This window comes from Ruegeria sp. AA3 (genome assembly GCF_056542905.1).
The window spans coordinates 222886-278675 of record NZ_JBQGAQ010000005.1; the positions used below are offsets into that span (position 1 = coordinate 222886).

General features: G+C 57.2%; 55 protein-coding genes (2 of these 55 only partly in view). 27 read left to right on the forward strand and 28 right to left on the reverse strand.

Annotated elements, in window-relative coordinates; all coding sequences use genetic code 11:
- The 4 genes in view from ACR0JR_RS11260 to cobU are tightly spaced (at most 58 nt apart) and all read right to left on the reverse strand, a layout consistent with a single transcriptional unit that may run on beyond the window.
- On the reverse strand, positions 1–1346 hold the 5' portion of the coding sequence (locus ACR0JR_RS11260) for a YifB family Mg chelatase-like AAA ATPase (RefSeq protein ID WP_480456207.1). It extends 169 nt beyond the left edge of the window; 1346 of the gene's 1515 nt are visible here — the first part of the coding sequence; the start codon lies at positions 1344–1346; its stop codon lies beyond the left edge, outside the window.
- 48 nt (positions 1347–1394) lie between these two features.
- Positions 1395–2279, reverse strand: a complete 885-nt coding sequence (locus ACR0JR_RS11265; RefSeq protein ID WP_480456209.1) for a glutathione S-transferase — start codon at positions 2277–2279, stop codon at positions 1395–1397.
- 58 nt (positions 2280–2337) lie between these two features.
- The gene (locus ACR0JR_RS11270) at positions 2338–2916 is read right to left on the reverse strand and encodes a histidine phosphatase family protein (protein ID WP_480456210.1); all 579 of its coding nucleotides are present in this window, start codon (positions 2914–2916) and stop codon (positions 2338–2340) included.
- Complete coding sequence (gene cobU, locus ACR0JR_RS11275; RefSeq protein WP_480456212.1) at positions 2913–3434, reverse strand: bifunctional adenosylcobinamide kinase/adenosylcobinamide-phosphate guanylyltransferase; 522 nt, start codon at positions 3432–3434, stop codon at positions 2913–2915. The genes ACR0JR_RS11270 and cobU overlap by 4 nt, the downstream gene beginning before the upstream one ends.
- A 101-nt stretch (positions 3435–3535) precedes the next feature.
- Here cobU and ACR0JR_RS11280 point away from each other — a divergent pair, with 101 nt between their 5' ends.
- The 6 genes from ACR0JR_RS11280 (at position 3536) to ACR0JR_RS11305 (ending at position 10100) form a co-directional block, all read left to right on the forward strand.
- Complete coding sequence (locus ACR0JR_RS11280; RefSeq protein WP_480456213.1) at positions 3536–4414, forward strand: RNA polymerase factor sigma-32; 879 nt, start codon at positions 3536–3538, stop codon at positions 4412–4414.
- The gene (locus ACR0JR_RS11285; RefSeq protein ID WP_480456215.1) at positions 4411–5232 is read left to right on the forward strand and encodes a ChaN family lipoprotein; all 822 of its coding nucleotides are present in this window, start codon (positions 4411–4413) and stop codon (positions 5230–5232) included. Before ACR0JR_RS11280 ends, ACR0JR_RS11285 begins: the two co-directional genes overlap by 4 nt.
- Before the next feature lie 63 nt (positions 5233–5295).
- Entirely contained in the window at positions 5296–6492 is a 1197-nt protein-coding gene (gene coaBC / locus ACR0JR_RS11290) for a bifunctional phosphopantothenoylcysteine decarboxylase/phosphopantothenate--cysteine ligase CoaBC (protein ID WP_170781197.1), read from the forward strand.
- A gap of 26 nt (positions 6493–6518) precedes the next feature.
- Positions 6519–6974 (forward strand): dUTP diphosphatase, encoded by a 456-nt coding sequence (gene dut / locus ACR0JR_RS11295; protein WP_170474373.1) that lies wholly within the window; start codon positions 6519–6521, stop codon positions 6972–6974.
- Entirely contained in the window at positions 6974–8032 is a 1059-nt protein-coding gene (locus ACR0JR_RS11300; protein ID WP_480456216.1) for a HesA/MoeB/ThiF family protein, read from the forward strand. Before dut ends, ACR0JR_RS11300 begins: the two co-directional genes overlap by 1 nt.
- Before the next feature lie 52 nt (positions 8033–8084).
- Positions 8085–10100 (forward strand): M3 family metallopeptidase, encoded by a 2016-nt coding sequence (locus tag ACR0JR_RS11305; protein ID WP_480456217.1) that lies wholly within the window; start codon positions 8085–8087, stop codon positions 10098–10100.
- Here the strand turns inward: ACR0JR_RS11305 and ACR0JR_RS11310 are convergent.
- Genes ACR0JR_RS11310 through ACR0JR_RS11335 form a run of 6 tightly spaced genes read right to left on the reverse strand, consistent with a single transcriptional unit; the run spans position 10097 to position 16656 of the window.
- Entirely contained in the window at positions 10097–11029 is a 933-nt protein-coding gene (locus ACR0JR_RS11310; RefSeq protein ID WP_480456218.1) for a 2-hydroxyacid dehydrogenase, read from the reverse strand. The two genes, ACR0JR_RS11305 and ACR0JR_RS11310, sit on opposite strands and share 4 nt — an antisense overlap.
- A gap of 10 nt (positions 11030–11039) precedes the next feature.
- On the reverse strand, positions 11040–12179 hold the full coding sequence (rodA, locus tag ACR0JR_RS11315) for a rod shape-determining protein RodA (protein WP_480456219.1): 1140 nt from the start codon (positions 12177–12179) through the stop codon (positions 11040–11042).
- A complete protein-coding gene (mrdA, locus tag ACR0JR_RS11320) occupies positions 12176–14125 on the reverse strand; it encodes a penicillin-binding protein 2 (RefSeq protein WP_480456220.1) in 1950 nt (649 codons plus the stop codon). Before mrdA ends, rodA begins: the two co-directional genes overlap by 4 nt.
- The gene (locus ACR0JR_RS11325; protein WP_170781190.1) at positions 14122–14658 is read right to left on the reverse strand and encodes a rod shape-determining protein MreD; all 537 of its coding nucleotides are present in this window, start codon (positions 14656–14658) and stop codon (positions 14122–14124) included. Before ACR0JR_RS11325 ends, mrdA begins: the two co-directional genes overlap by 4 nt.
- Positions 14651–15553: a rod shape-determining protein MreC gene (mreC, locus tag ACR0JR_RS11330; protein WP_480456221.1), complete on the reverse strand. Its 903-nt coding sequence runs from the start codon at positions 15551–15553 to the stop codon at positions 14651–14653. The genes ACR0JR_RS11325 and mreC overlap by 8 nt, the downstream gene beginning before the upstream one ends.
- 56 nt (positions 15554–15609) lie before the next feature.
- Complete coding sequence (locus ACR0JR_RS11335; RefSeq protein WP_010442888.1) at positions 15610–16656, reverse strand: rod shape-determining protein; 1047 nt, start codon at positions 16654–16656, stop codon at positions 15610–15612.
- A 154-nt stretch (positions 16657–16810) separates the two neighbouring features.
- Between ACR0JR_RS11335 and ACR0JR_RS11340 the strand changes: the two genes are divergently transcribed.
- Positions 16811–17596, forward strand: coding sequence for a 23S rRNA (adenine(2030)-N(6))-methyltransferase RlmJ (locus ACR0JR_RS11340; protein WP_480456222.1), 786 nt, complete (start codon positions 16811–16813; stop codon positions 17594–17596).
- A 167-nt stretch (positions 17597–17763) separates the two neighbouring features.
- Here ACR0JR_RS11340 and ACR0JR_RS11345 read toward each other — a convergent pair whose 3' ends face one another.
- Positions 17764–19332 (reverse strand): 2-isopropylmalate synthase, encoded by a 1569-nt coding sequence (locus tag ACR0JR_RS11345; RefSeq protein WP_010442890.1) that lies wholly within the window; start codon positions 19330–19332, stop codon positions 17764–17766.
- A 276-nt stretch (positions 19333–19608) separates the two neighbouring features.
- On the opposite strand from ACR0JR_RS11345, the gene ACR0JR_RS11350 reads away from it, so the two are divergent.
- Complete coding sequence (locus tag ACR0JR_RS11350; protein ID WP_480456223.1) at positions 19609–20274, forward strand: SDR family NAD(P)-dependent oxidoreductase; 666 nt, start codon at positions 19609–19611, stop codon at positions 20272–20274.
- A 7-nt stretch (positions 20275–20281) separates the two neighbouring features.
- Here ACR0JR_RS11350 and ACR0JR_RS11355 read toward each other — a convergent pair whose 3' ends face one another.
- Positions 20282–21772 carry an MORN repeat-containing protein gene (locus ACR0JR_RS11355; protein WP_480456224.1) on the reverse strand — a complete coding sequence of 497 codons (1491 nt, stop codon included), beginning with the start codon at positions 21770–21772 and terminating at the stop codon, positions 20282–20284.
- A gap of 147 nt (positions 21773–21919) precedes the next feature.
- Between ACR0JR_RS11355 and ACR0JR_RS11360 the strand changes: the two genes are divergently transcribed.
- The 3 genes from ACR0JR_RS11360 (at position 21920) to ACR0JR_RS11370 (ending at position 25616) form a co-directional block, all read left to right on the forward strand.
- Entirely contained in the window at positions 21920–23578 is a 1659-nt protein-coding gene (locus tag ACR0JR_RS11360; protein ID WP_480456225.1) for an NAD+ synthase, read from the forward strand.
- A gap of 336 nt (positions 23579–23914) precedes the next feature.
- Complete coding sequence (locus ACR0JR_RS11365) at positions 23915–24136, forward strand: hypothetical protein (RefSeq protein WP_480456226.1); 222 nt, start codon at positions 23915–23917, stop codon at positions 24134–24136.
- Positions 24137–24284: 148 nt separating this feature from the next.
- On the forward strand, positions 24285–25616 hold the full coding sequence (locus ACR0JR_RS11370; RefSeq protein WP_480456227.1) for an NAD(P)/FAD-dependent oxidoreductase: 1332 nt from the start codon (positions 24285–24287) through the stop codon (positions 25614–25616).
- A gap of 3 nt (positions 25617–25619) precedes the next feature.
- Here the strand turns inward: ACR0JR_RS11370 and ACR0JR_RS11375 are convergent, their stop codons facing one another.
- On the reverse strand, positions 25620–26552 hold the full coding sequence (locus tag ACR0JR_RS11375; protein ID WP_480456228.1) for an MBL fold metallo-hydrolase: 933 nt from the start codon (positions 26550–26552) through the stop codon (positions 25620–25622).
- A 116-nt stretch (positions 26553–26668) separates the two neighbouring features.
- Here ACR0JR_RS11375 and ACR0JR_RS11380 point away from each other — a divergent pair, with 116 nt between their 5' ends.
- Positions 26669–27103, forward strand: a complete 435-nt coding sequence (locus ACR0JR_RS11380) for a DUF1801 domain-containing protein (RefSeq protein ID WP_480456230.1) — start codon at positions 26669–26671, stop codon at positions 27101–27103.
- Positions 27104–27162: 59 nt separating this feature from the next.
- On the forward strand, positions 27163–28488 hold the full coding sequence (gene gltX / locus ACR0JR_RS11385) for a glutamate--tRNA ligase (protein WP_480456231.1): 1326 nt from the start codon (positions 27163–27165) through the stop codon (positions 28486–28488).
- 15 nt (positions 28489–28503) lie between these two features.
- On the opposite strand, the gene ACR0JR_RS11390 is transcribed toward gltX, so the two are convergent.
- Complete coding sequence (locus ACR0JR_RS11390) at positions 28504–29115, reverse strand: gamma-glutamylcyclotransferase family protein (protein WP_480456232.1); 612 nt, start codon at positions 29113–29115, stop codon at positions 28504–28506.
- A 94-nt stretch (positions 29116–29209) separates the two neighbouring features.
- Here ACR0JR_RS11390 and ACR0JR_RS11395 point away from each other — a divergent pair, with 94 nt between their 5' ends.
- The gene (locus ACR0JR_RS11395) at positions 29210–29656 is read left to right on the forward strand and encodes an RrF2 family transcriptional regulator (RefSeq protein WP_480456233.1); all 447 of its coding nucleotides are present in this window, start codon (positions 29210–29212) and stop codon (positions 29654–29656) included.
- Between the two features lie 2 nt (positions 29657–29658).
- On the opposite strand, the gene ACR0JR_RS11400 is transcribed toward ACR0JR_RS11395, so the two are convergent.
- Positions 29659–32187 carry an ABC transporter permease gene (locus ACR0JR_RS11400; RefSeq protein ID WP_480456234.1) on the reverse strand — a complete coding sequence of 843 codons (2529 nt, stop codon included), beginning with the start codon at positions 32185–32187 and terminating at the stop codon, positions 29659–29661.
- Positions 32184–32879, reverse strand: a complete 696-nt coding sequence (locus ACR0JR_RS11405) for an ABC transporter ATP-binding protein (RefSeq protein ID WP_170544437.1) — start codon at positions 32877–32879, stop codon at positions 32184–32186. Before ACR0JR_RS11405 ends, ACR0JR_RS11400 begins: the two co-directional genes overlap by 4 nt.
- Positions 32880–32984: 105 nt before the next feature.
- Here ACR0JR_RS11405 and ACR0JR_RS11410 point away from each other — a divergent pair, with 105 nt between their 5' ends.
- Both ACR0JR_RS11410 and ACR0JR_RS11415 read left to right on the forward strand, forming a co-directional pair.
- The gene (locus tag ACR0JR_RS11410) at positions 32985–33569 is read left to right on the forward strand and encodes an arylesterase (protein WP_480456235.1); all 585 of its coding nucleotides are present in this window, start codon (positions 32985–32987) and stop codon (positions 33567–33569) included.
- Positions 33570–33578: 9 nt separating this feature from the next.
- A complete protein-coding gene (locus tag ACR0JR_RS11415; RefSeq protein WP_480456236.1) occupies positions 33579–34193 on the forward strand; it encodes an SOS response-associated peptidase in 615 nt (204 codons plus the stop codon).
- On the opposite strand, the gene ACR0JR_RS11420 is transcribed toward ACR0JR_RS11415, so the two are convergent.
- Both ACR0JR_RS11420 and ACR0JR_RS11425 read right to left on the reverse strand, forming a co-directional pair.
- Positions 34190–34744, reverse strand: a complete 555-nt coding sequence (locus ACR0JR_RS11420) for a L,D-transpeptidase (RefSeq protein ID WP_170544429.1) — start codon at positions 34742–34744, stop codon at positions 34190–34192. The genes ACR0JR_RS11415 and ACR0JR_RS11420 overlap by 4 nt on opposite strands.
- A 167-nt stretch (positions 34745–34911) precedes the next feature.
- Positions 34912–35118, reverse strand: a complete 207-nt coding sequence (locus ACR0JR_RS11425) for a cold-shock protein (RefSeq protein WP_010442474.1) — start codon at positions 35116–35118, stop codon at positions 34912–34914.
- Between the two features lie 327 nt (positions 35119–35445).
- On the opposite strand from ACR0JR_RS11425, the gene ACR0JR_RS11430 reads away from it, so the two are divergent.
- Positions 35446–35994 (forward strand): REP-associated tyrosine transposase, encoded by a 549-nt coding sequence (locus ACR0JR_RS11430; RefSeq protein WP_480456237.1) that lies wholly within the window; start codon positions 35446–35448, stop codon positions 35992–35994.
- 172 nt (positions 35995–36166) lie between these two features.
- Here ACR0JR_RS11430 and ACR0JR_RS11435 read toward each other — a convergent pair whose 3' ends face one another.
- The 3 genes from ACR0JR_RS11435 to ACR0JR_RS11445 form a co-directional block, all read right to left on the reverse strand.
- Positions 36167–36832, reverse strand: coding sequence for a hypothetical protein (locus tag ACR0JR_RS11435; RefSeq protein WP_480456238.1), 666 nt, complete (start codon positions 36830–36832; stop codon positions 36167–36169).
- 42 nt (positions 36833–36874) lie between these two features.
- A complete protein-coding gene (gene ettA / locus ACR0JR_RS11440; protein WP_480456239.1) occupies positions 36875–38542 on the reverse strand; it encodes an energy-dependent translational throttle protein EttA in 1668 nt (555 codons plus the stop codon).
- 85 nt (positions 38543–38627) lie between these two features.
- On the reverse strand, positions 38628–40001 hold the full coding sequence (locus tag ACR0JR_RS11445) for a KAP family P-loop NTPase fold protein (RefSeq protein ID WP_480456240.1): 1374 nt from the start codon (positions 39999–40001) through the stop codon (positions 38628–38630).
- Positions 40002–40103: 102 nt separating this feature from the next.
- Here ACR0JR_RS11445 and ACR0JR_RS11450 point away from each other — a divergent pair, with 102 nt between their 5' ends.
- From ACR0JR_RS11450 to dacB, 3 genes are all read left to right on the forward strand, one after another.
- Positions 40104–40571, forward strand: a complete 468-nt coding sequence (locus ACR0JR_RS11450) for an MOSC domain-containing protein (protein WP_480456242.1) — start codon at positions 40104–40106, stop codon at positions 40569–40571.
- A 32-nt stretch (positions 40572–40603) separates the two neighbouring features.
- Positions 40604–41224, forward strand: coding sequence for a nicotinate-nucleotide adenylyltransferase (locus ACR0JR_RS11455; protein WP_480456243.1), 621 nt, complete (start codon positions 40604–40606; stop codon positions 41222–41224).
- A 67-nt stretch (positions 41225–41291) separates the two neighbouring features.
- A complete protein-coding gene (dacB, locus tag ACR0JR_RS11460) occupies positions 41292–42770 on the forward strand; it encodes a D-alanyl-D-alanine carboxypeptidase/D-alanyl-D-alanine endopeptidase (RefSeq protein ID WP_480456244.1) in 1479 nt (492 codons plus the stop codon).
- On the opposite strand, the gene ACR0JR_RS11465 is transcribed toward dacB, so the two are convergent.
- Complete coding sequence (locus ACR0JR_RS11465; protein WP_170771819.1) at positions 42767–43189, reverse strand: tellurite resistance TerB family protein; 423 nt, start codon at positions 43187–43189, stop codon at positions 42767–42769. The genes dacB and ACR0JR_RS11465 overlap by 4 nt on opposite strands.
- Positions 43190–43276: 87 nt before the next feature.
- Positions 43277–45028, reverse strand: a complete 1752-nt coding sequence (locus tag ACR0JR_RS11470) for an adenylate/guanylate cyclase domain-containing protein (RefSeq protein WP_480456245.1) — start codon at positions 45026–45028, stop codon at positions 43277–43279.
- A 170-nt stretch (positions 45029–45198) separates the two neighbouring features.
- Between ACR0JR_RS11470 and ACR0JR_RS11475 the strand changes: the two genes are divergently transcribed.
- The 3 genes from ACR0JR_RS11475 (at position 45199) to ACR0JR_RS11485 (ending at position 49645) form a co-directional block, all read left to right on the forward strand.
- Complete coding sequence (locus tag ACR0JR_RS11475; RefSeq protein ID WP_480456246.1) at positions 45199–46773, forward strand: lysine--tRNA ligase; 1575 nt, start codon at positions 45199–45201, stop codon at positions 46771–46773.
- A gap of 48 nt (positions 46774–46821) precedes the next feature.
- Entirely contained in the window at positions 46822–47223 is a 402-nt protein-coding gene (locus ACR0JR_RS11480; RefSeq protein WP_480456247.1) for a DUF4864 domain-containing protein, read from the forward strand.
- Between the two features lie 136 nt (positions 47224–47359).
- On the forward strand, positions 47360–49645 hold the full coding sequence (locus ACR0JR_RS11485; RefSeq protein WP_480456248.1) for a glycosyl hydrolase family 28-related protein: 2286 nt from the start codon (positions 47360–47362) through the stop codon (positions 49643–49645).
- Positions 49646–49683: 38 nt separating this feature from the next.
- On the opposite strand, the gene ACR0JR_RS11490 is transcribed toward ACR0JR_RS11485, so the two are convergent.
- The gene (locus tag ACR0JR_RS11490) at positions 49684–50349 is read right to left on the reverse strand and encodes a hypothetical protein (protein ID WP_480456249.1); all 666 of its coding nucleotides are present in this window, start codon (positions 50347–50349) and stop codon (positions 49684–49686) included.
- A 154-nt stretch (positions 50350–50503) separates the two neighbouring features.
- On the opposite strand from ACR0JR_RS11490, the gene ACR0JR_RS11495 reads away from it, so the two are divergent.
- The 3 genes from ACR0JR_RS11495 to ACR0JR_RS11505 all read left to right on the forward strand — a co-directional run bounded on the left by ACR0JR_RS11495 (position 50504) and on the right by ACR0JR_RS11505 (position 51812).
- A complete protein-coding gene (locus tag ACR0JR_RS11495; protein ID WP_170771807.1) occupies positions 50504–50830 on the forward strand; it encodes an antibiotic biosynthesis monooxygenase family protein in 327 nt (108 codons plus the stop codon).
- A 65-nt stretch (positions 50831–50895) separates the two neighbouring features.
- On the forward strand, positions 50896–51303 hold the full coding sequence (locus ACR0JR_RS11500) for a universal stress protein (protein WP_010442458.1): 408 nt from the start codon (positions 50896–50898) through the stop codon (positions 51301–51303).
- A gap of 65 nt (positions 51304–51368) precedes the next feature.
- Positions 51369–51812: an excalibur calcium-binding domain-containing protein gene (locus tag ACR0JR_RS11505; protein WP_480456251.1), complete on the forward strand. Its 444-nt coding sequence runs from the start codon at positions 51369–51371 to the stop codon at positions 51810–51812.
- A 3-nt stretch (positions 51813–51815) separates the two neighbouring features.
- Here the strand turns inward: ACR0JR_RS11505 and ACR0JR_RS11510 are convergent, their stop codons facing one another.
- Complete coding sequence (locus ACR0JR_RS11510) at positions 51816–52523, reverse strand: ORF6N domain-containing protein (RefSeq protein ID WP_480456252.1); 708 nt, start codon at positions 52521–52523, stop codon at positions 51816–51818.
- Between the two features lie 224 nt (positions 52524–52747).
- Here ACR0JR_RS11510 and ACR0JR_RS11515 point away from each other — a divergent pair, with 224 nt between their 5' ends.
- Positions 52748–53038, forward strand: coding sequence for a hypothetical protein (locus ACR0JR_RS11515; protein WP_170474503.1), 291 nt, complete (start codon positions 52748–52750; stop codon positions 53036–53038).
- A gap of 53 nt (positions 53039–53091) precedes the next feature.
- On the opposite strand, the gene ACR0JR_RS11520 is transcribed toward ACR0JR_RS11515, so the two are convergent.
- The 3 genes from ACR0JR_RS11520 to uvrB form a co-directional block, all read right to left on the reverse strand.
- Positions 53092–53250, reverse strand: coding sequence for a hypothetical protein (locus tag ACR0JR_RS11520; RefSeq protein ID WP_480456253.1), 159 nt, complete (start codon positions 53248–53250; stop codon positions 53092–53094).
- Between the two features lie 110 nt (positions 53251–53360).
- On the reverse strand, positions 53361–54152 hold the full coding sequence (locus ACR0JR_RS11525; RefSeq protein ID WP_480456254.1) for a formate/nitrite transporter family protein: 792 nt from the start codon (positions 54150–54152) through the stop codon (positions 53361–53363).
- A 132-nt stretch (positions 54153–54284) separates the two neighbouring features.
- Positions 54285–55790, reverse strand: partial view of an excinuclease ABC subunit UvrB gene (gene uvrB, locus ACR0JR_RS11530; RefSeq protein ID WP_480456255.1) — the 3' portion only. It continues 681 nt past the right edge of the window; only the last 1506 of its 2187 coding nucleotides appear in the window; its start codon lies beyond the right edge, outside the window — the gene reads right to left on this strand; the stop codon is at positions 54285–54287.

Genomic DNA, 55790 nt, shown 5'->3' on the forward strand with positions numbered 1-55790 from the left:
TTGCCTTCGGAATCTGGCGCGGCGATTTCTTCCAATAGGTTACCTTCGACATCCGCGTTTTGACGGGTCTCTGGGGTGTCGCGAAACCGGTCAGCTTGAACAGCGCGCGCAGCTTCAACTCGCGCAGCCACAGCGGCTGAACTATCGCCCGAAGGTGGCAAATCGAGATCGGTAAAACCTACAGGGGGTACTTCGATACGCAGGTCAAACCGGTCCATCAGTGGCCCTGAGATGCGGCCCAGATAATCCTCGCCACAAGCCGGTGCGCGTGAGCAGGCACGGGACGGATCGGTCAGGTATCCACATTTGCAGGGGTTGGCAGCGGCCGCCAGCATAAACCTGCATGGGTATTTCACATGGGCGTTGGCGCGGGCGACCATGACTTCGCCGGTCTCAATCGGTTGTCGCAATGTTTCCAGAACGGTGCGCGGGAATTCGGGGAACTCGTCCATGAAAAGAACGCCGTTATGCGCCAATGAGATTTCACCGGGTTTTGCACCTTTCCCCCCACCGACGATAGCCGCCATTGAGGCGGTGTGATGTGGTTCTCGAAACGGTCGGGCACGGCTGATGCCGCCTTCGTCCAACAACCCACAAAGCGATTGGATCATCGAAGTTTCCAGCGCTTCGACCGGCGTCAGCGGTGGCAATATTCCTGGCAGGCGCGCCGCCAGCATGGATTTCCCCGAACCGGGTGTCCCGATCATGATCAGGTGATGCCGCCCCGCGGCGGCGATTTCCAAGGCCCGTTTAGCGCGTTCTTGCCCTTTTACATCTCGCAAATCACGCGCGCTGGGCGAAAGACTGACCTCGCCCGGTGTCGCGGCGGGCAACGCGGATTGGCCGGTGAAGTGCCGCACCACATCTCCTAATGAGCCAGCACCGATCACTTGCGTGGCATCTACCCAAGCGGCTTCCGAGCTAGAGGCGCTGGGGCAAACCAAGCTACGATCTTCAGCAGCAGCCGTCATGGCGGCGGGCAACGCTCCGACAACCGGAACAAGCGAGCCGTCCAACGACAATTCTCCCAAAGCGACGGCACCCTCTGCGGCGTCCGCAGGAATGATCTCTAGCGCAGTAAGCAAGGCAACTGCGATAGGCAGGTCGAAATGGCTGCCTTCTTTGGGCAAATCGGCGGGCGACAGGTTGATTGTGATCCGTTTCGAGGGCAGAGCGATGGCCATCGCGCTCAGTGCGCTGCGCACCCGATCCCGCGCCTCAGAGACCGCCTTGTCCGGTAATCCAACGATGGAAAACGCAGGAAGGCCCGGAGAAACGGCGCATTGCACTTCGACCGGGCGGGCATCGACCCCTTGAAAAGCGACGGTGTGGGCGCGGGCGACCATGGCAATCCTGTTTTTTGGTTAACAGGACGTTGCTGCCATGGCTGCGGTTTAGGAATCGTTAACGCCACCGATCATCGCAGTAAATTTTGGCCAAGCACCAGGGTCGGCAACAGTTTTGTTCCGACAAAACGTGTTGCAAAAGCCCCAAACCTTGCCTTCGAGTTCAAGATAATCCCTCACTGGTTTTCCGGAGTAGGGACAGGCGGAGTTAATGGATGGACCGGTACTGACGGTTGCCGCTTTCGAGTTCTCGCCAATCGGCCAGTTATGGGCGGTAAGGTTTTGTGGATAGGGAAAGGGATCATACTCAATGGTCATGCCCATGGCACGCCATTGCCGAACGGATATGTCTGAAAGCAGGTCCATGCAGTAGGTGCGATTCGCCTCAGTCACGGGTAGGTCGTAGCCGATAATCCGTGCTGCAACCGGAGTATAGAAGACATCAGCCAACGAGTAAGCACCAAACAGAGGGCCCGACTCGGCACCCGAAATACTCCGAGCATGAGCCCAGAGTGTTTCGATCCGCTGCAGATCCACCAGCGTATCTTTAGAGGGGGTGAAACCTTCCCAGCGATATTTCAACTGCATGGGGCATTGCCCCCGCAGAGCTGTGAAACCGGCGACCATCTCAGCACAAAGCCACCGGGCCGTTGCACGAGCTGCCGGCTTTGTTGGCCAAAGTCCGGCATCAGGGTGATGTTCGGCCAAAGTCTCTGCCATGGCGAGGCTTTCACCGACCACAGTTCCATCGGGTAGCCGCAATGCTGGTACCAGACGTGCTGGTGCCAGTGGCTTCATATCCGCTGCCATCGTCCCGGAGTAGAGGCCAATCATGTGGGTGCGGTAGGGCAGGCCGAATTTTTCGAGCATCAGCCATCCGCGCAAGGACCAGCTTGAAAACAACCGGTCGCCGATAAAGAGGTCATGGGTCATGCGCCGACGATGCAGGGTCGATGCGCGTTCGTAAATCAGTGATTTGTGCGCAGTCCTATCACGGACGGTGATTGATCCGCCCCACCGACCAGCCAGTTTCGTGGCGTGTAATCTCGGTAACCGAAAGATTATCGATTCGGTGACTGAACGCCTCTTGCGCATCCACGTCCAAGGCACGTTGGATTTGAGTCAGGATTACGCCGAAATGCGCGACCACTACCAAATCGCGCCCTGAATTGTCGGCAATCAAGGTATCAACTACCGCATCGACCCGTGCGCGGACTTCATTCCAGCTTTCCCCATCTGGGGGTCTGACATCTCCGGGATTGTCCCAGTATGCAAAGCAAAGCTCGGGGTCTTCAGCCTCGATCTCTGCAAACGGGCGCAACTCCCATGTGCCAAAATTGATTTCGCGAAGATCGGCATGGTGCGGTAGACGCTGGCGTGTGCCTTGAATTGCACTGGCCGTGTCGGCGGCGCGTGACAAATCCGATGAAATCACGACGGCATTGGAGGGAAGGTGCGTTTCGAGACGGCTGATTGCAGCGTGATCACTCAAGTCAGCGGGCAGATCGGACCAGCCTACCATGGTTTTGGCATGTGTCGGGCCGTGCCGTACCAAATGTAGCCGGGTCACAGGGGTGGTCCCTTTAGAACCACTGGTAGCCCGGCCGTGATCTGCACCACCCGATCCGCCTGTGCAGCAAGTGCTATGTTCAGGCGCCCCTGTGCCTCGCGGAACCGACGGGACAGCGCATTGTCAGGCACGATGCCGTGGCCGACTTCGTTCGAGACGATAACGATTTGCGCTGAACAGGTTTTCAACGCGTTCAGCAGTTTGGTTTGCGCTTCGTTAAGATTGTTCTCAGCGAGCAGGTGGTTTGTCAGCCACATGGTCGCACAGTCGATCAGGCAAACCTGATCCCGCGTCAGTTTTGCGAGTTCTGGCGTCAGATCGAATGGTGTTTCAATCGTCGTCCACCCGCTGCCTCGTTGTGCAATATGGTGCCTGATTTTTAGGCGCATCTCGTCATCAAACACTTGTGATGTTGCGAGGTAAATGCGATTTTTACCTGTGGAAACAACAGTTTGTTCCGCAAAAAGGGATTTTCCGGATGCCGCGCCGCCCAAGATAAAGGTTAAATCGGCATGCACTTTTATTACCTTTCTGGTGATCCAACCGGTTTTGCCCTGCGTATCGACCCTGAGTCGGCAAAGCAAGCCCGACCAATCGCCTGTGAAAAAGGGAGATTTGCATGGCACTTGATAACGCACATGATTTTTCGATGTCCCGGCAGGCAATGAAGGCCGAATTGCTGGACGCAGAGACAGAATTGAAGCTGGCCTATGCCTGGCGTGATGAACGCGATGAGAAAGCTCTGCACCGCCTGATCACGGCCTATATGCGGTTGGCAATTTCAATGGCAGCAAAATTTAAACGCTACGGCGCGCCGATGAACGATCTGATTCAAGAGGCGGGACTGGGTTTGATGAAAGCCGCCGACAAGTTTGATCCAGATCGGGGCGTTCGCTTTTCAACCTATGCGGTGTGGTGGATCAAGGCGAGCATTCAGGACTATGTGATGCGTAACTGGTCAATGGTGCGCACCGGTTCGACTTCTTCCCAGAAATCTCTCTTCTTCAATATGCGAAGGGTTCAGGCGCGCCTTGAACGTGAAGCGGCGACCGAAGGCATGGATTTGGATCGCCACCAGTTGCACCAGATGATCGCGGCTGAAATCGGTGTACCGTTGCGTGACGTCGAGATGATGGAAGGGCGGCTCGCCGGGTCCGATTTCTCACTGAATGCGATTCAGTCGACAGATGAGGATGGGCGCGAGTGGATAGATGCGTTGGAAGATGACAGTGAACAAGCCGCGGAAGCGGTCGAGAACAATCATGATAGGCAGCAATTGCGCGAATGGTTGGTTACGGCCATGCAGGCTTTGAACGAGCGTGAGAGGTTCATTGTGCGAGAACGAAAGTTGCGCGAACCCGCTCGGACTTTGGAAAGCCTCGGTCAGGAGCTTGGTCTGTCGAAAGAACGTGTGCGTCAGCTCGAGGCAGCGGCCTTCATAAAAATGCGCAAGAACCTTGAAGCTCAATCGCGCGAGGTGCAACACTTCTTCGCATGAAAGCACTTGCGATTCTTACAGCTTTTGTGTTGCTCGCCGCACTACCTCAGCCGGGCAGCGCCGATGATTATATTCCTCAGGATGTCTTAGACGATATGCAAGCGGTGGATGTCGTTATTCTGGGCGAAATACATGACAACCCGCGACATCATCTCGTGCAGGCCGAAGCGGTTGCAGCAATTGCGCCATCTGCGGTTGTCTGGGAAATGGTGACCGAAGAAGGCGCACAGCGACTGGCGCAGAAAGCGGCGAGTAATCCTGAAGAGCTGTCCAGAATTCTGCGCTGGGCTGAGTCTGGTTGGCCCCCACTCAGCATGTATTACCCGGTTTTTCGCGCGGCCAATGTGCCCGTTTATGGCGCGATGGTGCCTCGAGCTGCCGCGCGTGCAGCTATGGAGCGCGGAGCAGCGACCACTTTAGGGGCGGACGCGGCCAGATATGGGCTGACAGTACCCTTGCCTGACGATGATCAGGTTGCGCGTGAGGCGGATCAACTCGCGGCCCATTGCGATGCTTTGCCTGTCGAGGCCCTGCCGCAGATGGTTGCAATTCAGCGCTTGCGGGACGCGGTGCTAGCGCGTGCCATATTACGGGCCGCAGATGAAACTGGCGGGCCGATTGCAGTGATCACGGGCAATGGCCATGCACGCAAAGATCGCGGAATACCAACCTTTTTGACGCGCTTGCGGCCCGGACTGAAAGTCTTTGTGCTCGGGCAATCTGAGGATGGGCTGATTGACGGAAACTTCGACGCCGTGATTGATAGCCCTACTGCAGAACGTGAAGATCCCTGCGAGGCCTTCGAGGCACAGAATTAACCGCTGGAACTGACCGGCGGCGTTGCCTAATGTCAGGGCCGACCGGGACGGGAAGGGCAAAACATGCTGTCATCCAAACGCATTCTGCTGATTATTGGTGGTGGGATCGCCGCCTATAAATCGCTGGATCTGATCCGGCGGCTGCGTGAACGCGGTGCCGCAGTGACGCCTGTATTAACGCGCGCCGCGGAGGAGTTCGTGACTCCCTTGTCCGTATCCGCATTGGCCGGTGAGAAGGTTTACAGGGACCTTTTTGATCTGACCGACGAAGCCGAGATGGGTCATATCCAACTGTCGCGTTCGGCAGATCTGATCGTGGTTGCGCCCGCGACCGCTGATCTGATGGGCAAGATGGCAGGTGGTTTGGCGAATGATTTGGCCTCAACGCTGTTGATGGCAACCGATACACCCGTTCTGTGTGCACCCGCGATGAATGTTCGCATGTGGGAGCATCCAGCGACCCAACGCAACCTCGCGCAACTTGAAGCCGATGGTGTGCGATTTGTCGGCCCGAACGAGGGTGACATGGCCTGCGGAGAATATGGCCCGGGCCGCATGTCGGAACCGCTGGAGATCGTTGCTTCGATTGAGGCGCAATTTTCGGCCGGCCCATTGACTGGTAAGCGTATTTTGGTGACTTCGGGCCCGACACATGAACCGATTGATCCTGTGCGTTACATCGCAAACCGCTCGTCAGGTGCACAGGGCACGGCTGTGGCGCGTGCACTGGCAGCGCTGGGGGCCGAAGTTATTTTTGTTACAGGTCCGGCTGACGTTTCGCCACCTGAAAGGGTGAATGTTGTACGGGTTGAGACGGCGCAGCAGATGTCAGATGCGGTGGACGCTGCGCTTCCTGTTGATGCTGGTGTATTCGCAGCCGCTGTGGCCGATTGGCGGGTATCTAGCGCCTCGGACAAGAAGCTAAAGAAAAGTCGTGATGGTCTGCCTGCACTTGAATTCGCTGAGAACCCAGACATCCTGAAGCGCATTGCTCATATGGAAGATGGCCGACCCCTGTTGGTGGTGGGTTTTGCGGCTGAGACGGACAATGTGATCGAACATGCCACTGCAAAACGCGCCCGTAAGGGCTGTGACTGGATTGTTGCGAATGATGTCAGTCCCGCGACGGGCATCATGGGCGGGTCCGAAAATGCCGTGATCGTGATTTCGGAAGAGGGTGCCGAAGAATGGCCGCGCATGGGTAAAGACGAAGTGGCAAAGCGGTTGGCGGTTAAGATTGCTGGCGCGCTGACCAAATAGTAGTCGTTGAAATCTGAGGTGCAGTGATGGTGGCAATTCGTGTGATCCGAGAGGAAGGGGCTGATCATTCGGTGCCGTTACCCTCTTATGAAACGTCTGGTGCGGCTGGTGCGGATGTACGGGCCAACTTGCCAAATGGTACGCCAATAATATTAGCTCCAGGTGAGCGCACCCTTGTGCCAACGGGCCTTAGGATCGAGATCCCGCTTGGTTTCGAAGTTCAGGTGCGGCCCCGCTCGGGCCTTGCGCTTAAACACGGGATCACCTTGCCGAATACCCCGGGTACGATCGACAGCGATTATCGCGGCCCGTTGGGGGTGATTGTGCTGAATGCGGGGCAGGAGCCTTTCGAAATCACCCATGGCGAACGTATTGCACAACTGATTGTCGCGCCTGTGGTACAGGCCATTTTTCAGGACGTTGAGGTTCTGAGTGAGACCGACCGTGGCGCAGGCGGTTTCGGCTCGACCGGGCGGGGCTGATGCTTCTGGTTCTGATCCTGGCTGCCGCGCTATGGGGCGTTGGATATATCGCCGGTGTGTCGCGCGCCGCGCGTCTGGTTTCTGTTGGCGCTCTGCTAACTGGGGTGATCATTGCTCAACTTGTGCTGCCGGAGGGAAATCCGTTGCGTGAGGCGACTGGCGGGTCTGCAGCGATGTGGCTGATCCTCTCTGGCGTGGTTCTGCTAGCTCTGCTTTATGGGCGGGGCATCAAGGCGTTACGTAGTCGCGCTGCGCCCAGCCCAATGTCGGAACCTGCCATGCCATCCGATCAGTTCAGCGAAACCGAACTTGAACGCTATGCCCGCCATATCGTTCTGCGCGAACTTGGCGGACCGGGTCAAAAGCGGATGAAACAGGCGCGCGTGTTGGTGATCGGGGCCGGGGGCCTCGGCGCACCCGCTTTGCAATATCTCGCTGCCGCCGGAGTTGGCACCATTGGTGTGATCGATGATGACGCGGTCGAGAATGCGAACCTGCAGCGGCAGGTGATCCACCGCGATGCGGATATCGGGATGCCCAAGGTGTTTTCAGCCCAGCAAGCCATGGTGGCGCAGAACCCCAATGTCGTGGTTCTGCCCTATCATCGCCGCCTGACTGAAGAGATTGCTGCTGAACTGTTCGCTGATTTTGATCTGATCCTTGATGGTACAGACAATTTCGACACCCGCTATCTGGCCAACCGGACGGCTGTGGCGCTGGGCAAGCCGTTGATCTCGGGAGCGTTGTCGCAATGGGAAGGGCAACTGAGCTTGTTCGACCCAGCCACTTCCGGCCCGTGCTATCAGTGTATATTTCCCGAAGCCCCGGCCCCTGGTCTGGCACCCTCTTGTGCCGAGGCAGGCGTAATCGGGCCGTTGCCCGGTGTCGTCGGCTCGATGATGGCGGTTGAGGCGATCAAGGTGATCACCGGTGCCGGGCAGGCGTTGCGGGGTGAGATGTTAATCTACGACGCGCTTTACGGCGAAAGCCGCAAGATCACCTTGGCGCACCGCGCAGATTGTCCGATATGCGGGTCAGGAGCTCAAAGTTCAGACTAGCTCTGGATCATTGCGTCGGGCGGTCTTAGCTATGAGGTCAAAGGAGACCTCAATGACCAACCCGATCCTGTCCGACTGGAATACGCCCTTCGAAATTGCCCCATTTGCGACGATCTCGGATGATGATTTCACTCCTGCGCTGGAGCAGGCGATGCAAGCGCATGATGCTGAGATCGATGCGATTGCGGCAAATCCAGACACGCCCACATTCGCCAATACGATTGAAGCACTTGAAGCCGCCGGTGAGCAGATGGACAAAGTCTTGTCGGTGTTCTTCACCGTCGCAGGCGCTGACAGCAACCCCAAGCGCGAGGAACTCCAACGCGCGTTTTCACCGAAACTCGCCGCACATTACTCACGCATTTCTTCGAACAAATCCCTATTTCAGCGGGTGGCTGATCTGTGGGATCGGCGCGACGAATTGGGTCTGACCGACGAACAGGCGCGCGTTCTGATGTTATCCCATCGAGGATTCGTGCGGGCTGGGGCCGCGTTGACCGGAGATGACGATGCGAGGATGCAAGAGCTCAAGGCCCGTCTGGCCTCATTGGGCACGTCTTTCACGCAGAATCTGTTGGCAGATGAGCGGGATTGGTTCATGGAACTCGCCGAAGAAGATCTGCAGGGATTGCCCGGTTTTGTCGTCGATACAGCCCGGGCAGCCGGACAGGAAAAGGGCGCGGATGGGCCGGTGGTGACGCTGTCGCGATCGCTTATTGTGCCGTTTCTGCAGTTTTCACTTCGCCGGGATCTAAGAGAAAAAGCCTATCGTGCGTGGACGGCTCGTGGCGCAAATGGCGGTGAGACTGACAATCGCGAGATTGCTGCCGAAATCCTGAAACTGCGTGAAGAACGCGCCAAGCTGCTCGGCTATGACAGCTTTGCCGATTTCAAACTGGAAACTGAGATGGCACGGACACCTGATCGGGTGCGCGACCTTCTCATGCAGGTCTGGGAACCTGCGAAAAAGCGAGCAGATGCAGACGCCGATGAGTTGACACAAATGATGCAAGAGGACGGCATCAACGGCCCATTGGAAGCCTGGGACTGGCGTTACTATGCCGAGAAACGGCGCAAAGCCGAACATGATCTGGATGAGGCGGCGCTAAAGCCCTATCTGCAACTGGATCGGATGATTGAAGCCTCGTTTGCCTGCGCCAATCGTCTGTTCGGGCTGGAATTTGCTCCGTTGGATGTGCCTCTCTACCATCCTGATTGTCGTGCGTGGGAGGTAACCCGGAACGGCGAACATGTTGCGGTCTTCATCGGAGACTACTTTGCACGTGGATCGAAACGATCAGGCGCATGGTGCAGCGCCATGCGGGGGCAGGCAAAGTTTCCGAAGATACAGGCGCCTGTCGTTATCAATGTGTGCAACTTCGCCAAGGGTGACCCGGCACTGCTGTCTTATGACGATGCGCGAACACTGTTCCACGAATTCGGCCATGCCCTGCATCAGATGTTGTCCAATGTGACCTATGAAAGCATTTCTGGCACCTCAGTGGCGCGTGATTTTGTCGAGTTGCCCAGCCAGCTCTACGAACACTGGCTGGAAGTGCCGGAGGTATTGGCCGAGTTCGCCACGCACGCGGATACCGATGAGCCGATGCCGCAGGAAATGCTGGAAAAGGTTCTGAAAGCGGCCAATTTCGATCAAGGCTTTCAGACTGTGGAATATGTTGCCTCGGCGCTGGTTGATCTGGCGTTCCACGATGGGGCAGCGCCCGCTGATCCGATGGACAAACAGGCCGAGGTTCTTGCGGAAATAGGGATGCCTTCTGCTATTGGCATGCGCCATGCCACTCCGCATTTCGCCCACGTCTTCGCGGGAGACGGCTATAGCTCGGGCTACTACAGCTATATGTGGTCCGAGGTCATGGACGCAGATGCCTTTGCCGCCTTTGAAGAGGCAGGTGGGGCGTTCGATCCTGAACGCGCTAAGGCGCTGGAGGACAATATCCTGTCTACGGGCGGATCACGCGAGGCTGAAGATCTCTATCTGGCCTTCCGTGGTCGCCTGCCCGGCGTCGATGCCTTGCTTAAGGGTCGCGGTTTGATTGCTGCCTAGTAACCGAGGTCTCTATCGACGAGGTGCAGGAAGGGCTCTCCTGCCTCACCTCGTCGGATGTTTTCGCATATCACCTGTGCTGCTGTGACGGGGCGCGTTTCCGAGGCGATGTGCGGTGTGACGGTTACGTTGGGATGCGCCCAGTACGGATGGTTGACCGGCAGCGGTTCGACTCGGAATACATCCAGTGTGGCATGTCCGATCTGACCCGAACCTAGCGCCTGCAGCAAGGCGTCGTCATCAATCAAAGGCCCACGCCCCGGATTAACGATCTGTGCGCCTTTGGGAAGCAGGGCGAGCGTGTCTGCATTCAAGATGTTTTCGGTGGCAGGTGTATCGGGCAACAGGAGCACAACGATTTCTGCCTGTGACAGCGCTTCTCGCAACCCATCCTGCCCGTGCAGGCAGTTGACGCCGGCGATATTCTTTGCGGTACGGCTCCAGCCGATGACATGAAAATTCAATGCGGCCAGAGCGAGGGCAGCGGCCTCACCCAATGCGCCCAATCCCAATATGCAGACCGTTCGCTGAGAGGCCAGCGGCGGAGCATCCGGTGTCCACGTGCCATCCTGCTGCGTGATGTGACAGTCCATGCCAAGGTGATAGCGCAGTACGTGCCCAACCACCCATTCGGTCATGCCCTGCGTCAATCCACCATCGACCATCCGCGCCAGCGGAACTGTGAGGGTTTCATTGCCCGAGATCTTCTCAACCCCTGCCCAGAGGCTCAGCACCGCTTTGAGCTGCGAGAAGGGAGTGAAATCCTGTACCCCTCCGTTCGGGGCATAGACGATGTAGTCAACCTGATCTGCTGGGATGTCTTTGGATAAGTGAAAATCCAGCCCCGCGTCGGTCAGGTATTGGCGCATCAGAGGCTCATACTCTGGCCACAACTCAGGGCGCGCGGAAAACAGGACATTCACGGGCATGGGGAACCTTTCAGCGGGGGCGGTGGATGTGAGCGCTTTGGACAATGCCAAAGGCGGCCATCAGGACCAGCATGGCAGAACCGCCATAACTGACCATTGGCAGAGGCACGCCAACAACCGGGGCAAGCCCCATCACCATCGACATGTTGACGGCGAAGAACAGGAAGAAGTTTAGCGCAATGCCCAGCGTTACCAGCGACGAGAACCGATCCTTGGTCGACAGGGCAGTGACCATACAGAAGATCAGGATCAGGCCATATAGGATCAGCAGGGTTATGCCACCGACAAAGCCGAACTCTTCCGCCAGAGTGGTGAAGATGAAGTCGGTGTGTTTTTCGGGTAGAAAATTAAGGCGTGACTGCGTGCCCTGCATAAAGCCGCGCCCGTTCCAACCGCCTGACCCAAGCGCGATCTTCGACTGCGTGATGTGGTATCCCGCGCCGAGCGGGTCGGTGGAAGGATCGAGGAAGGTGTCGATTCGTCGGAACTGGTAGTCTTTGAGCAGTTGCCATTCCGTCCCACGGCTGTTGAACACCGTGGCAATCAGTCCAACCCCCGCCGCGATGACGGCGGCGAAATAGGCCCAATGGACACCAGCCAGAAACATAAGACCTCCGCCAGCGGCAAGCAGCAGGATTGATGTGCCTAGATCGGGTTGTTTCAGAACCATAAATGTCGGAATCAGGATCAGAAGGACCGGGAGAATCACCCACAACGGTCGCGAGGTTTTATGGGCAGGCAGCCAATCGTAATAGGCAGCGAGGACCATCACCAACGCGACTTTCATGACCTCAGAAGGCTGGAGCCGCATGAACCCCAGATCAATCCAGCGCTGCGCGCCCATGCCGATGGTACCGAACAGTTCCACCACAATCAGCAATCCTATGGATCCCAGATAGGCTACGACCGACATATTGCGCCAGAACCAGATAGGAACGATGGCGACGATGAACATTGCCGCCAGCCCCAGGCCGAAACGCTCCATCTGAGGTTCGGCCCATGGCATCCAAGACCCGCCCGCCACCGAATACAGCATCAGGAAACCGGCGCTGGCGACGCTGATCAAAAGCAGCGTCAGCGGCCAGTTCATATAGAGGAACTTGCGGAAGCCCGAAGGCGTGGATTTGACGGCATTTTCAAGATAGCTCATGCGCGGTCCTTTTCATCAGGACGCGCTTTGGGGCGGCGATCCCCCTCAAGTCGCTTTTGTTGTTCCTTGATACGCTCGCGGTCACCAGCCGGGTAGGCTTCGAGCGGTGGAGTGCCGTTGTAGAGTGCCTGTAGCATGATGTCGCGCGCCACCGGTGCGGCTGCTTTTGAGCCGCCGCCGCCATGTTCCACCACCACGGCCACTGCGTATTTCGGATTGTCGTAGGGCGCGAAGCTTACGAACAGCGCGTGGTCCCGACGCTCCCACGGCAGGTCTTCGTTGCGGATTACCCCTGCGGCGCGCTCGGCTTTGGTGATGTTGCGCACCTGACTCGTACCCGTCTTACCGGCCATGCGGAACTCATCAGCGATGATCCGACTGCGGTATGCCGTGCCGCGCCGATTATTCGAGACCGAGAACATTGCCTTGCGCACTTGCTCAAGATTGTTGCGATTAACGGCCAGCGGTTCGCCTGCTCCCGAGGGCTGCTCGATCCCGTCAACCGAGCGCACCAGCCGTGGTTTTACCGCACGACCGGTCGCCAGTCGTGCAGTCATGACTGCCAGTTGGAGTGGTGATGCGAGCATGAAACCCTGACCGATCGAGGCATTCGCGGTGTCACCCACCAGCCAGTCCTGCCCGTGGATGCGTTGCTTCCATTCCTGATTAGGGGCAAGCCCCGCAGCTACCGCAGACATCGGGATGTCATGTTTGATACCCAACCCGAAAGTGTTTGCCATCTCGGAAATCTTGTCGATCCCAACGCGGATTGCCACGTCATAGTAGAATACATCGCAGCTACGCTTCAGCGATGTTTCAAGGTCAACTGACCCGTGCCCTCCGCGTTTCCAACAGTGGAAGCGGCGGCTGCCGACTTTCATGTGACCGGGGCAGTACACCGTGTTGGAGGGGCTGATTACTCCGGCCTCAAGCGCGGCCATGGCAGTGATCATCTTGAAGGTTGATCCCGGTGGATAGGTGCCCTGTACCGTTTTGTTGGCCAGCGGACGGTATTTGTCATTCGTCAAAGTACGATAGTCGGCCACTGAAATGCCGCGCACGAACAAGTTCGGATCAAAACTCGGGGCCGAGCTGATGGCGCGGATGTCGCCAGTTTCGCAGTCCATCACGACGGCTGCAGCACTTTCGCCAGCCAGACGGGCCTGAGCATACTGCTGTAGATCGGCATCAACAGTTAGTTGCAGATCGGCCCCGGCAAGACCCTCTTGCCGATCCAGTTCACGCATGACGCGGCCTGTGGCATTGACCTCGACCCGTTTTGCGCCTGCCTTGCCACGCAAGCTGATTTCCTGCTTGGCTTCCAAACCAACCTTGCCAATCTGGAACCGTGGAATACGCAGAACTGGTTCGGGGTCTTCGATTTGGCTCAGGTCATAATCGCTGACCGGGCCGACATAACCGACCACATGGGCGAAATCCTCATAGCGCGGGTACTGGCGCGTAGATCCTACCTCGGGAGTGACACCAGGCAAGGCCGGAGCGTTGACGGCAACTTTTGAGATATCCTCCCACGTTACTTGGTCAGCCAATGTAACTGGCAAGAACGGGGCAGAGCGACGCATTTCCGTCTTGGCACGTTCAATTTCATCTACGGTCAGCGGGATCAGTTCCGAGAGTTTGGAAATGACTTTGTCGATGTCGCCCGCATCCTCACGCACGATGACGATGCGATAAGACGGTGAGTTTTGCCCAATGATCTGCCCGTTTCGATCGTAGATCCGGCCCCGGGTTGGTGGGATCAGGCGAATATTGATACGGTTTTCTTCGGCCAGCAAGCGATACTCATCCGCCTGATCAACCTGCATGAACCGCATTCGGGCAGCGAGGCCACCAACAAAGGCCGCTTGCAATCCACCTAAAATCAAGGCGCGGCGCGGTAGCCGCTTGTAAGCCAGACCCTGAGGTTTTGGTTTTCTCTGTTTCATGACCGCACTCGGGGCATTGTGCTGTCCGCGACCGATTTTCGTCGCACACCAAAGGCACTTTGGCTCATCAGGACCATCAAGGGATAGATTGCGATTGTCAGTACCACTTGCACTACCACCGGCCCCAATGACGCCTGTTGCACTGACAGGATAGCAAGAAGGAGGCGGTTAAGTACAAAAACAACTGTGATTACGGCTCCGACAGTCGTCCATTCGCCTATAAATCCCAAATCTTTCATGCCAACGGAGGCGGAATGGAGATAGGCCGCCCCTAACACCACCAATGCAGCCAGCAGACCGGGCGGGCGCTGTAACAACAAATCAGCCATGAACATGACGACGGCAATCGTCAGGATTGGAACGTATTCGGGTCGCCGCAATACCCACGCATAGGTAAGCGCGATCATGATATCTGGAAACGGTAGCCGATCAGGTTTCGTGTCCAGCGGCAACAAGTGCAGGAACATCACTATTATCGCCAAGGCGACATACAAGCTGCGTTTAGCCCAAAGAGAGGAGACCGACTTATCCATCGTTGACCCCTTGTGTGGTCAAAGCTGCCTCGGGCTGGCGCGGACCGACTATGTCTCCTGAATCGCTAATTGGTGGTGCGGACTGATAGCGTAGAACACGCAAGAATTCGAGACGCTCGAAATCGGCGGAAAGTCGTACGCGTAACCTGCCGCCCGGATCAACGCTGATCTGTCCAATCAACAGGCCGCCGGGGAATACTCCCCCATCGCCGGATGTCACAACACGGTCGCCGGGTCGAACCAGTTCCCGGTTTTCGAGAAATTCGACAGCGGGTGCAGAGGTATTATCACCGGTAATTAATGCAGTCTGACCCGATGGTTGTATGGTGGCGGGGATTGCGCTTGAGGCATCGGTCAACAGGATCACGCGCGAAGTATCGGACCCAACACCCGAGATGCGCCCGACCACGCCAATCCCGTCCATCGTAGCCCAGCCATCCACGATACCATCTCGCTCGCCGACATTCAGCAGAACTGATTGCCGGAAGGGTGATCCGCTATCAGCCATTACGACGCCGGTAACGTAGGTCAGTCGCGGATCGAGGCGTACATTGTTCAAATCCAGCAGGCGGGCGTTTTCCTGCTCCAGCTGTAATGCGGCCTCTTTCCAGGCGCGCATCAGGCGTAATTCGCTGCGTAGTTCCTGGTTTTGTTCGCTAAGGCGCTGGTAGCTTTGGAAGTCACGCGACAGGTGGATCAACGCGGTAACCGGCACCATCGCCCACTCCATCGAAGGTACAACAGTGTCTACCACCTGAGCACGGAAACGTTCGACACGCGGGCTGTCGATGCGCCAGACCAAGAAGATACCGAGCAGGCATAAAACAACGATCCCCACAAGCAATCGGCGCAGGGGTGTCGTGTATTCGTCGCGCTGTGATCGGTCCTTTGCCACAGGTTACCTTCCCGTGCTGCTCGTGCCCGAGTTTTCGTACCCTAAGGGTGCGCGCCTTAGCTTTCGTAGTCAATCGCGTGGCGCAGTTGTTTTTCGTATTCCAGCGCTTTGCCGGTGCCCAAAGCCACACAATTCAGGCTTTCATCAGCGATTGAAACGGCCAGCCCGGTCTGTTCGCGGAGAGCCAGATCCAAATCGCCCAACAGCGCACCGCCACCGGTCAGCATGACGCCGCGGTCGACGATATCAGCCGCCAGATCGGGCGGTGTGGTTTCCAGCGCGGTCATCACCGCCTCGCAGATCGCCTGAACGGGCTCGGACAGTGCTTCGGCCACCTGAGCCTGGCTGATCTCGATTTCCTTAGGCACGCCGTTCAACAGATCGCGGCCTCGGATATGCATCGACTGCCCACGCCCATCATCGGGCATCCGTGCAGTGCCGATTGTGGTCTTGATGCGCTCAGCGGTCGATTCACCGACCAACAGGTTCTGCTGGCGACGCAGATACGAGATGATGGCCTCGTCCATGCGGTCACCACCCACGCGGACCGAACGAGCATAAACGATGTCGCCCAACGAAAGAACCGCGACCTCGGTGGTGCCGCCGCCGATATCAACGACCATGTTGCCAGTTGGGTCGGTGATTGGCATGCCCGCACCGATCGCAGCTGCAATCGGTTCGGCAATCAGGCCCGCGCGTCGCGCGCCTGCAGACAGAACAGATTGACGGATCGCGCGTTTTTCAACGGGTGTCGCGCCATGAGGGACGCAGACGATAATCTTGGGCTTGGAGAAGGTCGAGCGCTTATGTACCTTGCGGATGAAGTGCTTGATCATCTCTTCCGCGGTGTCGAAGTCAGCGATGACGCCCTCGCGCATCGGGCGGATCGCTTCGATCGAGCCTGGCGTTCGACCCAACATCAGTTTGGCGTCCTCGCCGACGGCCAGAACCTTCTTCACGCCATCCTTGACGTGGTAGGCAACAACCGACGGCTCGGATAGGATCACACCGCGCCCTTTGACGTAAACAAGCGTGTTCGCTGTTCCGAGGTCTATAGCCATGTCCGCTGTGAACAGGCCGCCCAGAGTGCCAAAGATGCCCATATTTCCCTGATCCCGTTTGTCCGAATTTCCACTGCCCGCGACTCGACGGTTCCGGGACGGATGCCTTATAGGGTGCCAACTCGTCCGGTTAAAGGGCTGATTCCGCGATAGTCAGCACCTTTCCGCCTTATTGGTAGGGACTTTAGAAGGCAAAATGCTCTCATATCAACATATTTACCACGCTGGAAATCTGGCTGATGTACAAAAGCACGCTTTATTGGCGTGGACGCTGCGGTATCTGACCCAAAAGGACAAGCCGATCAGTTATATCGAGACGCATTCGGGGCGTGGTCTGTATGAGCTTGACGCGGCCGAGGCGATCCGAACGGGAGAAGCGGCTGCCGGTATCGCGCGTGCGCAGCGTGAGGGTTGGTTTGATCCGGATCACCCAATGATGCAGTTGCTGGGGACTATGCAGGCCCGATATGGCGCGCCTGCTTATCCCGGTTCCCCATTAATCGCTGCAAATCTGCTCAGAGAACAGGACAGTTTGCACCTTGCCGAGTTGCATCCTCAGGAACATGCGGCACTGGCTACTGCACTGTCGCCGTACAGGGCGAAGGTTTACCGGCAAGACGGGTTCGAACTTGCGCAATCTCTGCTGCCACCGACGCCCCGGCGTGGGATGATGCTGATCGATCCCAGCTATGAAGTGAAAGCTGAGTATGACCGTTTGCCTGGGGTGATCGCTAAATTGCATCGCAAGTGGAATGTGGGGGTAATCGCACTCTGGTATCCAATCCTGACGGATGCGCGACACAAGGCTATGATTTCATCACTGAAATCCGCCGGATATCCCAAAACGATTTGCCATGAGGTCACGTTCGCTCCAGCGCGCGAAGGTCATCGTATGGTTGGATCGGGCATGTTCATATTGAATGCACCCTTTGGAATTGAAGACGAAACGCGCCGCCTGACGGAGATGTTCGCTCAACTCTGAAACGCATGAATTAGACAGGGAAAACACCCGTCCTGTTCGCCTGCATCAAAGATGCTCTCAAACGCGTTGGGCCCGGAAGCGCGCCATAGGCACGCTGCCGGGCCCAAAACCCAAGAAGTGTTGGCGAAGTCGAGCCGCCGCGGGTGCGGGAGCCTTTGACCCTTGGATCAGGTTAAGTCTTTGTAGCTGATTTCGCGTGTATCGGCACCAGGGCCAGCTTTTTCACGACGCATGATCAGGCGATTCAGCGCGTGGATATAAGCTTTGGCCGAGGCAACAACGGTATCCGTATTTGCTGACTGACCGGTGGCAATCATGCCATCCTCTTCCAACCGGACCGAAACCGTGGCTTGCGCGTCTGTACCTTCGGTCACTGCATGGACCTGATACAACTGCAGATGCGCCTTGTTCGGGTAAATCGCTCGTATCGCTTTGAATGTTGCGTCCACTGGTCCGTCGCCGTGCTCGGTGGCGATGACATCTTTGCCATCGAACTCAAGCTCGACCGTCGATTCAGCCTGACCGCCTGTACCACAGGTCACTTTCATCGACACCAGTTGCAAACGATCGTCGTCGTCGTCCAGCGACATCAAGGCGATCAGATCGTCGTCAAAGACCTCTTTCTTGCGATCTGCAAGATCCTTGAAACGCACAAAAATATCCTTGAGTTGGTTGTCTCCGACCTCAAAGCCCAGCGTCTCAAGCTTGTCGCGCAGTGCAGCCCGGCCCGAGTGCTTGCCCAGCGGCAATGACGTGCCTGAAAGACCAATATCCTCGGGCCGCATGATCTCAAAATTCTCGCGGTTCTTCAGCATTCCGTCTTGGTGAATACCGCTTTCATGGGCGAAAGCATTTTTACCCACGATGGCCTTGTTGAACTGGACAGGAAAGCCCGCCACGGTCGCCACCCTGCGCGAGATATGCATGATCTTGGTGGTGTCGATGCCAGTGTGCCAGGGCATGATGTCGTTACGGGTGCGCAACGCCATGACAACTTCTTCCAACGCGGTGTTGCCAGCGCGTTCGCCGAGTCCGTTGATGGTGCATTCGATCTGGCGCGCGCCACCCGCGACTGCGGCCAGAGAGTTCGCGGTCGCCATGCCAAGGTCGTTATGGCAATGCGTTGCAAAGACCACCTCATCTGCACCGGGGACCGTTTCGATCAGGCGTTTAATCAGGTCGGCAGACTCGACCGGGGCGGTGTAGCCGACAGTATCGGGAATGTTGATTGTGGTCGCACCCGCTTTGATCGCAATCTCGATTACGCGGCACAGATAATCCCACTCGGTCCGCGTTGCATCCATCGGCGACCATTGCACGTTTTCGCACAGGTTGCGCGCATGGGTGACCGTTTCGTGGATCTTGTCGGCCATCTCATCCATCGTCAGGTTCGGGATGGCGCGATGCAGCGGCGAGGTGCCGATGAATGTATGAATCCGGTTCTTCTCGGCGTGTTTCACGGCCTCCCAACAGCGGTCTATATCGGCAAAATTGGCGCGGGCCAGACCGCAGATGCGGCTGTTCTTCGACCGTTCGGCGATCTCGGATACTGCCTTGAAGTCGCCTTCCGATGCGATCGGAAACCCTGCTTCAATGATATCGACGCCCATCTCATCCAAAAGCTCGGCAATCTCCAGCTTTTCATCGTGAGTCATAGTCGCGCCCGGGCTTTGCTCGCCATCGCGCAATGTGGTGTCGAAGATCACGACGCGGTCTTGGTCGGTCACGTTTGTCATGGGGTTCTCTTTCTTCTTCTGTCCTAAAGCCTCTTGGCGCGCGGGCGTCCTCCTCTGAGCGGGCGCGCCGGATGGCACGCTCAGAGGCGGATTAGGATCAGTAGACCACGCAGCGATGCACCGCAGGATGCGGCGTCGGCAAAAGCGATATCTGCGCGGTTGATCATGGGCTTCAGCTTATACAGGGCGCATGGCGAATGAAAAGCGGGAAAATGAACCCTAGTTGAAATTGATTGAGCTGTTGAAGGGACTTGGTTTCCTTCTAGCTCTGAAGTCATGGAAACCGCATTAATCATAGGTGCATCTGGTGGAATTGGGCGCGCGCTGAGCGATTTGTTGCAAGCGCGGGGCGTTGAGGTGACGCGATTGTCACTGTCTGTGGATGGGTTTGACCTGACGGACCCTGATGGGGTTGCGCGGATTTTGAATACTCTCTCTGATCCGTTCGATCTGATTATCGTTGCATCTGGCGCGCTTGAGATAAACGGGGCTGAACCTGAGAAGTCGATGCGCGCCGTGTCAGCCCGCGCGATGATGGACCAGTTTGCCCTGAATGCTATTGGCCCGGCATTGGTCCTCAAACAGGCTCACAGGCTGTTACCACGTGACCGAAAAGCAGCTTTCGTTGTGTTGTCGGCGCGCGTTGGGTCAATTGAAGACAATCGACTTGGTGGTTGGGTAAGCTATCGTGCATCGAAGGCTGCGGTGAACCAGATCGTGCATACAGCCGCGATTGAGCTGGCGCGCACGCATAAACAAGCTGCGTGTGTCGTGATGCACCCCGGCACGGTTAAGACTGCATTTACGAAAAAATATCTCGGTCGCCACCCTGCAGTCGAGCCCGAAGAGGCGGCGGAGAATTTGCTTGCCGTTATCTCAGGGCTCTCACCAACCGACACGGGCGGGTTTTTTGACTGGGTTGGCAAGCGCGTGCCTTGGTAGGGCTTTTTTAGCCGTCACTCGTATCTGCGTTATCTGTATCGGTCTGAGGTTCCGAAGGTTCGGCCTCTGGTTCTGGATCAGATGTCTCAGCAGGGGTATCTGTTTCATGCGCCAGCGTATCATTTTCCCAGATCCCAGATTCAACTTCACCACCGGCGAAACGCATTGTCCCTTCACCGTGACGCTTATTGTTCAGAAAATTGCCTTCGTAGACGTCGCCTGTTTCATAGGTTGCTATGCCAGCACCGTTGATTTTTCCGTCAGACCATTCGCCTGTATAACTGAAACCGCCGGGGCGAGTGAGCGTTCCTAGTCCGTGGCGTTTGCCATCCTTAAACTCGCCTTCATATATAATACCGTCCGGGAACGTGGCTTTGCCCTTCCCTTGCCGGACACCATCGACCCAATCTCCGTCATAACGATAGCCGTTGGCGAAGGTCAGAACGCCTTTGCCATGACTGCGCGCGTTTCTAAACTGCCCCGAATAGACAGTTCCATTTGGATAGGTCGCTGTTCCGGTGCCTTCAAATACGCCTGCAACCCAGTCGCCGTCATAAACAGTGCCGTTTGGATAGGTCGTCCGCCCTTTGCCGTGCTGCAGGTCATCCAGAAAGTCACCGACATAAACGGAACCATCCGCATAGGTTACCTCGCCCAGTCCCGCGATCTGACCATCTGACCATTCGCCGGTATAGCGAAAGCCGTCAGTGCCGGTAAATGTGCCTTGTCCCTGACGCAGGTCGTCGGCGAAATTACCTTCATAGACCGCGCCACTGGCGTACGTGACTTTGCCTTCGCCCTGACGCCGCCCATTGATCAGCGCGCCTTCGTAGACGTCTCCATTGGGGTGTGTGAGCCGACCGGTTCCGGTCATATTGTCATCAAGCCAGTCACCGGTATAGGTCAATCCGCCAGTCAGATTCAGAGTGCCCGTACCAGCACGTTTCCCGGCTTTGACATCGCCATCATAAGTGCTGCCGTCAGCGTAGGCGATCTTGGCCTTGCCTTCTTTTTGGCCGTCCACCCAATCTCCATCGTAGATATATCCGTCGGCACTGATCAGCACGCCCTGACCGTGGCGCTTAGCTTCCTTGAACGTGCCCTCGTACCGCATGCCATTGTTGTACTCGGCAATACCATCGCCATTGATCGCACCTTTGGACCATTCACCTTCATAGGTTTGCCCGTCGGCGTAAACGATCTTTCCGAGTCCTTCAGGTTGGCCTTTTACGAAATCGCCTTCGTAGACCGAACCATTGGCGTATCGTGCCGTACCCTTACCCTGAATCTCTCCTTCGACCCACTCACCGGAATATTCGAATCCGCTGGGCAGCCGATAAGTGCCTGTGCCGTGCCGCAGGCCGTTTTCGAATGTGCCTTCGTAAACACCCCCGACGTCGTCGTCGGCTACGATGATCTGATCATTTTGCTGGGCCGCTGCAATTTGCGTCAGCATGGCGAATGTAGCAGCGGTAAGGGATGTGCGGATCGCGTTCATAATTGTACCTGCCTGCGGCTCTTATGAGATGTTGGCGCAAAACTAGGATACCGCAGGGGGCAGAGCAACGGGTTTTGCCGCATTTGCCTTTCACTCGCGCTGTGATCTGCTAAATCCCTGAGGGACTGACGAGGGCAAGAGGGCAAAATGGCCGACCGTTTCCGCATCACTCTGGCGCAACTGAACCCAACCGTTGGGGATATCGAAGGGAATGCCGCAAAGGCTGCTGCGGCTTGGCAGCAAGGGCGCGCGGCGCAGGCTGATTTGGTGGCGCTGCCTGAGATGTTCATCACCGGTTACAATACTCAGGACCTGGTGATGAAGCCTGTGTTTCATCGTGCGGCGATGCAAGCTGTACAGGCGCTGGCGGAAGACTGCGACGAGGGCCCTGCGCTGGCAATCGGAGGTCCTTGGGTCGAGGAAGACAAGCTTTATAACGCGTATCTGATCCTCAAAGGTGGGAAGATCGTAAGCAAGGTTCTCAAGCATCACTTGCCAAATGAAACCGTCTTTGACGAGGTTCGGCTCTATGACGCAGGTCCAATGGGTGGGCCCTATGCAGTCGGTAACGTCCGGGTGGGGAGTCCGATTTGCGAGGATGGCTGGCACGAGGATGTCGCCGAAACGCTCGAGGAAACCGGGGCTGAGTTCCTGTTAATCCCCAATGGGTCGCCCTATTTCCGAGACAAATACGACATCCGGCTGAACCATATGGTTGCGCGTACGGTCGAGACAGGCTTGCCAGTGATCTATCTGAACATGGTCGGCGGGCAGGATGATCAGGTTTTTGATGGTGCCACTTTTGGTCTGAACCCCGGCGGAGAGCTTGCATTCCGTATGCCGGTCTTTGATGAAGCGGTGCAAAACATCGATCTGATGCGCACCGACGACGGCTGGCGAATCGATCTTGCAGAGGTGGTGCCGCAGCCAGATGCATGGGAGCAGGACTATCGCGCTATGGTGCAGTCCCTGCGCGACTACATGGCTAAAACCGGCTTTAAAAAGGCGGTGCTTGGCTTGTCGGGGGGTGTTGACTCAGCATTGGTTGCGACGATTGCGGTAGATGCCATCGGGGCGAACAATGTGCGCTGCGTTATGTTGCCATCGGAATATACCAGCCAAAGCTCACTGGATGATGCCGAAGCCGTCGCGAAGGCGTTGGGAGTTCACTATGATTTTGTTCCGATTTCCGAAGGTCGGACAGCGGTGACCAACACGCTTGCCCCGCTATTTGCCGGGCGCGAGGAAGATTTGACCGAAGAAAACGTTCAGTCCCGCCTACGTGGTCTGCTGTTGATGGCGATCTCGAACAAGTTTGGCGAGATGCTGCTGACGACCGGCAACAAGTCCGAGGTCGCGGTAGGATATGCTACTATTTATGGCGATATGAACGGGGGCTACAATCCAATCAAGGACCTGTACAAAACCCGCGTGTTCGAGACCTGTCGCTGGCGCAACGCCAATCACCGCGATTGGATGATGGGCCCCGAAGGAGAGGTCATCCGTCCCTCGGTCATCGATAAGCCACCGAGCGCTGAATTGCGTGAAGATCAGAAAGACAGCGACAGCCTGCCGGATTACCCAGTTCTGGACGCCATTCTTGATATATTGGTGGATCAGGATGGCTCGATCGCCGATTGCGTAGAGGCGGGTTTTGATGAAGGCGACGCGCGGCGCGTTGAGCACCTGATTTACATCAGTGAGTACAAGCGCTTCCAGTCCGCGCCGGGCACCCGGCTGACCCCGCGGGCCTTCTGGTTGGATCGTCGTTACCCGATTGTAAATCGCTGGCGCGATCAGAATTAAGACCCGGATCAGTTTCTATCGCTATGATTGTTTCCAATTCGTCGGCAGTTGGCTGCAGTCATAATAATTGTCCATACATGACAACTGGTTATGGAGATCTGGCGCACGTTCGGCTTGTAATGAGGTCCTTTTTTTGCCACATTTATGTCAAGGGTTCGCCTTGTGTGAGGCGAATGTGACGTAATCCGGCAAGCCGCTCTGCTATTTCAGAAACTGCGACCGTGATTGTTGATCTGAGTTGGGGCATCCGTGTTTTTGGGTGTCGGTAAAGGTGATGGTGGTCAAATGACGAATGGATATGACAAATCGCTTCATGCTCCATTGCAATGGAAAACAATGGAGTCTGAGCCGCGCAAGCTGGATGAAGAAAGGCTTGATGCTTCGATCGCAGAAGTTCTGAACAAAGAGGATCTTGCGCCGGCGGCGGTTATAGACAATGAGCCGACGCGACCGGAATTTCCATCCTTGAAGTCGCAAGAGGTTCTTGCTGCAAAGCCTGATACTGGCCGCAAATCATTTCTGCGCCAAACATGGGCGCAACTGTCCGGCGCTGCCTGAATTAGAACAGCCGGTGCCGCGCGGTGCGTAATGTGCTGGCTGATAGGCAACAGGTTGCTGCATTCAGTTGACCTGCCTCCGTTTCTCATTGCCAGAAAACGCGTTCTCGGGCTGGATACCGCTTCGATAAACAACTTCCGAGCGGTTGATGCCAGGCCCTTCTCCGACTCCCGTCGAATCTGATGTTACCCTTCCTAAATCGGTGGATGTCGTCGTTATTGGTGGCGGAATAATTGGTGCCTCGACCGCTTTGGAGTTGGCCGAGCGTGGCATTTCCGTCCTGTTGTGCGAAAAGGGCCGGATCGCCGGTGAACAGAGTTCGCGTAACTGGGGTTGGGTCCGGCTTGGGATGCGCGACCCACGCGAGATCCCATTGATGCAGGAAGCTCTGCGCATTTGGCGTGGGTTGGATGAACGCATTGGGCGGAGCACGGGCTATGTTCAGTCGGGGATCGTATTCGGCGCATCAGGCACACGCGACGTTGGTAACTTGACGCGGTGGGTGGAGAATGTTGAAGGGCAGCAGACAGGTGCCCGTATGGTATCGCACACTGAGTTGGCCTCACTATTTCCAAACTCCACCATGAAACCGCAGACTGGGCTCTACATGCCGCAAGACGGACGGGCTGAGCCGCAATGGGCGGCCCCCGCAATGGCCGAGGCGGCCCGCAATTGTGGGGCCGCGATCATGACACAATGCGCAGTGCGCAGCGTCGATCTCGAGGCAGGTCGGATTGCGGGTGTCTTCACCGAACGTGGGCGAGTTCGTTGCAGTCAGGTGGTGTTGGCGGGTGGGGCATGGTCGCGTCTTTTTGCGGGGAACGCAGAGATTGCTCTGCCCCAACTCAAGGTGCTGAATACAGTCTTGCGGACCTCACCGGTAGAGTCCGGGCCGGAGGTATCGCATTGGAGTGATGATTTTGCCATTCGCAAACGTGCGGACGGGGGCTATACGATTGCGTCGGGTCACGAGAATACCGTGGATATCGTTCCTGACAGTTTTCGACTCGGCCTTCAGTTCTTACCAGCATTTCAGCAAGAGTGGCGTTCCTTGCGGTTTCGCCTGTCGCAACGCTGGATGGTCGAGGCGAAAGAAGACAGAACTTGGCTGCCCACCGATGTGACGCCGTTTGAGCACTGCCGGGTGCTGGATCCCGAGCCCTCTCGAAAAGTGTTGCGACAGGCCTGGTCCAACGCTCGCAAAGCGATGCCAGTACTTGAGGAGGCAGAGATCGTCCAAAGCTGGGCCGGGCTGATCGATGTGACCCCGGATGCGATTCCAGTTATCTCAAAAGTAGACGAATTCCCGGGTCTGCATATCGCAACCGGGTTTTCCGGCCATGGTTTTGGGATTGGACCGGGCGCAGGTCGGCTGATGGCGGATATTGTCACCGATAGCAAGCCCTGCGTTGATCCAGCCGCCTTTCGCCTGTCCCGTTTCACGGATGGTTCAAAAGTACGGCCAGATCCTGGTTATTAGGCCCTAGCCCATCATTTGATAGCTGACCGGTACGAACCGGAACCCCTCGCCGCGTGTTTCAACGTACCCCGCAGCCGGGAAAGGCATGTGATAGCCGATCATGGGTATTTTATCAGCGGCCAGCATACCCAGCACATTCCGACGCGAGGCGGTGGCCGCTGCAGCGTCCATATCGAAGCTGAATGGCCAGTCGGGGCGCGCAAATGACCAGACGTAGTGATTTGCCAGATCGGCTGTCAGAACCAATCGTTGCCCATTGCTTTCCAGATGATAAACTGTGTGACCAGGCGTATGTCCGTGAGCCGCCATCGCTGTTATTCCCGAAGTGACCTCTCCATCATCGTCAAGGAACGTCATCTTTTCGGCTTGGGGTGTGACCTTCGCTGCAACCATATCTCCGACGCGGTTGCCCGCATCCATCGCAGACCAGAAATTATATTCCGGCGCGGCGGTTACAAATCGGGCGTTCGCAAATGTCGGAGCGTCATTCGTTGTCATGCCTCCGATATGGTCGGGGTGCATGTGCGTGATCACGACCACATCAATTTGGTCAGGTGAGACTCCTACGTCAGCCAGCGCGGCTTGGATACCGCCTTGACCCAAGCCTGTGTCGAACAACACCAGTTCAGAGCCGGTATGGACCAGTGTCGGAGTAAAGAAGAATTGCGCAACATCAGTTGGAATGAAGTTTTCCGCAGAGATTGCTGCAAATTCGTCGTCAGATACTTCAGCTGCGAATAGTGCCTTTGGCTCATCACGTGGCACGCTGCCGTCTAGCAGGGTGGTAACTGTGAAATCGCCCAACTGGAATGATTTTGCGATGGTTGAATTTGCTTTGCTCGGCTTACCAGCTGCGAAAGCCGGCATCGCGGCAGAGGCAAAAGGCAATGCGGCAGCGGCACTCAGAGCAGCCCTGCGAGTCAATTTGATCGTCATATCTAAGTCTCCCTGTCAGAACGCCAGTAGTAGAAATAGGTCAGAGCGTTTCTCTTGCCAGTTATAGACCCAATACATGGGCTGCATGGATGAACATTACGTGTTAATTTTTGTTCATGCCGCGATCTGAGAACAAAACAGTGCCCACCGGGCAAAATATTGCTGAATTTCTGGCGACCGTTCAGCCGCTGCGTAAGGCGGACGAGGCGCAAGTGCTGGACAGGCTCTTTCAGGATACCACCGGGTTTGCCCCAGTGATGTGGGGTCCGTCGATCGTTGGCTATGGCCTATATCACTATCGCTATGCTTCCGGGCGGGAAGGCGATTTTTTGGCGACCGGGTTCTCTCCGCGCAAGGCTGCGCATTCTATCTACATCATGCCGGGTTATGCTGATTTCGGAGATATCCTGTCTCGACTGGGTAAACACAAGCTGGGGAAATCCTGCCTCTACGTGAACACGTTGTCAGACATCGATCTCGACGTGCTTCGTGAGCTCATCAAGGCTGGGCTCGAACACCTAGAAGGTATGTGGCCGGTAGAGCCGACCTGAACGCCCTGCTGGACAAAAACGCGCCCATGTGACATGAGCCGCGCCAACAGGAGACTTCCATGACCACGACCCGTTTCGCCCCGTCGCCCACCGGTTACATCCATGTGGGCAACCTGCGCACCGCCCTGATGAATTATCTGATCGCCCGCAAAGCAGGCGGTACGTTCATCCTGCGTATCGATGACACCGATCCCGAGCGGTCGAAGGAAGAATATGTCGACGCGATCAAGCAGGACCTGGAATGGCTGGGCCTGCATTGGGACCGGGTCGAGCGTCAGTCAGAGCGGCTGGACCGCTATGCCGAAGCTGCGGACAAGCTGCGCGCGATGGGTCGGTTCTATGAGGCGTTCGAAACGCCGACCGAGCTGGACCTGAAGCGCAAGAAACAACTGAACATGGGCAAGCCGCCGGTCTATGACCGTGCCGCGCTGAACCTCAGCGACGCCGAGAAAGAGGCGCTGCGCGCCGAGCGCGGCAATGGCGTCTGGCGGTTCAAACTGAACCACGAGCGTATCGAATGGAACGATGGCATTTTGGGCGACATCTCGATCGATGCCGCCTCGGTATCCGACCCGGTGCTGATCCGGGGTGATGGTCAGGTTCTCTATACGATTGCGTCCGTGGTCGATGATACCGAGATGGGCGTGACCGACGTGGTGCGTGGTTCGGACCATGTCACCAACACAGCGACGCAGATTCAGATCATCGAAGCATTGGGCGGCACCTGCCCACGCTTTGCGCATCACTCTCTGTTGACAGGCCCGCAGGGTGAGGCCCTGTCTAAACGTCTGGGCACACTGGCCTTGCGTGATCTGCGAGAGCAGGGCGTGCAGCCAATGGCCCTGCTGAGCCTGATGGCGCGTCTGGGTTCTTCTGATCCGGTTGAGCTGCGTGCTGAGATGTCCGAGCTGATCGACGGGTTCGACATCAACCGTTTTGGCGCGGCACCAACCAAGTTCGACGCGCAGGACCTGTTCCCGCTGACGGCGAAGCACCTGCAATCGCTGCCTCTGGCCGAAGTTGCGGATGCCGTTGCGGAGGCGGGTGTTCCGGATGAACTGGCAGAACCTTTCTGGACCATGGCGCGTGAAAACATCACCACCTTGAGCGATCTCAAAGGCTGGTGGGATCTTTGCCGCGATGGGGCCGAACCTCTGATCGCAGATGAAGATCGTGAATTCATAGCAGAGGCGGTGGCCCTGCTGCCCGAAGGTCCGTTCGACGCGGATACCTGGGGGAATTGGACCAAGGCGGTGAAAGAGGCCACGGGCCGTAAGGGCAAAGGCCTGTTCATGCCGCTGCGCAAAGCGCTGACCGGAATGGAGCGCGGGCCCGAGATGGCGACCTTGCTGCCGCTGCTGCAGGTGATCCGCGCGCGGGGCTGACCCGCAGAGAGTATCTTAAAACACGAAGGAGGCAGGCAGTTCGCCTGCCTTTCTTTGGTCTCCGGGCTGCAAAATACGAGCCGATACGCGCTTCAGACGGTCGTTCACGAATTCAGTCTCGGTGGGATTGAGTTGCTGATGACGCGGATATCGCGGTTCGGCACGATCATTCAAAATCGGCGCGTCCCAGCCATCGGTTGTGGCAAAGAAGCGATCAGCGCCGTCCGATCCAAATGCCCTCAGGTACCCCTGCACCACGACATCGACATAGCTCAGCAGCAGCGGATGGTGATTGCTGGGCGCTGTATGGCGGTCATGGGGCACAGCGTAGACGGCGATTTCTGCCTCCTGCGTCAGCGTATGGGAGACTGATCGCGTGGCAGGCACGCGTTCATAGGCCCATTCCCGTTCATCCAGCGCGGCCCAGTCGTTTTTGGGCACGTGAGCGATCATGCCGTCGATTTCTGACAAGGGATCTGGAATCGCAGTCAGAAAGGCGACCGGGCGCAGATTGGTGTGCCGCCACGCCCTCCGCCAGCCCTTCAGACGCGCCGGGCGCGGGTCGGGAAAATCGTGCGTCGACAGGTTCACGAGGCTGCCATAGCCGAAGAAATAGGGGTCTGCCATGCGGGTCGTGTCCTTCTTTGACGATTGATGTATGTCAAACAGTCTTTTTACAGAACATGCAATAAGGCTTCATCTTGAGATTCGGGAGGCCCTCATGCGGATTACCAAACGGACGAATATCGCGGTGCGCGTATTGATGTATTGTGCCGCGCATCAGGGTCGGCTGGTTACTAAGGCTGAGATTGCAGAAGTCTGCAACATCTCCGAGAACCATCTGGCGCAGGTGATCAACCAGCTTAGCCAGTTGGATTATCTCAGTACCCAACGTGGCCGCAATGGCGGCATGACGCTGGCCCGCTCGGCAGATCAGATCCGGGTCGGGTCTGTGTTCCGTCATGTTGAAGGTGGATTACCGATTGCCGAGTGTTTTGCGGATGCAGACAATACATGCCCGCTGACCGATGCATGCCGCTTGCGATTGGCGCTGCAGGATGCGGCTGAGGTGTTTTATGCGTCCTTAGACGAAATCACGCTTGATGCGTTGGTTTGTGACAACGACCAGTTGCTGAAGATACTTCAGCCCGTCGCGTGCGTGCGTTGAACTTAGTCAGTGGCGCGAAGAATGCGCGCCGGACGCACTGAAAGCGGGCGCAGCGCGAAGAGCATCCCCGCGCCAAGCGTTACCGCGACGCCCGCGATAACGATCCCGAGCGCGGATGACCAGATAATCGCGAAATCTGTGTCGAAGATATAAGTGGCCACGGCCCAGCCGCCCAAAATACCGGTCAACAGGGCGACACATCCGGCAGCGGCCCCCAACAGAATAGCTCGCAAGGCAAAACTGCGCAGGATGCGGCCCCGGTCCGCGCCTAGAGTTTTGAGGATCGCCGCTTCATATCTGCGCGCTGGCTCGCCTGCGGCGGCAGCACCGATCAACACCAGAAAACCGGTCAGCAGGGACACGCCTGCGCCATACGAGGTAGCTGCTGCCAGGCCCGCCAGCAAACCAGAGACCCGGTCAATGGCATCGCGGACGCGGACCGCCGTGATGTTGGGATATTGCCCCGCCAGATCGCGCAGGATGGCGGCTTCGGCCTGCTCTTCGGCATAAACCGTTGCGATGAAGCTATGCGGCGCGCTCGCCAGCGCGGAGGGATTCATCGACATGACAAATCCCATTCCAGCGGTCGAAAAATCAACTTCGCGTAATGAGGTCAGTTCAGCAGTGATATCGCGGCCAAGGATATTGACCGTGAGTTCATCCCCAAGTTTAAGCCCCATCTCAGCAGCCTCCTCGGCGGCAAAGCTGACTTGTGGAGGGCCGCTGTAATCTTCGGGCCACCACGCTCCGTCGGTCACGCGGGCATTCTGCGGCGGTTGGGCGGAATAGGTCACGCCCCGGTCGCCGTCCAGAACCCAGTGATCGCCTGCAATCTCTCGCGCGGGTTGGCCATTGATCTTGGTAATGATCCCGCGCAGCATTGGAGCGCTTTCTACCCGACTGACGGCGGGGTCAGTGTCGAGACGTTCGCTGAACCCGGGCATCTGATCCTTCTGGATATCGACGAAGAAATATGAGGGTGCCACTTCTGGCAGGTTCCCCGAGATCGCATTGCGCAGGGTGCCGTCGATTTGTCCCACCGCTGCGAGGACCGACAGGCCGAGCCCAAGGGACAGAACCACCGACGCTGCCCCTTCGCGTGGGTCAGAAATGGCGGACAAGGCCCACCGCAGGGCAGGGCGGCCTCTGGTCCAAGGCGCGCCCGCGCGGGCCAATTTGCGAATGGCAAAGGCAGAAAGGGCCAGCAAAGTAAGCGCCCCGGCCAACCCTGCGCTGGTCCAGAGGGTCAATCGGGTTGAACCACTGAACCATGCAGCGGCTCCGATCAGTGCGGCCAAGCCAATAGCGGTCGCTACGACATAGATCAGGCGCGGGAAACTGCGCGCCGATGTTAGCGCATCCCGAAACAAGGTTGCTGCGCGCACCTCCTCGGTTCTGGCCAGCGGCCAGAGTGTGAACAGGAACGCGGTCAGCACACCATAAAGTGCGGCCTCGAACAGTGGCTGCGGATAAAGCGAGAAGACTGCGGGGATTGGCAATTGCGTTTCGATTACGGGGGCCAGTAGCAGCGGCAGCACCCCGCCCAGGACCAAGCCCATGATAATACCGATGCTCGACAGAACGGCGATCTGAATCATATAGGTCTGAAAGATTGTCGCCCGATCAGCGCCCAACGTGCGCAATGTCGCAATCGTCTCTGTCTTTTGGGAAAGATAGGCTCGCACGGCAGCAGACACCCCGATCCCGCCAACGGTCAATCCCGACAGGCCCACCAGAACCAGAAACGCGCTGAGGCGGCCTACGAATTCAGATATTCCCGGCGCACCGTTGCGAGCGTCGGTCCAGCGCATGCCGGTCCCCTCGAAGGCCTGCTTCGCTTCCAGCGACAGCGCATCCAATTTGGCAGTCTGAGCCAGGCCCAACCTGTATTTAGTGGAGAACAACGTGCCCGGCGCCAACAGGCCGGAGGACTGCAGATCTTCTGTCCGGACCAATGTGCGCGGCCCAAGCGAGAACCCATCAGCCGCGCCGTCAGGTTCGTGCTCTAACGAGGCCATCAGAACAAATCTCTGCGTGCCAAGTTCAAACTGTTCGCCAACCATCAGGTTTAGGAGGTCAATCAGAGAGGGGGCCATGACTGCACCAGGCAGCCCATCGACACCTGCAAAGGCATCGGTCAGAGTAAGTTCAGGTTCAAGGATCGCCGAACCTAACAGCGGATAAGCGTCATCCACAGCCTTAACCTGAGTCAGCCCACGTTGCGTGTTCGTCCCGTTTCCCGTTACGGCCATAGACCGAAAATCAACAACCTCTGAAACCGCATGTGCGGTTTTTTCCATCCACGCGCGTTCCTGATCATTGGCAAAGCGATAGGTGAATTCCAGTTGCGCATCCCCGCCCAGTAGCGATGCGCCCTCTTGCTGAAGGCCGGTCTGGATTGCTTGGCGGACCATGCCGACCGCGGCAATCGCTGCAACGCCCAAGGCCAGACAAGCCAGAAACACCCGAAATCCACGTAGCCCACCGCGGAGTTCGCGCCGTGCCAGTCGTCCTGCCAGACGCAGGCTCATTCGGCTGCCTCGCGCTGCGACTCTTCAGCGATGCGTCCATCCCGCAACCGCACAACGCGGTCGCATTTCTGCGCCAGTGTGTGGCTATGCGTGACCAGAACCAGGGTGGCACCATGCCGGTCGCGTAGACCGAACAACAGATCTATGATCGCCGCACCGTTGGCTTCGTCCAGATTTCCTGTGGGTTCGTCTGCCAGCAAAATCTTAGGGCGTGGGGCCGACGCGCGGGCCAGCGCCACACGTTGCTGCTCGCCACCTGACAATTGCGCCGGGTAGTGATCGCTTCGATGTGACAGCCCCACAGCCTCTAGCTCGGCCTCAGCGCGCTTGAAAGCATCCTTGTGCCCTGCAAGTTCGAGCGGGGTGGCGACGTTCTCAAGCGCGGTCATCGTCGGGATCAGGTGAAAATTCTGAAACACCACACCCATTGATTCACGACGAAACCGGGCAAGTGCATCCTCACTCATTTCCGTCAGATCATGGCCTAATACCGTGACGCGGCCGTCGGTGGCTTGTTCCAACCCACCCATCAGCATTAGCAGTGAGGATTTCCCTGAGCCGGACGGACCGACCAACCCCAGCGTCTCGCCCTGTTTCACAGACAGAGAGATGTCGTGCAGAATATCCACCCTTCCGGCATTGCCATCCAGCGATAATGCGGCATCTTGGAGCGTAAGAACAGGTGTCGTCATTGATCAGGCCATCGAGAGGGGTACAGTCCATTGGGATATGGCGTGAAACAGAAGCTACACAAGGGTTTGATCTCAGGCGCGTTCATCTGTTGCGGAATTGCAGCGATGGCAGAGCCAGTTGTGATTGCTGCGCTCGGAGATTCCCTAACACAAGGATATGGGCTGCCGGAACAAGACGGGTTCGTGCCGCAACTGCAGCGTTGGCTTCAGGAAGAAGGTGCGGAGGTTCGTTTGATCAATGCCGGTGTTTCCGGAGATACGACCGCAGGGGGCGCTGCCCGCGTTGACTGGACCCTGACACCAGAGGTCGACGGCATGATTGTTGCACTTGGCGGCAATGATCTGTTGCGTGGCATCGATCCGAGCGTTGCCCGATCAAACCTCGAGACAATACTGCGTGCTGCAGAGGCCGCGGATGTCGAGGTACTAATAATTGGAATGCAGGCGCCTGGTAATTACGGAGCCGATTACAAGCAGAGTTTCGACGCCATGTATCCGGAACTGGCTCAGAAATATGATGCCATCTATGCGGAAAGCTTTTTTGACGGGCTCACAACCGAAGGCGATCCGGCGGCCGCGCGCCAGTTCATGCAATCTGATGGTATCCATCCAAGTGCCCAAGGCGTCGCGCTGATCGTTGACACGCTGGGCCCCTTTGTCTTGGCGCTTGCGGAGCGTGTTGCCGAATAGGAGTACGCGATGCCCGGCCGGTTTTTCCTCACACGACCAATTGGCGAGATCGCTCTGTTTTTGAATGTGAAAGACAGTCTTGGGCCTCAGCCAGCACGCAGAAACATTCAGCCGGGTCAAGAAGTGATCGTACAGACTGGTGATGGGTTAAAGGCCATGCGATGGGGGATTATCCCGGTTGGCAGGGTCAATGCGCGTGGACGACCGGTGATGGAGACCATCGTAAACGCGCGCTCCGAGACGGTTTTTGACAAGAGCGCCTTCAAAGGGGTCGGGCGCGCAATCATCCCTGTTGATGGCTGGTACGAGTGGACCGGAGAGAAGCGCCACAAAACGGCCTGGCGGATTGCCGCCAAGGACGGGGCTCCACTGCTATTCGCTGCGATCACCGACACTTGGGAAGCCCCGGGTGGGCTACGCGTGGATCAGGTTGCAGCGGTGACATGCGAACCCAATGCTGATGTAAAGCCGATCCATCACCGAATGGGAGTGCTGCTGGAGCCGCGGGACGTTCAGCGTTGGTTGCATGGGTCTGAAGACGAGGCGCAGAGTTTGGCGCGCCCTTGGCCCGAAGGTCGGTTGATGATCGAACAAGCTGACGACGTCGATTGGTCGGGGGCTTAGACCACTGTGACCACCGTGCCGATAGGAACTCTGTTATACAGATCGATCACATGCTCATTCAGCATCCGAATGCATCCATTTGACACTGCATGACCGATGGTCTGCGGCTGCGTTGTGCCGTGAATTCGGAAATACGTGTCCACCCCGTTCTGAAACAGATACAGCGCGCGCGCGCCCAGAGGATTGTCTCCGCCGCCGGGCTGGACATAATCATTGTCTTTGAACTTGGCATAGGTGACAGGGTCCCGCTCAATCATCTCTTCGGTGGGTCGCCAGGTCGGCCATTCTTTCTTGACGTCAATGGTGGCCGAGCCGGTGAACTCCAGTCCGGCTTTGCCGACGCCGCAGCCATAGCGGATCGCTTTGCGCGGCTCGGTTACATAATAAAGGTAAAAGGATCGCGGCGCGACCAGCAACTGACCGGGTTGAAATTGCTTTTTGATGCGCACGAATTGCGGCGTCGGATCATACTCGACCGCTTTCTTGGCGCTGGCGACGCCCGGCAGCAGGCTGACAGCAGTACCGGCCAGAAAGACACGGCGTGTGAACATGGTGACATCCCTCAAATGACCAAAGAAATCATAACGCTAGTTTTGGAATGATAGCGGATTTGGTCAATCACCGGGGAGGGATAACCCGATTGTGATGTATTCCCTATGCCACACACACAACGCGGGCATAGCGGGGTGGGCGGGAAAAATCCCGCCCTTTGAACGGCTTAGGCCAGTTCGATATTGTCGGCGCTTTCGCGGCCGTCACGACCAGCGCGCAGCTCGTACGTGACTTTCTGGTTGTCGGCCAGACCGGTGAGGCCCGAACGCTCTACAGCCGAGATGTGTACGAAGATGTCTTTGCCGCCATCTTCGGGTGCGATAAAGCCGTAGCCTTTGGTGGTGTTGAACCATTTTACGGTGCCTGCGGGCATATCCGTTGTCTCCTGTTTGGTGCTGCCCACGGAGTTGCGGCAGCCTGGCGTCGTAGTCTGGATCGAGTGACTGAGCGCCGTAGAAGGAGACAGTGGGTCGAAATAGAAAAACGTAAGCCTCTTGGATATGGCATCGGTCAGGCTGTGTGGCAAGGGCGGATTGTACGGTTTGTACAGGGGTTTGAGGGGCAATCGTCTGATTTGTACAAGAATCCGCCGATGGTTTTGGTTATTAGTTTGCGGACCTTTGATAAGACCCGGTTATTTATCTGGCGCGTCGGAGTGGTATTCAGAATCCGTTAACCCTCGTCATGATCAAGTTGCGACATGAGCGATTACCGACGCGTCCGCATTCCCGGAGCCAAGTATTTTTTCACTGTGTCTTTGGCCGACCGGTCGTCGGATTTGCTGGTGCGCGAGGTGGAGCATTTGCGCGCTGCCTTTGCGGTGACCCAGAGGGAGCGGCAGTTCTGGTGCGATGCGTTTGTTGTGTTGCCGGATCATTTGCACGCGATGTGGACCTTGCCGCCGGGGGATGCGGATTATTCGAAGCGGTGGGGTGCGATTAAGGTGCGGTTTACGCGCGGGGCGAAGGCGTCGGGAGTGGTGGGGTGGAACCCCACCCTACGCACGGATTCGAAAATTGCGAAAGGGGATGCCGGGATTTGGCAGCGCCGGTTTTGGGAGCACACCATTCGGGATGAAACGGATTACCGCAATGATATGGCGTATTGTTGGGGGAATCCGGTCAAACATGGGTTGGTCGAGCGCCCGACCGATTGGCCGTATTCGTCAATCCATCGCGATATTCGTGCGGGTCGGGTTGATCCAGAATGGAGTGGTTTGGTCGCCGAGGGCACGTTCGGAGAGCCATAGGACGGATATCCGAATTTTGTAGGCCGGGCTTCAGCCCGGCATTCACCATGAGCCTTGGGTCGATTGAGGGGTTTTAATGCAATTTGTTACCGATGTCGCGCGCGGTACCGGGCTGAAGCCCGGCCTACAAGTTTAAACGATGGGTGCGAGCACCCATCCTGAGTTTGCTATTTCAAAGCAGACATTCGGACACATACGAACTCAAGCGATTAAGCCCATAGAAAGAACTTTCGATGGCTACGGTGCATGAGAATACTAGCGCATTGTTTGTCGAATATCGGACAGGGACAATGACATAGCGATTAGTGTCTTCTTCGTCACTCATGTTCGAAATAAAGAAGACACCCACGATGCCGTGTGCACCATGGTCGTCACCAAAACTACTGTTGGCAAGCACGTCTTCAAAGAAACGCTTTTGCTCGAATCTGACTGTTGAATACCACGATCTGTCATGAAAATCCCCGACTTGTCTAAACTCTCGATGGTTGCCCAAAGTCGGAGAATAGCGCTTATCGTATCCCAATTCGAACTCTACAATTTCAGGGAACTCATCGGAAAAATAGATCGCATCAGGGTGGTCGCATCCATCATGATCAATAATGAGATCGAGCACCACTAGAGACCATGCATTATCATTCAAGAACTGAAGAAATTCTTGCCTTTCAGCTTCGCGATTGCCGAAGTCGTCGCTTACTTGATCAGGCGAACAGGAGGTAATGTGCGTATTGAGGTAGGGCGCAGTTCTTGTAGCCCAAAAATACTCATACAAGCCTATGAAAGTCGCTAGCACACCAATTGCTGCCAGCGACCATTTTGCAAAACGAAATGCAGTGTTCATAAACCTCAAATGGGAACTTAGAACACTGATTTCAAGCAGAAATCACCGCGCAAACTTCTTATGCTTCAACCGCTTGGGCTCCAGCGCGTCGGGTCCCAGACGGCGCTTTTTGTCCTCTTCGTAATGCTCGAAGTTGCCCTCGAACCATTCCACATGGGCATCGCCTTCGAACGCAAGAATATGCGTGCAGATGCGGTCGAGGAAGAAGCGGTCGTGTGAGATCACAACAGCGCAGCCGGCGAAATCGACTAGCGCGTCTTCCAGTGCGCGCAGGGTTTCCACGTCCAGATCGTTGGTCGGTTCGTCGAGCAGCAGGACGTTGCCGCCCTCTTTCAGCAGGCGGGCCATGTGGACGCGATTGCGCTCACCACCCGACAGCAGCGAGACCTTCTTCTGCTGGTCGCCGCCCTTGAAGTTGAAGGACGAGCAATAGGCGCGGGAATTGACCTGCGCGTCGCCCAATTGGATGATCTCGGCGCCGCCGGTGATCGCCTCCCACACGGTGTCGTTGTCTTTCAGGTCGTCGCGGGACTGGTCGACATAGGACAGCTCGACCGTGTCGCCCAGCGTTATGGTGCCGCTGTCGGGCTGCTCCTGACCGGTCAGCATCTTGAACAGCGTCGATTTACCGGCACCGTTGGGGCCAATGACGCCGACGATGCCGCCAGGGGGCAGGGCAAAATCCAGCCCTTCGATCAGTTGCTTGTCGCCCATATGCTTCGACAGGCCTTCAACCTCGATCACCTTGCCGCCAAGGCGCTGGCCGTTGGGGATGACGATCTGGGCGCGGGTCAGCTTTTCGCGTTCGGACTGCTCGGCTAGTTCGTTATAGGCGTTGATCCGGGCCTTGGATTTGGCCTGACGGGCCTTCTGGCCCTGACGCATCCATTCCAATTCGCGTTGCAGGGTCTTCTGCTTGGACTTGTCCTCACGGGCTTCCTGCTCCAGCCGTTTGGCCTTTTGTTCCAGCCACGCGGAATAGTTGCCCTCGTAGGGAATGCCGCGGCCTCGGTCGAGTTCGAGGATCCAGCCGGTGATGTCATCCAGGAAATAGCGGTCGTGGGTGACGATCAGGATGGTGCCCTTGTAGTCGATCAGGTGCTGTTGCAGCCAGGCGATGGTCTCGGCGTCCAGGTGGTTGGTCGGTTCGTCGAGCAGCAGCATGTCGGGCGCTTCGAGCAGCAGTTTGCAGAGCGCCACGCGACGCTTCTCACCGCCCGAGAGGTTGGCGATGTTGGCGTCATCGGGCGGGCAGCGCAGCGCCTCCATCGAGACGTCGATCTGACTATCGAGATCCCACAGGTTTTCGGCGTCGATGGCGTCCTGCAGGGTGGTCATCTCTTCCATCAGCTCGTCCGAGTAGTTCTCGGCGATCTCCATGGCGATTTCGTTGAAGCGGTCGACCTTGGCCTTTTTCGCGGCCACGCCCAGCATGACGTTTTCGCGGACGGTGAGCGATTCATCCAGTTGCGGTTCCTGCGGCAGATAGCCGACCTTGGCGCCTTCGGCGGCCCAGGCCTCACCGGTGAAATCGGTGTCGAGACCCGCCATGATCTTCATCAGCGTCGATTTGCCCGCGCCGTTGACGCCGACAACACCGATTTTCACGCCGGGCAGAAAGCTCAGGTGGATGTTTTCAAAGCACTTCTTGCCACCGGGATAGGTCTTGGAGACACCCTGCATGTGGTAGACATATTGATAGGCGGCCATGTCGCGTCCTCTGGGTCGGGGAAATTGAGTTGGGCGGTGTGATAGCGGATGCGGTTGGTGGGGGCAATGACACGAATTAAAGAACTCAGACTGGTCGGAAGACTTCAAGGTATTCGTTAATATATGTGGCGAGAAGCTCACTGCGCGGCACACCCCGCAAGTCTTCTGGCACAAAGCTCTTTTCGGGGTCCTTGACCTTGCTGAGCACCACCGCGGTGCTATTAAAACTAGGCTCCAAATAGTAACGCCACACCATTCTCAGAAAGTAGTATTTGGTAGGGCGCTCTGGGCTTCCTTGTTTGTTTTCAAGTTCAGTCAATCCAATTTGTTCAAACACTTCTTCAATTGGTAATTTTCCGTCACGTAATGCTGAATACAGTTCGGGTTTTTTGATTTTGAGAATGAGCAATCCCGGTATCAACCAAGTCGCGTATTTACCGCCCCATTCCGTGTTTATTGGAGTAGTAGTGGCTGCCAGAGTGCACAGCCTTTCTATATCGCGAAGCGTCAGTTGACGAGCAACCAGGTTGATGTCTGTGTATAGGCTCAAAAGGCCAATTCCTTGAGTATCGTTGCAATTGGTCAGATCGGATACGTAGTTCAAGAAGTTTGGCAGCGTGGGAGCCGCAGACCTTCTTGATTCAACCGGTAGTTCAAATTGAACTTGCATAAATTTTTGTAGGTATCCGCTTGCGTTTGTTTGCCCACCATATCGCGCACGAACCGAATTCTGTAACTCCATCATATTGACGCCCAGTACAAAGTGGATACCTGCAACGTTGAAGAAGTGTTTGATAGTCTCTAAGGTAGAAAGCGCAAAATCCGGTCTGCAACGGTCCAACTCGTCAATCACAACGATCATCTTTTGCGTTGGCGTTCCACTCGCATCTGGTTTGGTCAAGTCGACCAACGCTTGACGAAAGCTTTCCATCGCAACCCGTTTTCCGCTTTCTCTTTTCCAGAATTCGGCAACAGCTCCGTCAAGTTCGCGTGAAGCAGTTTCAATTGCGGCATCCGCCAATTCGTCTGCTTTATTCACGAGACCCGCTGTGGCGACTGAAACCCCGGCACGAATAATTGCCCGACCAAGAGCAGGAGCCACTCGTTTAGCTTTATCCCAAGCCTTTTGGGCGGTTTTGTTACCAGACTCTTCAAACCGTTCGGCAATCGCTCCGGTCAGCGCAATTAAAGGATCGTCTAGAAAGTCATGTTTGAATGCGTCGAAATAGACGGTTTGGGTCGTATTCCCTTCGCGCTTCAAATGCTCTCCAACCCAGCATTTCAGGAAGAATGATTTGCCAGACCCCCACGCTCCGTCCAAAGCTATCACCAGCGGTTCGTCGATCCGTTCAACCAATTCTGAAAGCTTATCACCTGTTGTTTTTCGCGAGAGTTTGTCGTGCTCGGTGAACCCGTCTTCGTAGAGTTTGATCTTGGGCTCTGGAATGGTCAGGCGCATATCTTTCTCCTATTCACAAATCTATCAGCGCTACTCTTAGCGTCTGTGTGTGAAAGGACCAGACTGCTAGATGAGGGGGGTATGGTGCAGGAAGGGCCCGATATGTCTCTGAAAAATCTCATCGCGGGTTGGGCTCAGCCCGGTCGCGTGGAATGGATCGGTCTCAGACCCGTACGGCGGACTGGGATGGAGGTTGTGGAAGAAGCCATGATCTCCACCCTTGGCCTTGATGGTGATCGTAGCCGAGCGGGCAAACGGGCTGTAACACTGATCCAGCAAGAGCATCTGGCGGCGATAGGGGCGTTTCTGGGCCGAAAACCAATTGCGCCGGAAATCCTGCGGCGCAATATGGTGGTTTCAGGGATCAATCTGGCGGCGCTCAAAGGTCGCGAGATTCAGGTTGGCGCAGCGATTCTACGTTTCACCGTGATCTGCGCGCCATGCAGTCGAATGGAAGAAGCGCTTGGCAAGGGCGGTTACTCAGCCGTACGGGGCCATGGTGGCTGGTGTGCTGAGGTCGTACAGCCCGGACCGGTTAGGTTGGGTGATGTTGTGCGACCGGTTGATTGACAAGCCGCCTCAGTTCTGAACATCAGCAAGGAATGCAGCGCAGTACCATACCATATGCACGGCCCGGTCAGGTCGTGGGGTTGTTCGGGGGGTCGTTTGATCCTCCGCATCAGGGCCATGTGCATGTGACGCGCGAGGCGATGAAGGCGTTCGGGCTGGATCGGGTGTGGTGGCTGGTGTCTCCGGGGAACCCTCTTAAGGAGCGGGGACCTGCACCTCTGGCGCGGCGGATGATGGCGGCACGCGCTGTAATGCAGCATCCGCGTGTTGAGGTCACGGATATCGAGGCGCTGACGGGGACGCGGTCGACGGCGGATACGCTGGCGGCGTTACGGCACCTTTATCCTCAAGTGCGGTTCGTTTGGCTGATGGGTGCGGATAATCTGGCGCAGTTTCATCGCTGGAAAGACTGGCGGCAGATCATGGACAGTGTGCCGGTGGGCGTTGTGGCGCGGCCGGGGGACCGAATTTCGGCCCGGATGTCACCGGCGGCGCGGCTTTATGCAAAATATCGCATAGACGGGCAGGCGCGGCATTTGCTGGGGCGGGCGCAGGCTCCGGCCTGGTGTTTTGTGAATGTGCCGATGGTAGATCTCAGCTCGACCGAGTTGCGCAAGCGCGGAGGCTGGAGCGATGAGGTGTTGCCGGAATGACTCCTCTTGGCGCATAATCTTAATCTAGTGATTGTCTGCATTTAAGCTCTGGGATTCTATTAGACCCATGGTTGATCGTATTTCGCGTCGTTTGTTTCTGGGTGGATTAGGGGCGTCTCTGGTTCCGGGCACGGGTCTGGCCGAGGCGCCTTTGGTATCCTTGCGTCCTGTGCTGCGCGGGCCGCAGCCCAGCGGGGCCGAGCGGCTGGTTAAAGCGGCGGGGCTGAGGGGCGAAGTTGTCTTTGCCGTGGCCGACGTTGAAACCGGAACCCCGCTGGAGGTATATGGCGAAGGCCAAAGCCTGCCGCCCGCCAGTGTCGCCAAGGCGTTGACCGCGCTTTACGCGCTGGATGTGCTGGGGTCGGAGCATCGGTTTGAAACCACCTTGATCGCGGATGGACCGATCGAGAATGGCATTCTGAAAGGCGACCTGATCCTTGCAGGTAGTGGGGATCCACTGCTGGATACAGACGCACTGGCCACCATGGCAGCCAATCTGCGCAAGGCCGGAATCACCGAGGTTCGGGGCGCTTTCAAAGTCTATGATGGTGCGCTGCCTTACGTCTTCAGCATCGACCCGGGGCAGCCGGATCATCTGGGCTATAGCCCGTCGATCAGCGGGATTTCCCTGAACTTCAACCGCGTGCATTTCGAGTGGAAACGCGAGGGCACCGGCTATGGCGTGACCATGGATGCGCGCAGCGCAAGTTACACGCCGTCGGTGGATATGGCATCGATGCGAGTCGAGAATCGCAGTCTGCCGATTTACACCTATCAGCCAAGCGCGCGGCAGGATCGTTGGACCGTCGCCAAAGGGGCGCTGGGCAATGGCGGGGCACGCTGGCTGCCGGTGCGCAAGCCTGCGCTTTATGCTGGGGACGTGTTCCGCACGCTGGCACGGGTGAACGGGATCGTGCTGGGCCGGGTTCAGGTAACGCGGCAAGCACCGCAAGGGACCACGCTGGTGGTGCATCAGAGCGATCCGTTGGAAAGCATCCTGAAGGGAATGCTGAGATATTCGACCAATATAACCGCTGAAATGGTGGGCCTGGCGGCGACCAAAGCGCGCGGGGTTGCACCGCAGAGCCTTGAAGAGTCCGCCACTGAAATGAACCGCTGGGCGGCCGCGCGCTTTGGTGCGAATGGGATCGCGATGGTCGATCATTCCGGCCTTAGCGGAGCGTCGCGCATGGCCCCCGCCGGTCTGGTCAAGACGCTGGTAGCTGCGGGGCAATCAGAGGAGCTGCGGCCATTGCTTCGGTCCTTTACGCTGGCCGACAAAAATGGGCAGCCGGTCAAGGATCATCCGATCAAGGTCGACGCAAAGACGGGGACGTTGAACTTCGTCTCGGGTCTTGGGGGTTATATGACAACGGCAGATGGAGTTGATCTGGCCTTTGCGATCTTCACCGCCGATACCGCGCACCGCGCCACGATCCCGCGAGCATCGCGCGAGCGCCCGGACGGCGCGCGGCCCTGGAACCGTCGGTCCCGCAAATTGCAACGCAATCTGATTGAGCGCTGGGGTGCGCTCTACGGCAGTTAGGTTGTATGCCGCGCCCGGGCCCCGCGTTCGATGGCGGCGGCGTGCAGGCGGTCGATGCTCAGCTCGTACCGGATTTCTTCCAGCAGGCGCAGTTCGGTTTCGGCCAGAGTGCCATCCGCGGCGGCGACGTCACAAGCGAGCGCGTATGCTGTTTCGTTTAGTCGCTCGGGCAGGTTTTCACGGATCAGACCAAAAAGGGCATCCAGCCCGTCTTCCTGCTCGAACAGGTCAAATACGATTTGCGAGACACGGCGCGTGCGGTCGATATCGTAGCCTGCAAACACCGGCAGCATGTTCACCGCGCCTTCGATCTTGACCAGCTCTGCGGTTCGGATGTTTTCGTCCGAGGCGGAAACCGCCACCATGATCGCCACAAGGCAATCCTGCGGGGACATGGGATGTGGGATCTGCTCGGTCATAGGGTCGTCCTAATTGATTTTGTGCAGGCGCACGATAGGAGGGGGAACGAAGAGGTTCAACAGCTTGTTTCGAAAACAGCACGCTGATCAGGCCGGGACCCCGGCATCGCGAAACTTGATCAATACACGCCTGCGCAAGTTATCGTCTTCAACGAGTTTCAGAAAGTTCCAGCCTGATAACGAAAAATTGGGGAAGCTGGTCAAAAGGGTTTCGATTAGTGCACGTGTCTTATCGGTCTGTCCGGTGGCATAATAGGATGCAGCAGCCCAGCATAATGCAGGCGGACCAACAGGACCACCGCGCGCGACGTTCTTCTCATGAGCTGCGAGCGCCGCATGGTAATTGCCCGCCATGAAATTCGCGTGCGCGATGACATTGAGATACGGGCCGTTCACAAAATTCGGGCTGAGGCGGAATGCGGTTTCAGCGGCTTGAATCGCGGCGGTGTCCGCGCCGCGCATCCCGTTGATGACGCTACAAATGACATGTGCATCCGCGTCATTCGGCAAGAGTTGCAGACCTTGTTGGGCGGCCTGCAGCGCTTGGTCAAAACGACGTTGCGCTAATAGAGCTACACCAAGCACAGTATACGACCACCCGAAAGTTGGATCGAGTGAGATGGCCTGGTGAGCAAGAGTCTCGGCGCGCGAGCCAAGCGCGTTCGGATTGCTGTGCCCCCAGAGTGCCCCAAATCCGATGATCCACGACAGCCCTGCATATCCGCCCGCAAAGTCGGGGGCCGTCCTTACGACCTGTTCAAACAAATCTTTGGCCGCTGCAAGCCGTTCCGGAATTGGCGGGTAAGGTGTTGATTTAGCCTGAACGAACAGTTCATAGGCTTCCAGGTTGGTGGTATGTACTGCGGTCAGGGACATTGCCTCGGTTCTGGTGAGCTTTACGGACAGGTTCGAGACAACCTCGCTGCAGACTTTGTCCTGCAATTCAAACACTTCTGAGAGCGAACCATCGTAGCGATCAGCCCACTTGTGCCCACCGGATTTTGCATCGATGAGTTGGACATTGATCCGCACACGTTCACCCAGTTTTCGCACACTACCTTCGACAACATTTGCTACACCAAGGCGGCGGCCAATGGTGGGGATGTCGACGGCTTGCCCCTTGAACGCAAAGGTGGAGTTGCGGGCGACGACGAAAAGGCCCGAGATTTTCGACAAATCGGTTATCAGGTCTTCGGTTAGGCCGTCTGCGAAATAGCCTTGTTCGTCATCGCTGGACATGTTGTCGAAAGGTAGGACTGCGACAGAGGGCAAATCAGGCAGGCTTGGATCCGGCTCGATCGGTGCCGATACCACGCCATGTTCCCAGTGCCAGACTTGAATAGGGTGCGCGATGTTCTTGAGGTCGTGCTTACCTCCGTCAGCCCAGCCTATTTCAAGTTTGTTGTACACCTGCTTGTATGCCTCATCCGAGAGGCAGATCCCTCCGGGGTGCGCCAGCGGCTCGATCCGCGCTGCAACGTTTACCCCGTCACCGAATATGTCTTCTTTGTCGACAATTATGTCACCGAGATGAATGCCGATACGTAAAACGATATGCGGTCCAGTGGGGGTGTCCTGCACCGCATTCTTCAGGTTGTCCTGTATTTCGACGGCTGCCTGCGCGCTTGCGACAACGGATGCAAATTCGATCAGAAATCCGTCACCCATGGTCTTTACGATGCGACCACCGTGGCGTTCGACAATCGGCTGGAGCAGTTTCGTTTTCAGGGCGCGCACTAAGTTAATTGTACCGGCCTCGTCCGCAGCCATCATACGAGAGTAACCGACGACATCGGCAGCTACAATCGAGGCAAGTTTCCTTTGGTATTCGTGCGACATTCGCTCGAGCCTAGCCTCGGTGCCGCGTATTACCTAGAAAAAATTGGCCTGTGGTCATTGCGAACGGTGTAAAATCACCACCCTTTATTGACTCATACTGCACCTGCACAATAACAGGAGCCGGTCCGGGCGCATGGGGTGTCTGGCACGTTTCCCGATGGAGTATCCAAATGTCTGACCTGCGTGAAACCGCGATGACGTCCAAGGCGTGGCCGTTTGAAGAGGCGCGGCGGTTGCTCAAACGGTACAAGCAGGGCGCTCCGGAGAAGGGATATGTGCTGTTTGAGACGGGCTATGGACCCTCGGGTCTGCCGCATATAGGCACCTTTGGCGAGGTCGCGCGGACCACGATGGTCAAGCGCGCGTTTGAGGCGCTGTCTGATATTCCGACCAAGTTGATCTGTTTCTCGGACGATCTGGACGGGATGCGGAAGGTGCCGACCAATGTGCCGAACTCAGAAGTGCTGCAGGACTATCTGCAATGCCCGCTGACCTCGGTACCCGATCCGTTTGGCACGCATGACAGCTTTGGTGAGCATAATAACGCCATGCTGCGCCGGTTCCTCGATACCTTCGGGTTCGAGTATGAGTTCTATTCGGCGCGCGAGTTTTATCGCTCGGGCCAGTTTGACGAGATCCTCAAGCGCGCTGTTGAGAAGTATGATGACGTGATGGCTATCATGCTGAAAAGCCTGCGCGAAGAACGTCAGCAGACCTATTCGATCTTCCTGCCGATCCACCCCGAGACCGGGCGGGTTCTGTACGTGCCGATGAAGAAGGTTTGCGCCGAGACCTACACTGTCACCTTCGATGACGAGAATGGCAAGGAATGGACGCTGCCCGTGACCGGCGGGAACGTCAAGCTGCAGTGGAAGCCGGATTTCGGCGCGCGCTGGGCCGCGCTGGGCGTTGACTTCGAGATGTATGGCAAGGAACACGCCACCAACGAGAAGATCTATGATGCGATTTGTCGGGCCTTGGGGGGCCGTGCGCCGGAGCATTTCAGCTATGAGCTGTTTCTGGACGAAAACGGTCAGAAGATTTCCAAGTCGTCGGGCAATGGTGTTTCGATTGACGAATGGCTGACCTATGCACCGACTGAATCTCTGGCGTACTTCATGTATCAAAAGCCCAAGACGGCGAAGCGGATGCATTTCGATGTGATCCCGAAGGCGTATGATGAGTATCATCAGCAGTTGCGGGCCTATCCGGGGCAGGACCTGAAGGCGCAGCTGAATAATCCAGTGTGGCATATCCATGGTGGGAATGTGCCTGAATCCACGCTGATGGTGCCTTTTGCGATGCTGTTGAACCTGGCTTCGGTATCCGGGGCCGAGGACAAAGAGGCGCTGTGGGGCTTCATCCGCCGGTACGCGCCTGAGGCCACGGCGGAAACGCACCCTGATCTGGATCAGGCGGCGGGCTTTGCGGTGCGCTACTTCAACGATTTCGTCAAACCGACGCGCCAGCACCGCGCACCGACCACTCAGGAACGTGAGGCGCTAGAGGCGTTGAAGGCGGCCTTGGAAACCTATGACGGGCCGATCGAGGACGAGGCGCTGCAATCGGTGGTCTATTCCATCGGGCGCGAGCGGTTTGATCCGATGCGCGGCTGGTTCACGGCACTTTACGAAGTGCTGCTGGGGGCGTCACAGGGGCCTCGGTTCGGTGGGTTCATCGCGCTTTATGGCGTGCCGGAAACCATTGCGCTGATCGACAAGGCGCTGGCCGGAGAACTGACCTGATTTGACCTGATCCCGCGCGGGGCTACCCTTGGTTCAGGAGGTGGCCCCATGCGTCGACTATTGCTTGCTGTATCCCTGAGTGCCGGACTGGCATCCGGAGCTTTTGCTCAGAGTGACGAGATCGAGGCCAATATCTCGGCCCAGATACAGGCGTTCAAGGCGGATGACTTTGCCACCGCTTTCACCTTTGCCAGCCCTAGTATTCAGCGCCTGTTTGGTGACCCGGATAATTTCGGGGTCATGGTACGACGCGGTTACCCGATGGTCTGGCGGCCAGCAGAGGTCCGGTTTCTGGAACTGCGCGAGGTCGCCGGGAACCTGTTGCAGAAGGTCATGATCACCGATGGCGAGGGTCGCGTGCATTTGCTGGATTACCAGATGATCCAACAAGAGGGCCGTTGGAAGATCAATGGCGTGCAGTTGCTGGGCAATTCTGACCCGGCGGCGTGAGGCAACACCACCGTCACGGTGGTAAGAGCCGCGATTAATCCCTTTTCGATACTCAGACCCATGCGCTTGGGCTCAGGGCTCGGGCGGTTTCGGGTTTTGGCGCGCGTGCTTGGCGCGATTGGGAAAGGGATTTTACATGAACAAGGCAATCACCGACGGCATCGTGTTCATGCCGCCCGCCTATGCGGCTGGTCTTGGGGTCTGGTCCAGTGGCGACGGCACGCCGGGCTCTCCGACCTATGAGGGGTCGGGCACGGGCGTATTTGTCCCGGCGGATGCGGATTTCGCGGGCTGTCTGGAGATTTATAAGACGGCAGAACCGCAGCGGCTGCGGTACATGGGGCAGACGCCTTTGTTGCCGGGCTGCTATCTGCAGATCAAGGCGCGGGTCAAGGCGATCAGCGGGCCGCTGCCCGAGGTGCGGATCGCGGGCTGGGTTGGCGGGGCCGGAGATGCGCATGTGGACGGGTTGGTCGAGCAGGGCCCGGCGGTGCAACTGACCGGCTATGGCACCGTGCATGAAGTGACCGCCATCGTGGGCACGGGCCTGCGCCCCGGCGTGGACATGCCCTGGGGCAATGCTGCGCTTTATGGTCATTTTGGCCTGGATGTCGAAGGCACGAACGGTGCCGTGGTACGGGTGGATGATATTGAGATCACCGATGTGACCTCAGTCTTCCTGCGGGACATGATCGGTCTGGTCGATGTGCGTGATTTCGGGGCGGTCGGGGATGGTGTCACCGATGACTCGGCGGCGTTTGAAGCGGCGGATCAGGCCGCGAATGGGCGCAAGGTTTATATTCCGCAAGGTGAGTTCCGGCTGGAAGAGAACACTAACATGGCGTCCGAGGTCTCGTTCGACGGGACCGTGACGATGCCGGTCGATAAGATGCTGCTGTTGACCAAGAATTTCGATCTGCCAACCTATATCACCGCTTTCGGTGATGAGATGCTGGCCTTCAAAAAGGCGTTTCAGGCGCTGCTGAACAGCTCGGACCATGAATCGCTGGATCTGGGCGGGCGCAAGATCGCAGTGACCGAACCCATCGATATGGCGGCGGCGGTGCCGAACCGGACGGGCTATGCCACGCGTCGGGTGGTGCGCAATGGGCAGGTTGATGTCAAAAGCAGCTCGGCCTGGGATACCGAAACCTTCACCTCGATCGCGACCTACAGCCCGTCTGATCCCGATACGCTGACCAACGTAGCCAATGTGGCCAATATCCCTTTGGGCTCGCTGGTCACCGGCAGCGGCGTCGGGCGTGAGGTTTATGTGCGGTCGAAAAACGAAAGCACGGGTGAGATTACGCTGAGCGCGCCGACTTATGATGCGGCGGGGACGCAGACCTTCACCTTCACGTCGTTTAAATATCTGTTGGATTTCAGCGGCTTCAGCGCGCTGCAGAAGTTCAACATGGAAGGGATCGAGTTCCAGTGCAACGGTCGGTGCAGCGCGATCCGGCTGTCTCCGGGCGGCAATACCTTTGTGCTGAAGGATTGTTTCATCAGTCGTCCGAAGGATCGTGGCGTCACCTCGATCGGGCGCGGATGTCAGGGGATGCTGATCGATGGCTGTCAGTTCCTGTCGACCGAGGAAAGTCTGGATGTACCGGATCGCAGCTCAATCGCGCTGAACGCCAACGCCAATGACGTCAAGCTGCGCCACAACCGAGCGACCCGGTTCCACCATTTCGCAGTGCTGAGCGGCGACAACAATCTGGTGCTGGGCAACCACTTCTTCCAGGGCGACAACGTGGCGAATGGGGTGCGCAATGCCGGGTTGGTGATCATCGGTGGCTATAACAGTTCGTCCATCGCCGAGAACTATGTCGATAACTGTTTTATCGAATGGACCAACGAGCACGACGCGAACCCGGACTACTTTACCAGCTTCTCGTTCAGCGCGCTGAGCATCACGGATAACATTTTCTATGCCAGCGATGTTGCGCCCTGGTTCAGCTATCTGGTGATCCGGCCCCATGGCACGGGTCATTTCCTGAACGGGCTGACCGTGACCGGGAACAAGTTCCGCGTCAACAATGTGCGGATCGACCGGGTGGATCGGGTCGATACCAGTTTTGCCGATCTCGACCCGGAACGGCACAAGAGAGTGTGTTTTGAGAATAATACGTTTCACGGCATCGATACGCCCTGCGCCAATCCGTTGAGATTGCAGCATACGCAGAGTTCTCCGTCTTCGGCCTGGACCGTCAGTTCGCAGGGGCAGTTACCGTTTGGGGGCCGCGCTCGCGGATGTGATTCGGTTGTGGCCCTGGGCAGTCTCAGGAACGCATCGAACGCGATACGCTATACCGCGCCATATGTTGAACTGAGACAGGGTGCGAGTCAAAGCGATATACGCCTGCGCTGGTCCGAAGGCTTGCGCGGGGCGATCTCGACGATCCTGCGGATCGATACCTGATTGACGTGGCGGGCTGCCCAGTTTTGGGCGGCCCATCTTCAATGGCTGCGCCACAGGGCGAATTTGATTCCGATATTGTCATTGGCTGAATTGCGTTCGGCACCCAGAATCCAGGTGAGGTTGCCTTTTTTCGGGCGATACATCAGCGAGGGACGTACCCGCCAATACCAAGGGCGATCTGAAATATACGAGGTTTCTATCTGTAAGAGCGGGTCAATGCGTCGTCCCGAGGACAGGCCAGCCGTGAAATCCAGCTTACGGATTAGAGCCTCATGCGTGCGGTTTTCGAGCGCGGCGTCGATATTGAACCATCCGCCCCCCAATCCGGTTTGAACCCCTTTGCCATATGAGAGTGTTGTTTTGTACATCGCCCAGGCATCGTATTGACGGTGATGTGCGCCCAGTCCGAACTCGATGGAAAATCGGCCTGCTTGCCCAAAATCAGCGACGGGAATGCGGGCGAAAACCAACGCATGCCCATACAGATCCTGGTGCTCCTCGGCATCCAGCCCGATTGTGAGTTTCGGCCTCAGACCCCACTCGGAATAGAGAGCGGATTTGTATCTATAAATGTTGTCGTCGTCTTGGAAAGCGGTTACTGAGAGCGCGTTGAAGCTTGAGCCTTTTTCGCGCAGCCAAGCCCCGGCGAAGGCCGGAGTGCTCAGCAAAGCGAGCAGCAGATAGATAAGAACCTGACGCGCCATGGCCGCAGCATCGGCAGACTTGGTTAACGGATGGTTAGAATCTTGTTCATCTCCGAGAAAGTTTTTTGACCCTTGCCGCCTTGTATGTGCAGGAAAAGCGTGGCGTTTTCAAAAGCTGTGATAGGCTTGGGGTAGCAAATTAAGGAGAAGCCAGATGCCGCAGATTTCCAAGACCAACAGTTATCAGACCGTCATCACCACATTCGAGATGACCCCCGGAACCTGCCAGGATCTTCTTGAAGCGCTGACGGATGCCTATGCCGAGTTCATCTCAAAACAGCCGGGGTTCATTTCCGCCGGGCTGCATGTGAATGACGCCCAAACCCGGATTGCAAATTACTCGCAATGGGAGCGGCGCGAAGACTTTCTGGCAATGCTACGCACGCCGGAAATGCGGGAACGAAACCGCCGCATCAACGAGCTGTGTAAGAGCTTTGAGCCGGTGATGTATGACGTTGCCGAAACATTCGGCGGTTCCTGACCTGAATCAAGGCGCGCTGTGGCGAGGCAGGGCAAGATGCGGGCGCAACCACGGAGGCACAAGCCATGTACCACAACATCCTTGTCCCTATTTCATTTGATGCCGAACGCGACAGTTCGGCGGCGATGAAACTGGCAAAGTTGCTGGCAACCCCACAGGCGCAGATCACTCTGCTGCATGTGGTCGAGCACATTCCAGATTATGCGATCTCATACATGCCGGCGGAATATCTTTCAGAGACACGCAAAGCGCTTCAGGCTGAGCTTGATACGCTGGCTGCTCGATTACCAAATGCCCAAGGACAGGTGATCGAAGGTCACTCTGGCAGAACAATTCTGGATTGGGCCGAAGTGAACAAGCCCGATCTGATCATTCTGGCCTCGCACCGGCCTGGCATGCAGGATCTGCTGTTGGGGTCAACCGCGACCCATGTGGTACGGCACGCAAAATGCGCAGTGCATGTGGTGCGGTGACGGAGTAGGTTTTTTAGCTCGGTATGGCCATGGCTTTGCCACATACAGGGTGTAAAGCTGCCTCAATGACGACCGGAAATACAAATGATGAGATTGGCCTTAGTCCGCGGATGACAAGGCGGCAACGGCGTGCGGACGAGATGCGTCGGAAAGCTCTGTCGCCGCTGCGAATTCTGCTGATGGTGCTTGCGCTGCCGTTGACAATCGGAATGATCACGATCGGAGTTTATTTGCGCATCTCGGACTACGAGCGTCATGAGGCTGTGGTCCACCTGGTCGCGCTGGCAGGCTGTGACACGGTGCAGCGGCTTGTTCCGGGGCCATTTTTTGAAGGCCGGCCGGGCTATCACAAGCGAAACGACCCCGACGGTGACGGTGTTGCCTGCGGCACCCGTGGTCTGCAACGGCAACGAACGACTGCGATGCCGGGAACTGCCGGGAACGCACCGCGGCAAACTCAGGCACCGCGTGAGCGAACCGTTGGAACCGCGAAGTTCCTCAAACCCTGATGATTATCCCTTCATGGCCTGCAATAACTCCAGCAGGCGCTTGCGGTCATCATCATTCGTGTAATCCCCAGTGGCCAGACGTTCCGCGATGCGCAGGCGCAGGCGTTCCTGCTGGGTGCGGACCTCTTCTCCCGCGGTTTCGGCCAGAGTTTTCATAATCATCGCCACCGCCTGCTGGCGCTTGGTGGTGGGATTGGCGATGTAGTCGACTAGGCTCTGTTGACCGGAATCGAGGATATTTTCGGCCAGATCACGCAGTTGATCGCCATTGGGCAGCAGCGGGGCAGGAGCGTCCGTGGGTGGCAGGATTTCCGGCACGCTGCGCGGGGTTTCGGCCAGCGCGTTCGCACCGTCAACAAAGGCTTCGGTGATCATCCGGGTGATCTTGATCGCGCGAGGGTCCTTGAACAGAGCCGAGGCGATCGCCACGCCGTAATCGGTATAGACCCACGGATTAAACCGCCGCCCGCCGCGGCCCTTGGGTTTTGAAATCACATTCTGTGATTGCAAATCAGCAACCTCGGCATCGTTCAGCTGGAAGCGGTAGCCCTCAAACAGATCCTTGTTGCGCGAGACAGCCTGATTGAAAGCGCTGACGGACTTTCCGTAGAACTGCGCCAGATCCTCGGCCAGCACCACGCGGGTGCCGCGCACCCGGTGAATGGCGCTTTTGACCTCATGCGTGCTGGGCAGGGTGTTTGGGTTCGTCATGGCAACCGTTTGGAATCACAATTTGTGATGACAAACGTGGAGGAGAGCGCGCTGGGCCGCAACCTTGAAGTGTCGGTGCCCAAATGTAGTTGAGGCGTCAGGTTGAAAATACGCGGAAATCCCAAGTATCAATGCGAGATTTGGTGCCACCGTGCTAATTTGCAGGGGGTGAGGCCGTTCCGGTCGCGCCCCATGGCAATTTTGCCCGACGAGGGAGGAAAGTGATGTTTGCACGTATTACCCAATACAAAATGAAGCCCGGCACGCGCGAGGCGGCGACGGCGAAGATGAATGATCTGAAATCCGAAATCATGGGCATGCCTGGCATACATAGTTTTACCAATGTGATGAACGAGGATGGCTCGGGCTATGTGATTTCGGTGGTGGAAAGCGAAGCGACCTCGAACGCGAACGCGCCCAAAGTGGCCGAGCTATGGGGCCATTTCGCCGAATTCATGGAAGGCCCTCCCTCTCCGGTTGGATATGATGTGATTGCCCATTGGGATAAGGGCTAATTGGCAGGGCGGGGTTTTCCCGCCCTCTTTTTGACGAGGTGAAGCATAGGGTTTTACCCTATCACGAGTTTGGGCTGCTTCGGAGTGATGGGGCGAAACTCCATTCTACGCTTGCTGCGCCGATCCTCGGTCAACACTACGCGGGTGCCGCGCATCCGGTGAATGGCGCTCTGGACTTCATGCGTGCTGGGCAGGGTGTAGGGTTTCGTCATGGCAACCGATTGGAATCACAATTTGTGATTTCAAACGTGGAGGAGAGAATGCTACGCTGCAGCCATGAAGTGTATGGCTGTCGTCAATCGAGACAGGACCTGAGCTAGCGTCAGCCGCTCGCCTTGCCCAAATAGGCAAGCCGATAGGCGAGCGCGACACCGCCCGCGCCTCCGACTACATTACCGACCGTGACCCAAAAAAGGTTGCTGATGGTGGCGCCCCAACCGAGTTTGGCACCTGCTAGTGCTCCCTGAGGCAGCAGGTACATATTAGCGATCGAGTGTTCGAGACCCAACAGAACAAACGTCGAAATTGGCCAGAGTATTGCCATGACCTTTCCCACGACCGATCTGGCGGCGAAGCTCAGCCAGACTGCAAGGCAGACTAAGGCGTTGCACAGAATGCCTCGCATAAAGGCTTGCGTTGGAGAGAGATCAATCTTGCCATTTGCGATCGCTGTAGCAGTGGCCCCCATTGGTCCTTCCAGCAAACCGCTTGCAGCGCAAGCAAGGACTAGTGCGACGGCTCCGACTAAATTCCCGAGATACACGAATCCCCAGTTCCTCAACAGGTCACGCATCGAGATTTTTCGATCCACTGCTGCGATGGTCATCAGCGCGTTTCCAGTGAATAGTTCCGCCCCACCAACGACCACAAGGATCAGGCCCAGAGAAAACACCACCCCACCAAGAAACCGGGCTGGCCCAAATCCGGGATCTACGCCGGTCATAACCATAGTGTAGGCGGCCCCACCGAAGCCGATGAAGACACCTGCGAGTATTGCAAGTGTCAGCGTTTGAACGATGGAAAGATGTGCCTTTGCGACACCAGATGTTTCAACCAGTTCTGCAATCTGTGCAGGTTTGTAGGCGTCTACGCCGGTTGGATTGTGAGCCTTCATGCGTCGCATACTGCCAACACATTCATGTTTCGACATTGATCCGGATCAAGGTCACGCGACGAAGTACTGAGGTTCAGCCCAGAGCTCGTGCTAACTAAAACAGCTAACTTGACCACTACAGCCAATTTTATCCTACCGCTTCCTTCTCTTCACATTTCCACCCCGTTGCCCCGGCCTGCCAGCCGTTGACCGTCCGCGCGATTTCACTGCGTCTTCCGAGGCTTTCTCGACCGCCCATTGGCGCGCCATGGGGTCGTCGGCGACGGCCAGGTCGACCGCCTCTAGTCGTTTGATCTCATCCCGGATATTGGCGGCTTCTTCGAATTCCAGGTTCTCGGCGGCTTTGCGCATCTGGTCCCGCAACCCATCCAGATGGGCCTCCAAATTCGCGCCGTGCATCGGTTTGTCGATGGTGGCGGTGACCCGGTTCATGTCGACGTCGCCTTCGTAGAGACCAGCCAGAACGTCCTCGACATTCTTCTTCACCGTCTCAGGCGTGATGCCGTGTTCCTCGTTATAGGCGACCTGCCTTGCGCGGCGGCGGTTGGTCTCGTTCAGCGCGCGCTCCATCGAGCCGGTGATCTTGTCGGCATACATGATCACCCGGCCATCTGCGTTCCGCGCGGCGCGGCCGATGGTCTGGATCAGCGAGGTTTCCGAACGCAGGAAGCCTTCTTTATCCGCGTCCAGAATGGCGACCAGCCCGCATTCGGGGATGTCGAGCCCTTCGCGCAGCAGGTTGATGCCAATCAACACGTCAAACGCCCCCAGTCGCAGATCGCGCAGGATTTCGATCCGTTCCAGCGTGTCGATGTCCGAGTGCATGTAGCGCACTTTGATGCCCTGTTCGTGCAGGTATTCGGTCAGATCCTCGGCCATGCGTTTGGTCAGCGTGGTGACCAGCGTGCGATAGCCATCGGCGGCGACCTTGCGCACCTCGTCCAGCAGGTCGTCGACCTGCATGGATACGGGGCGGATTTCGACTTCGGGGTCCAAGAGGCCAGTGGGTCGGATCACTTGTTCGGTGAAGACGCCGCCGGTCTGTTCGATCTCCCACTTTGCAGGGGTGGCCGAAACGAAGACGGATTGCGGGCGCATGGCGTCCCATTCTTCGAACTTGAGGGGGCGGTTGTCCATGCAGGACGGCAGGCGGAACCCGTGTTCGGCCAGCGTGAATTTGCGCCGGTAGTCGCCCCGGTACATGCCGCCGATTTGCGGGACGGAAACGTGGGATTCGTCGGCAAAGACGATGGCATTGTCGGGGATGAATTCGAACAGGGTTGGCGGCGGTTCGCCCGGCGCACGGCCCGTGAGGTAGCGCGAGTAGTTCTCGATCCCGTTGCAGACGCCGGTGGCCTCGAGCATTTCCAGATCGAAGTTCGTACGCTGTTCCAGCCTTTGAGCTTCCAGCAGCTTGCCCTCGCCGACCAGCTGATCCAACCGGATGCGGAGTTCCTTTTTGATCCCAATGATCGCTTGATTCATCGTCGGCTTCGGCGTCACGTAGTGCGAATTCGCATAGACGCGCACCTGCTCCATCGTCGCGGCACGCTCACCGGTCAGGGGGTCGAACTCGGTGATGGTTTCCAACTCCTCGCCGAAGAACGAGAATTTCCAGGCGCGGTCCTCAAGGTGGGC

Coding starts and splice junctions, on each gene's coding strand:
- ACR0JR_RS11500 (WP_010442458.1), top strand. CDS start 50,896: ATGTACCACAACATCCTTGTCCCTATTTCATTTGATGCCGAACGCGAC.
- ACR0JR_RS11435 (WP_480456238.1), bottom strand. CDS start 36,832: ATGAACACTGCATTTCGTTTTGCAAAATGGTCGCTGGCAGCAATTGGT.
- ACR0JR_RS11430 (WP_480456237.1), top strand. CDS start 35,446: ATGAGCGATTACCGACGCGTCCGCATTCCCGGAGCCAAGTATTTTTTC.
- ACR0JR_RS11525 (WP_480456254.1), bottom strand. CDS start 54,152: ATGAAGGCTCACAATCCAACCGGCGTAGACGCCTACAAACCTGCACAG.
- ACR0JR_RS11380 (WP_480456230.1), top strand. CDS start 26,669: ATGCCGCGATCTGAGAACAAAACAGTGCCCACCGGGCAAAATATTGCT.
- mrdA (WP_480456220.1), bottom strand. CDS start 14,125: ATGAAACAGAGAAAACCAAAACCTCAGGGTCTGGCTTACAAGCGGCTA.
- ACR0JR_RS11505 (WP_480456251.1), top strand. CDS start 51,369: ATGACGACCGGAAATACAAATGATGAGATTGGCCTTAGTCCGCGGATG.
- ACR0JR_RS11300 (WP_480456216.1), top strand. CDS start 6,974: ATGCTTCTGGTTCTGATCCTGGCTGCCGCGCTATGGGGCGTTGGATAT.
- ACR0JR_RS11480 (WP_480456247.1), top strand. CDS start 46,822: ATGCGTCGACTATTGCTTGCTGTATCCCTGAGTGCCGGACTGGCATCC.
- ACR0JR_RS11510 (WP_480456252.1), bottom strand. CDS start 52,523: ATGACGAACCCAAACACCCTGCCCAGCACGCATGAGGTCAAAAGCGCC.
- ACR0JR_RS11400 (WP_480456234.1), bottom strand. CDS start 32,187: ATGAGCCTGCGTCTGGCAGGACGACTGGCACGGCGCGAACTCCGCGGT.
- ACR0JR_RS11360 (WP_480456225.1), top strand. CDS start 21,920: ATGGCCGACCGTTTCCGCATCACTCTGGCGCAACTGAACCCAACCGTT.
- ACR0JR_RS11470 (WP_480456245.1), bottom strand. CDS start 45,028: ATGTCGCACGAATACCAAAGGAAACTTGCCTCGATTGTAGCTGCCGAT.
- ACR0JR_RS11340 (WP_480456222.1), top strand. CDS start 16,811: ATGCTCTCATATCAACATATTTACCACGCTGGAAATCTGGCTGATGTA.
- ACR0JR_RS11455 (WP_480456243.1), top strand. CDS start 40,604: ATGCAGCGCAGTACCATACCATATGCACGGCCCGGTCAGGTCGTGGGG.
- ACR0JR_RS11375 (WP_480456228.1), bottom strand. CDS start 26,552: ATGACGATCAAATTGACTCGCAGGGCTGCTCTGAGTGCCGCTGCCGCA.
- ACR0JR_RS11265 (WP_480456209.1), bottom strand. CDS start 2,279: ATGACCCATGACCTCTTTATCGGCGACCGGTTGTTTTCAAGCTGGTCC.
- ACR0JR_RS11410 (WP_480456235.1), top strand. CDS start 32,985: ATGGCAGAGCCAGTTGTGATTGCTGCGCTCGGAGATTCCCTAACACAA.
- ACR0JR_RS11405 (WP_170544437.1), bottom strand. CDS start 32,879: ATGACGACACCTGTTCTTACGCTCCAAGATGCCGCATTATCGCTGGAT.
- ACR0JR_RS11485 (WP_480456248.1), top strand. CDS start 47,360: ATGAACAAGGCAATCACCGACGGCATCGTGTTCATGCCGCCCGCCTAT.
- ACR0JR_RS11280 (WP_480456213.1), top strand. CDS start 3,536: ATGGCACTTGATAACGCACATGATTTTTCGATGTCCCGGCAGGCAATG.
- ACR0JR_RS11325 (WP_170781190.1), bottom strand. CDS start 14,658: ATGGATAAGTCGGTCTCCTCTCTTTGGGCTAAACGCAGCTTGTATGTC.
- ACR0JR_RS11310 (WP_480456218.1), bottom strand. CDS start 11,029: ATGCCCGTGAATGTCCTGTTTTCCGCGCGCCCTGAGTTGTGGCCAGAG.
- rodA (WP_480456219.1), bottom strand. CDS start 12,179: ATGAGCTATCTTGAAAATGCCGTCAAATCCACGCCTTCGGGCTTCCGC.
- ACR0JR_RS11445 (WP_480456240.1), bottom strand. CDS start 40,001: ATGCGCCTGACCATTCCAGAGCCCAAGATCAAACTCTACGAAGACGGG.
- dut (WP_170474373.1), top strand. CDS start 6,519: ATGGTGGCAATTCGTGTGATCCGAGAGGAAGGGGCTGATCATTCGGTG.
- dacB (WP_480456244.1), top strand. CDS start 41,292: ATGGTTGATCGTATTTCGCGTCGTTTGTTTCTGGGTGGATTAGGGGCG.
- ACR0JR_RS11370 (WP_480456227.1), top strand. CDS start 24,285: ATGCCAGGCCCTTCTCCGACTCCCGTCGAATCTGATGTTACCCTTCCT.
- ACR0JR_RS11425 (WP_010442474.1), bottom strand. CDS start 35,118: ATGCCCGCAGGCACCGTAAAATGGTTCAACACCACCAAAGGCTACGGC.
- ACR0JR_RS11390 (WP_480456232.1), bottom strand. CDS start 29,115: ATGGCAGACCCCTATTTCTTCGGCTATGGCAGCCTCGTGAACCTGTCG.
- ACR0JR_RS11475 (WP_480456246.1), top strand. CDS start 45,199: ATGTCTGACCTGCGTGAAACCGCGATGACGTCCAAGGCGTGGCCGTTT.
- ACR0JR_RS11420 (WP_170544429.1), bottom strand. CDS start 34,744: ATGTTCACACGCCGTGTCTTTCTGGCCGGTACTGCTGTCAGCCTGCTG.
- ACR0JR_RS11495 (WP_170771807.1), top strand. CDS start 50,504: ATGCCGCAGATTTCCAAGACCAACAGTTATCAGACCGTCATCACCACA.
- ACR0JR_RS11355 (WP_480456224.1), bottom strand. CDS start 21,772: ATGAACGCGATCCGCACATCCCTTACCGCTGCTACATTCGCCATGCTG.
- ACR0JR_RS11450 (WP_480456242.1), top strand. CDS start 40,104: ATGTCTCTGAAAAATCTCATCGCGGGTTGGGCTCAGCCCGGTCGCGTG.
- coaBC (WP_170781197.1), top strand. CDS start 5,296: ATGCTGTCATCCAAACGCATTCTGCTGATTATTGGTGGTGGGATCGCC.
- ACR0JR_RS11350 (WP_480456223.1), top strand. CDS start 19,609: ATGGAAACCGCATTAATCATAGGTGCATCTGGTGGAATTGGGCGCGCG.
- ACR0JR_RS11285 (WP_480456215.1), top strand. CDS start 4,411: ATGAAAGCACTTGCGATTCTTACAGCTTTTGTGTTGCTCGCCGCACTA.
- ACR0JR_RS11520 (WP_480456253.1), bottom strand. CDS start 53,250: ATGACGAAACCCTACACCCTGCCCAGCACGCATGAAGTCCAGAGCGCC.
- ACR0JR_RS11395 (WP_480456233.1), top strand. CDS start 29,210: ATGCGGATTACCAAACGGACGAATATCGCGGTGCGCGTATTGATGTAT.
- ACR0JR_RS11365 (WP_480456226.1), top strand. CDS start 23,915: ATGGAGTCTGAGCCGCGCAAGCTGGATGAAGAAAGGCTTGATGCTTCG.
- ACR0JR_RS11465 (WP_170771819.1), bottom strand. CDS start 43,189: ATGACCGAGCAGATCCCACATCCCATGTCCCCGCAGGATTGCCTTGTG.
- ettA (WP_480456239.1), bottom strand. CDS start 38,542: ATGGCCGCCTATCAATATGTCTACCACATGCAGGGTGTCTCCAAGACC.
- gltX (WP_480456231.1), top strand. CDS start 27,163: ATGACCACGACCCGTTTCGCCCCGTCGCCCACCGGTTACATCCATGTG.
- ACR0JR_RS11415 (WP_480456236.1), top strand. CDS start 33,579: ATGCCCGGCCGGTTTTTCCTCACACGACCAATTGGCGAGATCGCTCTG.
- ACR0JR_RS11490 (WP_480456249.1), bottom strand. CDS start 50,349: ATGGCGCGTCAGGTTCTTATCTATCTGCTGCTCGCTTTGCTGAGCACT.
- ACR0JR_RS11305 (WP_480456217.1), top strand. CDS start 8,085: ATGACCAACCCGATCCTGTCCGACTGGAATACGCCCTTCGAAATTGCC.
- ACR0JR_RS11335 (WP_010442888.1), bottom strand. CDS start 16,656: ATGGGCATCTTTGGCACTCTGGGCGGCCTGTTCACAGCGGACATGGCT.
- ACR0JR_RS11345 (WP_010442890.1), bottom strand. CDS start 19,332: ATGACAAACGTGACCGACCAAGACCGCGTCGTGATCTTCGACACCACA.
- ACR0JR_RS11515 (WP_170474503.1), top strand. CDS start 52,748: ATGTTTGCACGTATTACCCAATACAAAATGAAGCCCGGCACGCGCGAG.